Raw genomic sequence first — 57,671 nt, forward strand, 5'->3', positions numbered from 1 at the left:
GATCCGGCGCTTGGGAGACGGCGGCGATAACGGTATCGAAGGCCTCGGTAAAGGTTTCCCCTGTGTCCACGGGCGCGCGTCTGCCCGAGGCATCGGCTTCGCCGAGCGCCATTTTGCTGAAGGTGACAGCTTCTACCTGTCCATTGGCATCGCTATGATTTTCAATGGGATTGGTTAAGAAATGGAATTTAACGCCTTCAACTTCGGCCTCGTGTACTTCGTAGGCTTCGGCGGGCATTTCGGCGCGGGTACGGCGGTAGATTAAGGTGACATCGCAGCCTTCGCGCACGGCGGTGCGGGCGCAGTCGATGGCGGTGTTGCCGCCACCAATCACGGCGACTTTTTTGCCCAACTTCAATTGTTTGTCGAGGCAATGATCCTTAAGAAAATCCACCCCAAGGTAACAGCCCGCAAGTTCTGAGCCTTTATAGTTCATCGGCACCGCCTTTTGGGCGCCGATGGCGAGGCACACCGCGTCGAAATCGGCGACCAGTTGGGCTAAATGAATTTCATGGCCGAGGCGAGTATCCGTATGAATAGTTAACCCATTGCGGCACAGCAGTTCGATTTCTTTATCGAGAATCGCCTTGGGTAAACGGTATTCGGGGATCCCATAGCGCAGCCAGCCGCCCGCCTTGGGCATAGCTTCAAAAATCTCAACATGATGCCCTTGGTTTGACAGGTAATAACCGGCACTTAAGCCTGCCGGACCCGCGCCAATAATGGCAATTTTTTTGCCCGTATCCGCGAGGCGTAGTGGTTGATAACTGCCGCTTTGTTCATCGTCGGCCAAGTCTAAATCGGCGGCGTGACGCTTAAGTTGACGAATAGCAATGGGGTCATCGACGAGGCCGCGGCGGCATTCAGTTTCGCAAAATGCGGGGCAGACTCGGCCAATCGACAGCGGCAGCGGCAGGGTGTCTTTAATGACTTTTATGGCTTGGGTATGGTCGCCTTGGGCAATGTGGTACAGGTAAGTTTGCACATCGACGCCCGCGGGGCAGGCCTGCTGGCAGGGCGCCTCACAATCGGCAAAGTGGTCAGTTAAAATTGTGCTCAGTGCGGCTTGGCGCTGTTTGGTTAAATATGCCGATTGGGTGATGACCTTCATGCCTGCTTCGGCGGGCGTTTCACAGGCTTTTACGCAGCGCAGGCTGGCATCGGTGTTTTCGATTTGCACTAAGCAGAGGTTGCAGTCCTGTTTATCGGCGTTAGGCGCTGCGCCTAATTGCCGTGTCGCATCCGTTGGTTCGCACAGACTCGGAATGGCTATGCCCGCCTTACGGGCCGCCTGTAATAGGGTTTCGCTCGGCTCGGCCGTGACGCTGTGATTGTCGATGTTAAGTTCTATCATCCCAAGGCCTTTTATATTTGTAGGGTACTTGCTGCATTGGTGTAAACCGGCAGGCTTAAGGTGGGTTTGAGTATAACTAGAGCGCTTTAGAAGACGCTTATGGGCTGGGGAAGTTTGACGCTAAATTGCCGCTGTCATCACAAACCCGTGTCAGACTGTGCGCTGATGAAGGTTTGCTGGTGGAAAGTTGTGATTTGCTTGGTGTTTTGCATTTGATTTATCTGTATCTTGCTTAATCCTTTGAGGTTTTTAGTGATTATCACTGTTTAGCTTGCTCAAATTTATGTTTGATCGAGGCGTTAAACGGGTTATTTCATGTAGGATCACAGTCTTAACTAGGCTTTGTCTGTTAATCTGCTGGCGTCAGCGGTGCTTTTTAGGCTGATAAAATCGCCCTGAAGTGTCAACACGCCCTAGGTTTACAGCCGTTGTTAGGTTAAAATGCGCGGTTGCAAATACTGTTAATCGCCGCCTCCTTTGATGGAAAATCCATTGAAACGGCAAAAATAAAGCGAAGTTGAAAATCCATGTTTGAAGTTAATCCAGTAAAATTCAAAATTAAGGAGCTTGCCGAGCGTACGCAGCTTCTTAGGGGGTATCTTTGACTACGATGCTAAGCATGAGCGTCTAGAAGAAGTCAGCCGTGAACTTGAAAGTTCTGAGGTGTGGAACGAGCCAGAACGTGCTCAAGCCCTAGGTAAAGAGCGCGCCAGCCTCGAAGCCGTTGTCAAAACTATCGATGATATGGACGCCGGTCTAGAAGACGTTGAAGGTCTACTAGAGCTTGCCATCGAAGAAGAAGACGAAGATACCTTCAATGAAACCACCAAAGAGCTGGATTATTTAGAGAGCCGTTTGGCCGAACTCGAATTCCGCCGTATGTTCTCTGGTCAACATGATGCCTCCGATTGTTACTTAGACATTCAATCGGGCAGTGGCGGTACTGAGGCGCAAGACTGGGCCAACATGGTACTGCGTATGTACCTGCGTTGGGGCGAAGCCCACGGATTCAGCCCTGAGCTGATGGAAGTTACCGACGGTGACGTCGCCGGTATTAAGGGCGCGACCATTAAATTTACCGGTGAGTATGCTTTCGGTTGGTTACGTACCGAGACGGGCGTGCATCGTTTAGTGCGTAAATCGCCATTCGACTCATCGGGCCGCCGCCATACCTCTTTCTGCTCGGTATTCGTTTACCCAGAGATTGATGACGATATCACCATCGATATCAATCCTGCTGACTTACGTATCGACGTATACCGCGCCTCGGGTGCGGGTGGTCAGCACGTTAACCGAACCGAATCTGCGGTACGTATTACCCACTTACCGACCAACACGGTAGTGCAGTGCCAGAACGACCGTTCACAGCACAAGAACAAAGATTCGGCGATGAAACAGTTAAAAGCCAAACTGTTCGAATTAGAAATGCATAAGCAAAATGCGGAAAAGCAAGCCGCCGAAGATGCCAAGTCTGACATCGGTTGGGGCAGCCAGATCCGTTCTTATGTATTAGATGATTCCCGTATTAAAGACTTACGCACTAGCGTGGAGACGCGCAATACCCAAGCGGTACTCGATGGCGATCTGGACAAGTTTATCGAAGCCAGTTTGAAATCAGGGCTGTAATTAATTCAAAGGTATAGACGAGAAATAAGATGACTGAACAAGTACAAGATGAAAACAAACTGATTGCCGAGCGTCGTGCCAAGCTAGAAAGCATTCGCCCGAACTGCAGCGCTAATGCTCACCCTAATACTTTCCGTCGCACCCACAAAGCGGCTGAGTTGCAGGAAAAATACGGTCAAAACACTAAGGAAGAACTCGAAGCCTTAGGTTTTAAAACCAGTATCGCTGGCCGTATCATGGCAAAACGTGGCCCATTCCTCGTGATCCAAGACGTGTCTGGTCGTATCCAAGCTTACGCTGAAAAGGGCGTTCAAGCGGATCTGAAGGATAAATACCAAGGTCTGGATATCGGTGACATCATCGGCGTAACTGGTCAGTTGCACTTGTCTGGTAAAGGCGATCTGTACGTGAACATGGAAGAGTACCAACTGCTGACTAAAGCACTGCGTCCTCTGCCAGAAAAATTCCACGGCCTGACCGACCAAGAAACCCGTTACCGCCAACGTTATGTGGACTTAATCGTTAACGAAGAATCTCGTCAAGCCTTCGTTATGCGTTCAAAAGTGGTTGCAGCTATCCGTAACTTCATGATCAAGAAAGAGTTCATGGAAGTTGAAACCCCAATGATGCACGTGATCCCAGGCGGCGCTTCAGCCCGTCCATTTATCACTCACCACAATGCGCTGGACATGCCAATGTACCTGCGTATCGCGCCAGAGTTATACCTCAAGCGTTTAGTGGTAGGTGGTTTTGAGCGTGTGTTCGAAATCAACCGTAACTTCCGTAACGAAGGTCTGTCGCCACGCCATAACCCAGAATTCACTATGATGGAATTCTATATGGCCTATGCAGACTACAAAGATCTGATGGACTTAACCGAAGAACTGTTAAGCTCAATCGCGATTGAACTGTTAGGTAGCGCGCAAATGCCATATGGCGAGCACACTGTTGATTTCGGTGGCCCATATGCCCGTTTAAGCATGTTAGAAGCGATTCAGAAGTACAATCCTGACAACGCGACTATCCAAGCTATGACTTACGAGCAAGTGAAAGATCTTGAATTCATGCGTGAACTGGCTATCAGCCTAGGGATCAAGATCGAGAAGTTCTGGACCTGTGGTCAGCTATTAGAAGAGATCTTCGGTGAAACCGCTGAATGGCAGTTAATGCAACCGACTTTCATCACTGGCTACCCAGCGGACATTTCGCCACTGGCACGTCGTAACGATAACAATCACTTCATCACTGACCGTTTCGAGTTCTTCATCGGTGGCCGTGAAGTGGCTAACGGTTTCAGCGAGTTAAACGATGCTGAAGACCAAGACAGCCGCTTTAAGGCGCAGGTTGATGCGAAAGACGCGGGTGACGACGAAGCCATGTTCTACGATGCAGACTACATCACTGCACTGGAACACGGTTTACCACCAACAGCGGGTCAAGGTATCGGTATCGACCGTTTAGTGATGTTATTCACTAACACTCACACTATCCGTGACGTGATCCTGTTCCCAGCGATGCGTCCACAGGCCTAAGCCTGTTAGGTGTTGATTCAACACCAAGAGCGAGTAATAAAAACCAGCCGTTAGGCTGGTTTTTTTATGGCAGTGATATTTTTACTTGCAAAGCTTTTGAGTTGTTTCACTATAAAAAAACGATTTTATAGGTTTAGTCACTGCTGATGGCTATTGTCATGGATCGTGCTGCTTAGTTATTCATTTATGCTAATGTTTTACGCTGTTATTTTGCATTAATTTTTTAATGTAAAAAGTGCTGATATTACTGATAAAAGTCGATGGGGATTCTATTCCTTTTTTCACAGACCTCTTATACTTAGCTTCAACCTTGTGCGTAGCACATTCGACTTATTTAACGACTCAGTGAAATCTACATGAAGATCCCTTCTCTGCTTGGTAGTTTTATCTTGGTATGCAGCAGTTTAACTGTTGCCGCGACAGCGCATTCTGCCGATTCGGCCTCTGTCACTACAAAAAGCACCGCCACGGCGAAAAAAGCCCCTGCAAAACAGCAGGAAGTGGCCGCCAATAGTGCACTGGTGGTGGATCTAAAAACCAACGAAATTCTCTATTCCAGTAATCCCGATGCCGTAAGGCCTATTGCCTCTGTGACTAAGCTGATGACCGCCATGGTGACCTTAGATGCTAAGTTGCCTATGGATGAAAAGCTTGCCATCAATATCAATGACACTAAGGAAATGCGCGGTGTCTACTCTCGAGTGCGTATCGGCAGTGAAATTAGTCGTAAAGATATGTTATTGCTGACATTAATGTCATCAGAAAACCGTGCCGCAGCGAGTCTTGCCCACCATTATCCCGGTGGCCATAAGGCCTTTATTAAGGCGATGAACGCTAAGGCAAAAGCCCTAGGTATGAAGAATACTCGTTATGTGGAGCCGACTGGGCTGTCAGAGAAAAACGTTTCGAGTGCCCGCGATCTGGTGGTGTTACTCAAGGCCAGCGAAGGCTATCCCATGTTAGGTCAGTTAAGCTCGACCGAAAAGAAAACCGTCACCTTTGGCAAACCTAAGTACAGCCTCGACTTTAGAAACACTAACCGTTTGGTTTACAAAGATAACTGGAATATTCACCTCACTAAAACTGGCTTTACCAATGAGGCTGGCCACTGTTTAGTAATGCGTACTGAAATGGCTAAACGCCAAGTGGCCTTTGTGGTGCTCGATGCCTATGGTAAATACACCCATATGGCGGATGCCAACCGTTTACGTAACTGGTTAGAAACAGGCAAAGTGACTCCTATCCCTGCCGAAGCGAAGCAGTATAAAAAGCAGCGCAGCCAGCAGCAGTTTGCCAAAGTCAGCGAGACCTAAGCAGACATTAATTGCTTATCCACTCAATAAAAAGGCCAGAATCGTTCTGGCCTTTTTGTTGTCATTTTTCTAGCACTTTTGTTGTAGAGGATTGATTGGCTTCACTAATACCAATCGTATTAAATATCTGTTCATTCAGCGGGAGTTAAACGGGCTTTAGACAAGGCGAAGGCTTGAAGGCATAGTGGCGCTCTGTCGAAAGCCTTAAACGCAGTATAAAGTACGTTTAACCCCGCCCTTGGGGAGCCTCACTGGCATCTCACTCCCGTGTTACATTGACTTAAAAGGGAATAACCATTTCTTCGTCAATGCGCCTTGGATTGAGATGCCTGTGAGGCACTGAACTGATTAGATATTTAATGTGATTGGTATAAAACCAAGCAATCATCCCGCTAAGGGTGCGTTGTGTGGCGATACGCCGTATCATTGGCGGGATTTTTCTCTCAAGGATGATATGCGTGTGGCGTTAATCTTAAAAAAACTCCAGCTGATCTATGTGCCCTTTATACTGCTCTGCCTGCTATTTGTCTCAGGTTACAGCTTGCTCCATTGGTTGTTGATTATCGAGTTCCAACTGCTGAGCATTGACGAATCGATTATCAATTTCTGGTTGCCACTGATATTGCCTTGGCCCTTGCTGTTTTTCTACTTAAGGCCGAGGCTCAAGTTATTCCGCTTTACCAAGAGTAATAGCCGTTTTATCTATTTTGTGATTGCCGTGCTGTTGCTCGCCGTGCCCACTATCGTGGCGCAGGAATACCTTAATAGCGCAACGGGCAAGCTGACTCAACTCGAGTCCATCAATGCACTATTGCATCAGCCGCAAACCAAGTATTACCAATTAAATCAGTTTTATATCGACAAAAAACACATAGGGGTGCAGCGCAATATTGAGCCCATAGGCAAGGGCAACAGTGAGCTGCGCATGAGTCTGTATATTGCGATGCCGATTTTCGCTAAACGTAACGAGAGTTGGCGGGTCGGTGCTAAGGCCTTGGCATGGTATGGCAAAGTTTATGAGAAAACGATCAGTAATCGACTGGAACAGCAGGAGAAAGAAGCGCTATTTCAAGAGTTTATTCATCATAGCCTGCAAGAGTTTAATGCTTTAAATCCTGATGACTTTGTCTATCTTGACCGTATCGGCCCGTCGAACCGTTACAGTCAGTTACTCACCGCAGCCCAAAAAAGCTCAGTCTACTTCGAGGGTTATCAAACCGTCTTGATGCCAGTGAATCACCCCTTCGAGGCGCGTAATGGTCATAAACTGGCGTGGATTATCGCTTGGTTAAGCTTTGGGGCCATTCTGTGGTTGTTGATGAGTCTGATGTTAAAGCTGGATGAGACACAGGCGTCTAAGGCGGCACAGCTAAGCCTAGAAAAACCTAAGGCGGAGCTGTATGGCTTTTTAGCCGAATTTAAACCTCGGCAGGGCTTTGTTATCACGCCTATCTTGCTCTATATCAACAGCTTGATATTTGTATTGATGGCCTTTGCCAGTCAACACTTTATCGCTTTTCCAAACAGCGTGTTACTCGATTGGGGGGCAAACCTTCGCCAGTTAGTGCTTGAGCAACAAGTCTGGCGTTTACTCAGTAATGTGTTTTTGCATGGCGGCCTGATGCATTTGGTTTTTAACTTATATGGGCTGTTTTTTGCGGGGATGTTTTTGGAGCCGCTGCTGGGTAAATGGCGTTTGCTCGGGGTCTATTTGTGCTGTGGCTTAGTGGCGAGCATAGCCAGCATTGGTTGGTATGAGGCGACAATCAGCATTGGGGCTTCGGGGGCCATCATGGGGCTATTTGGCGTGTTGATTATCTGGATATGGTTGGGCTTATTGCCTTTGGCGGACAATATGCCACTCGCCCTGAATCTGGCTCTATTCGTCTCTGCCAGTCTTGTGATGGGGCTTTTTGGCGGCGTGGACAATGCCGCGCACCTTGGCGGTTTAGGCTGTGGATTATTGCTTGGGAGCCTACTTCGACCAACGCGAAAGACGGCCATACAGCATAAATAACAGCCTAAGGTGATTGCTGAAGCTGACCGTAAACAGGCAGCTTCAGCAATCTTTAAACACTGAGGGTTGAATCGAAACGGTAGGGTAAGCTATTAGAAATGCTCGGTATTAATCAACTTACCGAGCTGATCGTAGTGGCTCCAATCCCCCGCTTGGCGGTCGGCGATATAGCTGCCTTCACTGCGTTTTTCGCCACTGGGCCAAAATTGCTGCCATAAGCCTTCCCTGCGATCCTTAAGATAAGTGCCCTGTTCGGCGAGTTTGCCATTGGTGTGGTAATAGCTGGCATCGCCTTCCTTCTGGCCCTTTAACCAAGTTTCACTTAGTTTAGGTTTACCATTTTGGTGGTATTCCCTGCGCTCGCCGTCGAGCTCGCCTTTAGTGTATTGGGCTTCGAGTTTGAGCTGGCCATTGCTGTAATACTCTTTGCTGCTGCCATGTTGTTGGTTATCTAAAAACTCGCTGCTGGCGGCTAAAATGCCATCCTCATACCAGCTTTCCCACAGTCCCGTTTGCTGACCTTTATCCATTGTGCCGCTCAGTTTGAGCTGGCCATTGTTAGGATAATATTCGACATAGGTGCCCGTTTTATCATTGTTATCATAGGTTTCTAAACGATAAACCACTTGCTTAAAGCTGTAGTACTCGCTTGTGCCGTTACGTTTATTATCCTTCCAATGGGTTTTCTGGCTGATATTGCCCTCGGGGATTGCGCCATAGGTTGGGTCTTTGGCTTCGTAGCGGTAATCAATCCAGAGACCGGTTTTTTGATTATCCTCATATTGGCCAGTGACGCGGCGTCGACCTTGGTAATATTCGGCATAGTCGCCATTGAGTTTGCCGTTAACAAAAGTCTGCTCTTTTTGTTTTTGTCCCTGCTGATATTGGATCCACAGTCCCTCTTTAACGCCGTTTTGATAATCTCCTTCCTCATTGAGATCGCCATTGTAGTACCAACGGCTAAAGTGGCCATCGAGGGGATAGCTATTACTGTTATCGGGTTTTGTGCGGGCGTAGTGGGCGAGTTCTCTTGGTTTGCCATTGTCGTAAAAGGATTCGTATTTACCGACCCACGCGCCTTCGATGCGCTCACCGCGTTCATTCACCGAGCCATCCTCATAGTAGGACTCAGATCGGCCAGTGAGTTTGCCATCGACATACACATCTAAGCTGCGGAGTTGGCCATTGGTGTGGTAACGACGGAATTCTCCGTCTCTTTGACCTAGCTTCCATACCTCAGCGGTTTGCAGTTTACCGCCGTTATAGCGCTCAAATAATCCATCCTTCAAGCCCATGTTGTAGCTGCTTTTATCGATAAGATTACCGTCCGCATCATAACGCTCAGATGGGCCATGCAAGGGGTATTGACCATTATCGGCCAGTTGCGAGTCCTGATAGGTTCGCAGCTCTTTCAGTTGGCCGTTGGAATGGAAATACTTTTGCGTGCCAGCGAGCATATCCTGCTTGTAGTTCAAATCGCTGGTCAGCACACCCTCAAGGTTAAAGTATTGCTGGCGTCCCTCTAGTACATCGTTGAGGTATTGCTCCTCCACTTGGAGTTTGCCCAGTTCGTTGAATTGTTGGCATTTACCGTGGCGAAGCCCGGCTTGATAGTGGCACAGGCTTGCCAGTTCGCCACTGGGGTAAAAGGTGCGTTCTTCACCCTCGAGTTTATCGAGAGTAAATTGGCTGGCACTGGCCTTAGTGCCATCGTCGAAGAAGGTTTCCCATAAACCTTGGCGGCGACCGTCGGCATCGAAGCGGCCGCTTACAACGACTTGACCCTCGGCATTTTGCTCGAGGTAGGGGCCAGAGAGTTGGTTATTAGCGTAGGTTTGGCTTTGGGATAGAGTGCCGTTCTCATAAAAGCTTTCCCATTTACCGTGGCGAAGGTTATCGAGGTAGCTTTCTTGCGCCTGTAATTTGCCACTCGGGAAGAATCGTTTTACTTGGGACTTTTGGCCATTTTTATAGAGGGTGCTTTGGGTAACATTGCCCGTGGCGTTAAATTCCTTCCATTCGCCAACGGGGACTCCCTTGGCAAATTGCTGCTCCTCGGTCATGGCGCCATCTAAGTCGAACAGTCGCCAGGTGCCATCTTGGTAACCGAGTTGATAGTTACCTTCGACAATTCTGCTGTTATTACTATGAAAAACCTGCCATTTCCCATTCGGTATCCCCTGCGAAAATTGCCCTAAGGTATAACCTTGGTTATCGCGAACGATGGCGATATCGCCATTTAAGGGCATGCCCGTGGCGAGATTGTAATAGCTGGGAATACCGTCCTGCTGGCGAATTTCGACCATCATGGAGGAGAGGTTTTGCGCCGCCTGTGCATGGACACCGACTAGGCTGATCCCGGCAATGGCGAGGCTAATAAAGCGAAATGGCGAGTTGTACATGCTGATCCCTTGCTGTGGATCTTAGGGCCGCGCAATGGGCGGCCAGTATAAGAATCCTAACGTTTACACTATGTTGATGCTGTGCACTTTGGCCGAGTGCACGGCGAGTTAGTTTACGCGATTGGCGTTAAGCTAAACAGCTTAACGCCACCTGCTTTCGTTAATAAAAAGGAAACACGCTATCTTCAACGGGTAAGACGGGCGGCGGTGTTTCCTGATTTAAAAACTGGCCGTGATTGTAATGATTAATCACCTGTATCGAGCCATTATTCTCAAACTGGTATTGCTTACCATGCAAGTTACCTTGGTCGTCATAGTTAGCAATTTCGAGCACATAATCCTCGACTGTACGCAGTTCCCAGTGGCCGACTTGTTTACCCTGCTCAAAACGGCCATGCCAAGAGCGTCTTTCAGGATTCGGCCTTGGGCGATATTGGAATTCGTTATCGGTGAATACCCAATCGCCTTGGCGCAGTTCATTAAGGTATTCGCCTTTTTCATACACTTGGCCATTACTGGCGTAACGCTGGACTAAACCATCGGTTTTGCCATGTTTAAAGTGCATGGATTCAAGCAACTGCCCTGAGTTGGTCTTGTTGAGGTATTCACCGTGGAGCTGGCCATTATCATCGTGGCTATAGGTGATGGTGGCGTCATCTTGAAATTTCTTCCAAGTGCCTGCTTGTTTATCCTTGGCATATTGGCCTTGCTCTACCAGCTGACTTTTACCCGTGGCAGGCTCAATTTTTACCGTCTCATAGGCGCCTTCACGCTTACCCGCCTGATAATATTCACGGGTGAGGGTGATGACATCGTTGTAGTCGAAGGATTTGATTTGTAAGCCATTCAATTGCTTATTGAGTAGCTCCTGGCGCTCGATTAACAAGCCTTGTTTGAAGGTTTCGGAGAGCGACCCGTTTTTGAGTTTGTCCTCTTCTTGAGTCTCAATCAATTGGCCATCGCGATAGCGCTGCTGTTTGCGATAAACCCAGCGATTACCTTGGTATTTGCTGTCGGTTGTGCGTTTTATCACACCCTTGTCATCGTATTCGATGGACTGGATGACATCGCCCTTATCGTTGGTCACTTCCTTTAATTTGAGCTGGCCATTTTCAAAATAAGTAAGCTGCTCACCGACCTTATAATTCTGTTGATACTGGAAGTGGTGCTCTACCTTGCCATTGTCAAAATAGCTGAAATAGTCGCCGTGTTTTTTATCTTTAAACCACTCTTGGGTCGAGATGACTTGCCCATTTAGCCCCCAAGTGGTCTCTGTGCCTTGCAGTAGGCCATCAACCTTATGTTCCTCTCGGTTGAGTTTGCCTAGATTAAAATATTGGCTGACGCAGGTGGGGTCATGGCAGATTTTGGCGGTGACTTCACCTTCGGGACTAAAATTTTCGCTGATACCGACGGCTTGGCCATCTTTATAGGTGGTTTTGTTGCGGATATTGCCGCCATTCCAATAACCCGTTTCTTGGCCTTGTTTTACACCATTTTCGTAGTGCGACTCAGTATATAACTGCCCCGTGGCAATGTACTTTTTGATGACGCCATCGAGCTGACCTTGCGCGTTACGAAAGCCCTGTTCGTAGGGGGTTCCATCGTCGAAGTGACATTGATAAGGCCCGCGAAATTGCTCGCTAATGAGTGCCTTACCGATATTTTTATCGGCGATGGCCGTTGAGCAGAAAAGCCTATTCTTCTCTTTGTAGTAAACCTCGATCTTGTAGTAACCATCAGTCTGATCAACGGGTTGCTCAAAATAGTACAGAGCTTTTTTCTCATCCTTGATGACATTCCAATTGGCATCGAGTAATACCTTTTCCGCATTGGCATGGGTACTGATGAGGGCGAGCGCTCCTAGGAGCAGTTTTACAGTAAATGGACGCATAACCGCTCCTTAAGGCAAAGGTTTAAAGGTGAATTCATAGGGAATATCGAAGGCTTCTTGGGAGATAGTCATATAACTCACCTTAGCGGCGGCGCCTGTGACACTTAAATAGCGGCCATCTAACAGCACCTCATCAATCCTATACTCTGTCTCTTCGGGCAAACGAATCGTTAGTGGCTTGCCTTGAGCATTCTCGACTCTGATGTAATTGGGTAAATCTTTGCTCGGCTCCTTGCCATACCCCGTATCGGTCAGCCAGGTTTGCAAATCGATTAACCAAGGGCGCTCGGTGACAGATTGCGGCAAGGTTTGCCAGTGGATATCGCCTTTGCAATGGATAGTGCCTTGAATGCGCTTATCGTAGAAGTACTGGCGCACGCGGTCGGGTGTCATCAAATGGTAAGCCGCGCCTTCGGGCCCATTGGGCACAAACTGCCAAGCCACAGTCTGTGTGCCTTCATTAAAGCCTTGTGCTATTTCGGGCTTACAGGCCGTCGCTAACGCGGCAGACATGGGGATATATAAGTTGTGGCCATTTTCAGTCGCGGTTTTTATATCCTTCACCGCACTGATTTCTGGCTTGGACGAGGCCAGCTTATCCGAGAAGGGGTCACCTATGCTGACGCTGCCAAACTCGCTCAGGGGATTGGCAAGATTTTGGTTGTACTCGGCTTCGGGAACAAAACGGATCTGCTTGCTTTGGCTGAGCTCAGGTTGGGGTTGACTCGTTACTAGCACTAGGTTTTTTGGGATTTCGTCTAACTTAAGCAGCAGTGCCTTGGTGGTCAGCGGATGACTATCATTGGCGCTGGTCAATTCCGTTAGCAGTTCTTTATCGGTCAGGGTGAGCCACTTAGGATATGCTGATTCGGGGCTGGCATAGGCCATTTTGCCTGTTAACTGCTGCAGACCGAGGTGGATCTTGTGGCTATCGCTCTGCTTGATGACCACTTTAAAGAGTTTGGCGCCCGCATCGATTGGCTGAATCGTGAGGCTGGCATCGCCAAAGGTATAGGGCGTAGCGAGCAGTTCGTCCCAGGATTTATCGATGATGCTATTCGCCTCGGGAACCAAGGTGAGCTTAGCGTTGATATAACTTATCCGCTTGAGTTTATCGGCGGTGTTATCCCAACCCGTGGCGATAATGTTGGTCGACGACTCAATGTTGCGGCTGAAATTGACCGCCGCCCCCGTGCTGTGTTGCCAGAAGTTGAGATCTAACGCTTTTCCGCTCTCATCAAAGGCGGTGATGTCCTCATAGTGCATATTACCGACCACATATTGCGGACTCATGGCATGCACAAAGCGCAGTTGGATCTCCTCTGGAGTATCGCTGCCCCAGTCGCCAATATTATCAATAATCCCTTGATGATCAGCTAATAGTGATTGGATAAATGCCTTGTCGATAGGCTTGTATTCCCTCGGCACACCGCTGATGGGATAAAGCTCTTTTTGCTTATCATCTATATCCCGCTCGGCATCGTAGTTGTCATCGGCATACCAAAGCAGGCTCATCACATCGGGGCGATCCTTTGGTGCCATAACGATGCGCTGGACAAAGGTTTTACCCCGCTGTTCATCCTGTTTAAACAGTGCCATGCTCTCTAACCAACCGGTTTTACGGTTAAGCTCGAACTTGCCGTAAACCTTAAGATGACTGTTTTCGCCCGGTTGCTGTTTAGTCTGCAACAAAGCCTGCAATCTATCGTCGCTCACTTGTTCAACCGTCCAGATTAACCGCTCATCCATGGGGGCGCTGGCGCTATAACCTACGCGGGGCTCAAGCTGCACGGGCAGGGTAGGCGATTGCTCAAGTAGGGACTTAAGGCTCGTCCAGCGGTTAAACAGCTCGGCGATATCTTTTTCTTCTATTTGGGTAACTGGCGTAAGCCGATTGTTGTCACCATTTTTCAGCTCGAGATTAAAGCCCGCTTGAATGATGGAGGTGAGTTCTTTGCCACTGTTTTTCGGATCGATATTACTGATGGGGATTGGCAGGCCGCGATCGCTTAATTGCATCAGGCTCGGCTGAACGAAGAAGTGGGCATCATTGGTTAATGGCGTGGTTAAGCTAGTCGCTTTACCCTGAGCATCCTGCAACTGGTAATTCAGTAGCACGCGCCCCTGCATGTGTTTTTGGGTTTCGATACCATCATTGATACTGAGGGTCGAAATCACCTGATATTCGCGTGCGCTGGGGATGCCCCCCGATTTATTGGAGCCAGCGCTATCGCACGCCGTTAATCCCAAGGTGAGCGTGAGACTGGTACAAATTACCCTGCATATCCCTATAGCCATTTGAACTCCATTGGCAACTTATATTGTTGAAATGTAAATCTATTAATCTAAAAATTGGCGACATTATACACAAAAAATCCTCTAGGGAATAAAAAGCTCATGCCAATTTGGGGGCAAGATCAGTCGTAAGTTTGCATGATGAATAGTGGTATAAGGTGAGAAAGCCGATTGCCCTGATAAGGCTTCATCCTTTACTCTTGTTAACGCCGCTAGATAACTCACAAGCTAGGGAAGATAAACCTGTGGTAGCTTGTTCAATGGAGAAAGAACGATGAGCCCACAACCCAAGTCCGACAATAACGCGCCAGCTGCTCAACCTATCCCGCAGGAGGCCTTTGATTGGTACGATGAATATGCCCACGGCATCATCGACCGCCGCGAGTTTATGGCTCGCCTCGCAGGCCTTGTGGCACTGGGCTTTACCATGACAACGCTCACTGGCGCACTCATGCCCAACTACGCCTTAGCCGAACAAGTCTCCTTTAACGATCCCAGCATTCAAGCCAGTTATGTGAAGTTTCCCTCCCCAGAGGGATATGGCGAAGGGCGCGGCTATTTAGTGATGCCAGCTTCTATGCTTATTCCCGGCAAAGAGGCGGGCGATCCTAAGACCTTGGACCCCACTAAAAAGGCCGCAGCGGTGTTAGTGGTACATGAAAACCGTGGCCTGAATCCCTATATCGAAGATGTTGCCCGCCGCTTAGCGGCCAAAGGCTATATCGCCTTCGCTCCCGATGCGCTTTATAGCCTCGGCGGCTATCCCGGTAATGACGATGCGGGCCGCGCCATGCAAGCCAGCCTCGACAGAGCCAAAATCGAGCAGGACTTTATCGCCGCCGCGCGCTTTTTAAAGGCGCATCCCCAGTGTAATGGCAAACTCGGCGCCGTCGGTTTCTGCTTTGGTGGCTACATAGTCAATATGCTCGCCGCCAGTATTCCCGACGAACTCGCTGCTGGCGTGCCTTTTTATGGCACCCCAGCGGCGACAGAGCTACGCAGCCGAGTCACAGGCCCGCTGATGTTGCAATTTGCCGCGTTAGATCAACGGATTAACGACACTTGGGCCGAGTACGAAACCCAATTAAAGGCTAACAAGGCCGAGTATATTGCCTACCTCTACCCCAATGTGAATCATGGTTTTCATAATGATTCCACCGCTCGCTACGATGAGCCAACCGCCGAGCTTGCATGGGCAAGAACCTTGGATTTTTTTGGGAAATACCTACAAGGTTAGGGGGTGCCGAATTGCAAAAGGGAATTTTGGGATGCGGCCTAATGGCCGAGAAAGTCGTGGGGTTTCACCCTACACTCGATGATATTGCTGGTTCGCTTGGTGTGAATTAGCAATGTTATTGCTGTTATCTGTTAATTGCGGCCTATCGGTCGAGATAAATCAAAGTCGTGGGGCTTCAACCCACACCCGATATATTGCTGGTTCGCTTAGTATCGCGAATTGGCAATGTTATCGCTGCCAATTATCAGTGTAGCTAATTGCCTGCCGCAGGCTTTTGCACTGTTACACCAGTGACACGCCGTGAATACGTCCTTGTAGGCTCTACTAAAACATCCATGTTTTAGAAGGTCACTGGTGCAACAGTGCCACTTCTGGCGTTCCCATTAGCAGTGGTGTTGTGGGTTTGCTCATAAAAGCTATGTGCCAAGATTAGTTATCACTTAACTACTTAATTTGTAATGTGAAAGTGGTAGACAGATATTAAACAGAACGTTATCTTAGGTTTTTAACAAGGATGAAACTTAATCGTGACCACGGCTAAGTTCACTTGCATCAGGAAGATGTATCTTTATTTCGCTAGAAACGCCTCCTGAACAATCCAGCCTTACCATCATTGGCTAATGACCGTTAGCCAAGTGCGGTAGCTATGGGAAGCTTTGTCGAATGACAAAGTTAAAACGTTTTGATAGTGCTGCTTTGCTGGGCGTCGCGAATTGGCAATGATATCTCTGCCAATTATCAGTGTAGCTAATTGCCTACCGCAGGCTTTTGCACTGTTACACCAGTGACACGCCGTGCATACGTCCCTGTAGGCTCTACTAAAACATCCATGTTTTAGAAGGTCACTGGTGCAACAATACCAATTCGGGTGTATCCCGTAGTATTTATGTTTTTTGATGAAAAGATCTGTTCAGAATAGAAATGGATTTTGGAATGAAATCAGTTTTACAAATTACCTTAGGGATTTTGCTAGCGAGCTTGGTTACTTTGTTAGTTCGAATTGGCTATCTAAGCTATGTCGAATATCGGGTTAAGCAAGAAATAAACGAAATCGCGCTACAGCAACAACAGCGAGAAAAAGCTCATCAACAAGCTGTAAAAGAGCGTCAGCTTGCTGAATACCAACAGCAACAAATTGCAATTCAGCGGGCTGCGGAACAACGACGAATAGCACAACAAAACGAAGCGGCACGCATACGTAAAGCCGAAGCATGGCGCAAATACTATATCGTCCCCGAAGACTGCAAAAACTATAAGTCAGATGAGCATATGGTTAACTGCCTAAACCATAAAGCCGATGCCAAAGCAGAATTTGATAGGGTGTATGATTCGAGGAAGTTTTTATAGTCAATGGTAATTTTATTTTTATGGCTAGAATTTAATTTTTATAAGGGATAGAGATGATTGAGTGTTTGTATGCAAATAATTATAAGTCTTTTTCGGACTTTAACCTTGACTTGACAAGTATAAATATTCTTTTGGGAAGTAATAGTTGCGGTAAAAGCTCAATAACAAACCTATTGTTAATGTTGTCTCAAACGTGTGATTCTATTGGTTCCTATGAATCACTGTTTAGACTTAATGGCCAGAAGTCTAGTTTTGGTGAGGCAAAAAACATATTTAAAGATAAAAAAATAAATAATTATGTGACCATTGGTTTAGCTGTGCCTAATTTTGTTGTAGATGAAAATATCACCGATATGGAATTGTATGACTTTGGTGAGTTTGTTGGAGATTATTTACGCAAGGTGGTTACTTATGTTAGGAGGCATAAGGGGTATAATAAAAGTGCCTCAAAGATAGTTGAAAAAATACATTCTGAGTTTAATGATTACTTTTATTCTATGATTGTTTTTATAGATAGTGATTCTAAAAGAAAAGTTGAGGCTTATAAAAAGTTAACATATTTTGTTAGAGCAATGCAAAGAAGTTTAGCATCAGAGGTTGTTGATTTTGTATCTGACTCTAGTGTGGATACGAATGCCACTTTTGATATTGTTGATGTGTCAAAACTTAGGGATTTTGTTTCTGTTCAATTGATTGATAAAATTAAGCTTAAGCCAAATAAACTAGAGTATATTGTAGCATACAATCCTATCGAAAATGAATGCTATCTTAAAGGCGTTAAGTTTATTAACAATTCTGGTGATGTTGTTATTGATATAAATTGCTTGAATTCAAAGAGAGCGAGAATATACTCTGAAATAATATGTGAAAAAGTTCTTGGTAGAAGTAAAGATGAAATATTAAAAGGCTTTAATTTTAAGTCTTTGAAGCCTATAGATGTTACTGAGTTAGATTTAATGAGGAAAAACCCATTAGCTAATTATATTAGGTTTTATATTGGTTTTTTTTTAGAGTTATTCCATAGCGAAATTAAAGGCACTAAGATTAATCATGTTAGTCCTCTTAGAGCTTTCCCTCAGCGCTATTATCTCCTAGAGAAGTCTGCACAACATATTACTTTGAATTCAAATGATGGTTCTCAATTGGCAGAGGTTTTAAAAAATAATCCAGATGTACTTTATAAGGTTAATGAACTATTTATAGATTTTGATATACAGATATCAACTGAAAAGGTTAACGATATTATTCATAGAATCGTTGTGCGTCAACACAATATATCTGTAGAGCTAACAGATGTTGGTTTTGGAATTTCTCAAGTTCTTCCTATTTTAGTACAAGCATTTTTGTGTCCAAGTAAATCTATAACTATTATAGAGCAGCCAGAGATACATCTTCATCCAAAAATGCAGGCCTGGCTGACAAATGCTTTAGTTAAAATATCTAAAGAGAATAATAAAAAATTTATAATCGAGACTCATAGTGATACCATAATTAAAAGGCTGCAAATTTTGCTTTTAGATCCAAATGTAAATTTTTTTGATAATGATTTGAATATTTTTCATCTAGAAAGAGATTGTGTCGGAAATACATCTTTGAAAAAAATTGAATTCAATAGTCTTGCTGAAATATCGTGGCCAAAAAATTTCATGGATGTTGAAATTCAAGATAGCATTACGCTTCAGCGGTTGAAAATAAACAAAATGAGAGAGATGGAAGAGGCAAATAAGAATGTTTGATTTTAATGCTTATTGCTTTTGCCCTGATCTGATTGCAGATAAAATAGGGGACGCTAATTTTTTCATAAATCTTATATGTCCAACCACTGTAAATTCAAATCACCATGTAGTGATTGATAACAAAGAGCTACTATGGCTTGAATATATGGAAAGAAACCAAGGGTGTAAAAATTCCTTTGATAATCTTCTTGTTTGGAGGCGGTTTCTAGATTCCATGTCTAATAAGATAATTAAATCTGAAAGCGTTAGCGTTAGTGATGGTGGAACACGAAGTCTTGTTGTAGATACTATAATTAATGCCCCTACAACATGTCGAAAGTACTTAGTTTCATTGAAAAATGATGAATATAAACCTTTCATTGGTAAGTTAACTTTGAATAGTGTTGATTTATTATCAGAATTTAATCTTTCTGACTCTACAGAAGTCAATGGTAATAGAAAGTTAAGATATAATTTGAGCGTATTTCAATCTGACTTGCTAAAAGCGTTAGAAATTGTTTCTCAAACTAGAGTTGGTAAAAAAGAAAATGAGCATAATGATTATGTAAGAGATCTTTTAGATTTTAAAGGTTATGATGTTTATGATCAGACTAGGAGAGGTAAATCATTTTCAGAGTTAAACTTGGGTGAGCTTGATTTAGCTATTAAATATTATAATCGTTGGGTTGCCATTGTTGAAGCATTAAGATTAAAGTCAGTAGATAGGAGTAATATAGTAAAGCATTATAAAAAACTATTGATTAACTATAACCCATTGCAGTTAACTAATACATTTTTGGTTGTCTATTATATTGGTTCTGACAATGGTTTTTTTAATTTTTTTACTGATTACAGAAGATATATTGGCACTCTTGTTGAGGAAGATGTTTGTTCTAAATCTGATTTAGAGTTTGTTGGTTTATTTGATTGTAAATCAGATTATGCTTCTATTAAGTCATTTGTACATAGAGTTAAAATTGACGGAAATATTCTACTGTGTCAGCATATTTGTGTTAAATTTTGCTAATTGTTAACACTAAAAAATCAAGACGCCCATAATTCTATTTATGTGAAAATTTTTCGAGTAAGCACAAGGCACTAACTTATGCATGTAACTTCACTAAGGACAGTAAGGGAAGATGCAAGAAGGTTTAATGAGACAGTCATTGTTTAATTGGTTAAGAAATAGGAGATGCATCGCTTTTTGAATGTGAGAAGTTAACTCTATTCTCGCAGATGTTCACCAATCCACTGCGAAGTTGCCGCGGGGCGTTGGAATAAATTGCGTGAGTCTCGGCATGGATGCCGAGCTAGCTTTCGGACTCTCTGTTTTACGTCAAGGGGATGCCCCATCGGAAGCGTTAGCGATTTTCGAATAAGTACGAAGCCACTCTTTTTGTGGCTAATATTTTAATTAATTAGCCCACAAAATATATGCTGCAACTGATGGGTACACCAGATAGGGCACTGTTGCACCAGTGACCTTCTAAAACATGGATGTTTTAGTAGAGCCTACAAGGATGTATGCACGGCGTGTCACTGGGGTAACAGTGCGAAAGCCTGCGGCAGGCAATGAGTTGCATCATTACTTTACAGCGATATTGTTGCTAGTTCGCAATGCAAAATGAACCAGCAACATCTGGTGTGGGGTGAAGCCCCACGACTTTAAGCTTTTATCTCAAACTCAAACTTCAAAATTAAACAAAAAAATTAAGGGGCTAGGATTCAGCCCCTTATTTCATCTATTTACTGAGTTGCCCAAGTTCACCTAAGACAACTCACAGAGTAAACATGATTACTCTGGAACACTCCCTATTCAGGGTCATAATCCAACACTGGCGCTAGCCACTTCTCCGTCTCTGCGACTGTCATCCCCTTACGCTTAGCGTAATCCTCCACCTGATCGCGGCCAATATTGGTTACGCCGAAGTAGCGAGATTTCGGGTGGGCAAAGTACCAGCCGGACACCGCTGCGGTGGGGAACATGGCGTAGCTTTCGGTAATGTTTAAGTCGATGGTTTCATTCGGCTTTAACAGTTCCCACAACAGGCCTTTTTCGGTGTGATCCGGGCAAGCGGGGTAACCCGGTGCGGGGCGGATCCCTTTGTATTTCTCACGAATTAAGGCTTCGTTATCGAGCTGCTCATCGGCGGCATAACCCCAGAACTCCTTACGCACGCGCTCGTGCATCCGCTCGGCAAAGGCTTCGGCTAAACGGTCGGCTAAACACTTGAGCATAATGGCGTTGTAGTCATCGTGGTTGGCCTCAAAGCGGGCGATATGCTCATCGATACCATGGCCAGCGGTCACGGCAAAGCCGCCCATATAGTCGGCAACGCCACTATCTTTGGGCGCCACAAAGTCGGCCAGACAGAAGTTATCGTTACCCACACGCTCAAGCTGCATCCGCAGGTGATGGGTGGTCATTTCGAGCTCGGTGCGAGTCTCGTCGGTATAGAGCTCAATATCATCGAAGCCGACGGTATTGGCGGGGAATAACCCAATCACGCCCTTGGCGGTGAGCCATTTTTCATCGATGATTTTTTTAAGCATCGCCTGACCATCGGCGAACAGTTTCTGCGCCTCAACGCCCACTACATTGTCGGTTAAGATCTCGGGGTAATGGCCGTGTAGCTCCCAGGCGCGGAAGAACGGCGTCCAGTCGATACGGTCGACTAAATCGGTTAATGGATAGTCTTCAAATACTTGGCGACCCAGTACGTTAGGCTTGAACGGGGTGTAGTTTGCCCAGTCGTGCTGGCAGCGGTTTTCGCGGGCGGCTTCCAGCGAGACGATTTCCTTACGCTTAGTTTGCGATAAACGCTTAACGCGCATCTCTTCGTATTCGGCGTAGGTCTCATCGATAGTCGCTTGGCGAGTTTCATTGCTGACTAGCTTGCTGACCATAGGCACGGCGCGCGAGGCGTCGGCAATGTAAATCGCGCCATGGGGATAATGGGGCGCAATCTTCACCGCGGTATGGATTTTCGAGCAAGTGGCGCCGCCGATAATCGCTGGAATGGTGAGGCCTTCACGGTGGAAGGTTTTCACATTGTGCACCATCTCATCAAGGCTTGGGGTGATAAGCCCAGACATGCCGATAATGTCGATATTGTGCTCTTTCACGGCCTCGAGAATGCGCTCCACCGACACCATCACGCCTAAATCGAATACCTCAAAGCCGTTACAGGCGAGCACCACGCCGACAATATTCTTGCCGATATCGTGCACATCGCCCTTAACCGTCACCATCAAGATTCTGCCGTTAGATTGGCCTTCGACTTTCTCTTGCTCGATAAAGGGGTTGAGGTAGGCCACGGCCTTTTTCATCACCCGCGCCGACTTCACCACCTGTGGCAGGAACATTTTGCCCGAGCCAAACAGGTCGCCAACGATATTCATACCGTCCATCAGCGGGCCTTCAATCACATCCAGCGGACGGGAGGCGAGCTGACGAGCCGCTTCAGTATCTTCGTCGATAAATTCGGTGATGCCTTTGACCAGCGCATGGGCGAGACGTTGATTAACTGGCCATGAGCGCCATTCTAAGTCTTCTTTCTTGGCGGCACTTGAGCCATCGCCACGGAATTTTTCAGCAATCTCAAGCAATTGCTCGGTATTGTTTGAGCCTTCAACAGGACAAGGCAGGTTGAGCACGACGTTCTCGACCTTATCCTTAAGCTCGGGGTCGATATCATCGTAAATCGCTAATTGGCCCGCGTTAACGATACCCATGTCCATGCCGACTTTAATCGCGTGGTACAGGAACACCGCGTGAATCGCCTCACGTACTGGGTTGTTACCGCGGAAGGAGAACGACACGTTCGACACACCGCCGGAAATCATCGCGTGGGGCAGGGTGGCCTTAATCTCTTTAATGGCTTCAATAAAATCGACGGCATAGTTATCGTGCTCATCGATACCCGTGGCGATGGCGAAGATATTCGGGTCGAAGATAATGTCTTCGGGCGGAAAGCCGACCTTATCGACCAGCACGCGGTAGGCGCGGGTACAGATCTCGACTTTACGCGCCTTAGTGTCGGCCTGACCTTGCTCGTCGAACGCCATAATAATGGCCGCAGCGCCGTAGCGTTTCACTAGGGTAGCCTGCTCGATAAATTTCTCTTCGCCTTCCTTCAAGGAGATAGAGTTGACGATTCCCTTACCTTGAATACATTTGAGGCCCGCTTCAATCACCTCCCACTTAGAGGAGTCGATCATAATAGGCACGCGGCTGATATCCGGCTCAGAGGCGATAAGATTTAAGAACTTATGCATTACCTCCACACCATCGAGCATGCCTTCGTCCATGTTGATGTCGATGATCTGCGCGCCGCTTTCTACCTGTTCACGGGCGACATCGAGCGCCTGCTCGAACTTGCCTTCTTTGATCAGCTTTAAAAACTTAGCCGAGCCGGTGACGTTGGTACGTTCACCCACGTTCACAAACAGGGTTTGGGCATCGATAGTGAGCGGTTCCAAACCGGATAAACGGCAGGCGATGGGGATCTCGGGTAGTACCCGTGGCGCAAACGGCTCCACAGCTTCGCGAATGACCTTAATATGCTCGGGCGTGCTACCACAGCAACCGCCGATAATGTTGAGCATGCCTTCACGGGCCCATTCTTGGATAACGCTCGCCATATCTTCTGGGGTTTCATCGTAACCGCCAAACTCGTTTGGCAGACCCGCATTAGGGTGCGCCGAGACATAACATTCGGCGATGCGCGACAGTTCTTCGACGTAGGGGCGCAGTTCCTTAGGGCCGAGGGCGCAGTTAAGGCCGATAGATAAGGGCTTGATATGGCGAAGGGAGTTATAAAAGGCTTCGGTAGTTTGTCCGGTCAGGGTTCGGCCCGAGGCATCGGTAATAGTGCCTGAGATCATCACAGGCAAACGTGCTGGCGAATTTGCCCCAAAGAGTTCATCGAACACGGTTTCGATGGCAAATAAGGCGGCCTTGGCGTTTAAGGTATCGAAGATGGTCTCGACCATAATGATATCGGCGCCGCCTTCAATTAAGGCGCGGGTCGATTCGCAGTAAGCGGTCACTAACTCATCGAAGTGGATATTGCGATATCCGGGATCGTTAACATCGGGGCTGATAGAGCAAGTGCGGTTAGTGGGCCCTAACACACCGGCTACATAACGGGGTTTACCCGTAGCTTTTTCGATTTCATCACAGGCTTCACGGGCGAGGCGCGCACCTTCACGGTTAATTTCGGCGGACAGCGACTGCATATCGTAGTCGGCCATGGCGATAGTGGTGGCGTTGAAGGTGTTGGTTTCAATAATATCGGCACCGGCTAATAGGTAGTCGGTGTGAATTTGTTTGATGATGTGTGGCTGCGTGAGCACTAAAAGATCGTTATTGCCCTTAACGTCGGTATGCCAATCCTTGAAACGCTCGCCACGGTAATCGGCTTCTTCCAGCTTGTAGCCTTGGATCATAGTGCCCATAGCGCCGTCTAAAATCAGAATGCGCTTGGACAACTGGTTGCGAATGTCTGCCAGTGTTTGGCTGGCTCGATGGAGAGATATCGCCATAAAATGATTACCTTTACTACAGCTAAGTTGAGTCCAAAGTACGCAATCGGGTGACAAATTGCATTTTATTATTGAATGTCGTTCGTTATGTTTTGGACATTTATACGTATAGACGTCCATAATACGCGACATCGGATTGTCAGGGCAAGGCTAAAGTTGGTATAGCATAGGCGAGATAACCCAGATAAAAACGATAAAAGGAAAGATCAGATGAAGCAGCTCAGGTTATTACTGTTACGCCATGGAGAATGTGAGGGCGGGGCGATTTTACGTGGCCGAGTGGATGTGCCACTGAGTGATAAGGGCTGGCGGCAGATGTCGGCGGCGGTGGAGGCGCAGGCGACTGTGTGCCACGGCATTTATAGCTCGACCTCAAGGCGCTGCGCCGAGTTTGCCAAGGCCTTTGCGGCTGAGCTGCATTCGAGTGCGTCCGTGGGCAGGAGTTTAGATGCGCCCGCGCCTTTGCCGCTTAAGGTCAACCTGCTGGAGGAGTTACAGGAAATAGCCTTCGGCGATTGGGATGGTTGCCTGCTCGATGACTTATATCAACGCGACGGCGAGCGGATGGCGGCCTATTGGCAGAATCCCTGGGAGGTGACACCGCCCAATGGTGAAGCCATGGCAAACTTCGAAGCCCGTATCGATGGTGCGATAGAACAAATCCTCGATAAAGAGTTTGCCCTGCTGGCGATGGATGATGAACAGGCCCACGGCGAGTTTAATGCCAATGCACCCGCGGCCAATATCTGGGTGGTCACCCACGGCGGGGTTATTCGCCACTTGATGTCAAGGGCGCTGGGGGCGGTGAAAACCTTAGGTTTTTACAGTCAGCTCGCCTTACCCGTGGCGGCGGTGGTGACGATTAATGTCCTCGAGGATGAGCAAGGTAAAAGATACTGGCGTTTAGACTGGCCCTCGGGCCACTGTGAGTAGCTTAAAAGTACCTGTCATCGGTATGATGAAAATTTTCTGATTTAAACAGCATTGCCTAATGAGCAAGATATAGGATAATGCTTTTCCCTGACGTTTGAGCCAGATAACGAACCCAGTACGTTAAGCTCAAAGGTCGCAGAAATAGGTGTTAGGAATTTTGTGCGATTGACTGCTATTGCTTAAAGGCAACAGTATTTAAGCGCGCCGGATAACCCAAACATAATAGGGAATCGGGGAGCTGCCCGTCAGTAGCCCGAACTGTACCCGCAACTGTGAGTAGTCGAAGCATTTTGCTTCTTACCTACGAGTCAGGATACCTGCCTATTTCTGTTTTCGCTGCGTGCAGCCTTAGTTCTCGAGCGGGTAACTCGAGGGAGCAGAAGATGACATTAATGAGTTTCGCCCTGTTGGCCCAAGCGGCGGCAGGCACAAATAACACCAATCAATATCCATGTGGGAGCAATCGTTAGTGATGCATTCCACATTGAGCCTTGCGCCCTTAGCGCCCGCTGCGACTTCCGCCAATATGGCACTTCAAGTGAGCCAATTGAGCTGGGCGATTGAGGGAAAAACCATTCTCTCGGAGATAAGCTTTGCCCTGCCGCAGGGGGAAATGCTCGGGCTGATTGGCCCCAATGGCGCGGGTAAATCCAGTTTGCTGCGCTGTTTATACCGCTTTATTCGCCCTGCTAAAGGGCATATCAGCCTGTTTTCGCAGGATATTAGCGAACTGTCGCCCAAGGCGTTTGCCTGTAAAGTGGCGGTGGTGCAGCAGGATACGCCGCAATATTTCGATATGACCACAGAGCAATTGGTTGCCATGGGACTCACGCCCCATAAGGGGATGTTTGATAGCCATTCCAGCGAAGACAGTGACAAGGTTGCCAAGGCGCTGGAAAAGGTTGGCCTGAGTCATAAAGTGCATCAGCAATACGATCGATTATCGGGCGGTGAGAAGCAGCGCGCCCTGATCGCCCGTGCCATAGTGCAGCAGCCGCAGTTATTGATTTTAGATGAGCCGACAAACCATCTCGATATCCGCTATCAAATTCAAATCTTAGAGCTAGTGCGAAGCCTTGGGATCAGCGTCATCGCCTCGATTCATGACCTGAATTTAGCCAGCGCCCTGTGCGACCACTTATTGCTACTGGATAAAGGGCTGGTGAGTGCCATGGGCACGCCGGCTCAGGTGTTAACCGAAGAACGTATCGCCGAAGTGTTTGGAGTATGCGCCCAAGTGACGCCCCATCCACAGCATGGTAACCCCTTGATTAATTACTTTTATGGTTATCAAAAGCCTAAGAGCGATACTGCGGACGCGGCGAGTGACTCCCACGCAGTTTCGGCTCAAGCGTTACCTCCTGTGGCCTGCGCCTGTCATAACCCCGGGGCGCCTAACGCGGCCTTGCATAAGCATAGCGTTGAACCCACGCCATGATAGACACACTCAAATTGGTGACCATGAATTTTTTTAGCCACATTTTTACGCCGCTCACCCGCCAGCAATGGCTGATTTTAGGCTTGGCGGGCTTTGCCCTGCTCACCCCCATCGCTGCCGCGAGTTTTGGCGCGGCAAACATTAGCTTTTTAGATGTGCTGCATGTGTTTATCAATAAACTCAGTCAGCTGTTTATGACTGATGAGGCCGTGAGCACCAGCAGCATGACAGAGCGGATTGTGATGGAGCTGCGACTGCCACGGATTTTACTTGCCTTTGTGGCGGGGGCAGGGCTGTCCTTGGCGGGGAGCGTGCTGCAAACCGTGACCCGTAACCCCCTTGCCGATCCTTATCTGTTCGGCATTAGCTCCGGCGCTTCGTTTGGTGCCGTGGTCATGTTGACGCTATTCACTGGTTCTGGCCTATTTGGCAATGCGGGCGCGATAGCCAGTTCGGGGATTTTTAGCGGCGCGGGGGGCTTTGCGGGACTCTTGTGGTTTAGTTTGCCCTTCGGCGCCTTTATTGGTGCCAGTCTGTCGGTGTTAATCGTGCTGGCGTTAGCTGGGTTAGGTCTTAAGAGCCAGGTAGAGCGCATGTTGCTCTCTGGCGTAGCCACCTCCTTTATGTTTGGCGCGTTAACCAGTTTACTGCTGTACTTTGCCAGCCCACAGGCCACCGCATCGGTATTGTTTTGGAGTCTTGGCAGTTTTGCTAAGGCCAGTTGGTCGCTGTTGGTGCTGCCGTCCTTAGTGGTGCTGGTGAGCTTTTTGATTATTCTCGGTTGGAAGCGCCAAATCATGGCGTTGCAGGCGGGGGATGAAACGGCCCATACCTTAGGGGTGAATGTGCCTAAGCTGCGCCTCAATATGCTGCTGCTCTGCTCGCTTATCACCGCCATTTTAGTGGCGACCTGTGGCGGCATTGGCTTTGTCGGCTTGATGATCCCGCACACAGTACGTTTGTTATTCCCCGGTCGTCAGCCCATCTTACTGACGGCGCTGGTGGGTGGCCTGTTTATGGTGTGGATTGATGTGCTCGCCCGATGTTTGCTTGGCAATCAGGAATTACCCGTAGGGATTATTACCGCCGCGATTGGTAGCTTCTTCTTTTTGCTGATTTTGCGTCGGCGCAAGCTATCGAATTAGTTGTTTGCACGCTGATGTTGATAAGCAATTGTTCGATAAGTGATTGTTGAAAGATAAATTGCCCAACTCGAATGAGCCAAATTCGTACTTAGTGCGTATAGCAAATCGCTGCCGAATGCGTCGTAGTGGTTGTTCTAGAATTGTAGTTGCGAACGCATCGTTGCGAACAAATCGTTGCGAACGAATAGTTGTAAATGAATAGCCGCGAGCGTATTAGCCAATAAGTTATGAGTAGCGGCTCCACATGGGAGCCTAAATTGCCACTGGAGCGTGAATGTCTCAATCTACCCTGTTATTTCAAATCGAGCCTGCGAGTCGAGCGCAGGATCAGTTTATTCAACAAAAGATCGATCTGAAGACTAAGCCGCCGGGCGCTCTGGGGTTGTTAGAACCCTTGGCGCTGCAAATTGCCCGCATTCAAGGGCCTAAGCAATTAGAGATAGTGAACCCAACCATGTTGGTGTTTGCTGGGGATCATGGGATTGCCGCCGAAGGCGTGTCGATAGCCCCGAGCGAAGTCACGCGGCAAATGGTGCAAAATTTTGCCCATGGCGGCGCGGCCATAAATGTGTTTTGTCGCCAATTAGGCTTCAATCTCGAAGTGATTGATTGCGGTATTTTAACCCCTGTTGAGGATGTCGAAGGCATTATCGACCAACGCCTTGGCGCGGGCACTGGCGCAATTCACTTAGAGCCAGCGATGAGTTTAGCCTGTGTGGACAAGGGTTTTGCCATGGCGCAGGCGTTAATCGAGCGTCACCATCAAGCGGGTTGTAACTTGGTCGCCTTTGGCGAGATGGGCATAGGTAACACCTCTTCCGCTGCGGCGATTATGGCGGCCATCATGCAACTCGATGTGGCCGACTGTGTTGGCCGAGGTACTGGGATCAATACTGAGACTTTAGAGCGTAAACAGATGCTTATCGAACTTGCACTGCTGTTACATCAGAGTGCGATGACAGGGCCAAAGCAAGTGCTGGCCTGTTTGGGCGGCTTTGAAATTGTGCAAATGACGGGGGCCATGCTCGCCGCCGCCGAGCGCAAGATGCTGGTCGTGGTAGATGGTTTTATTGCAACCGCGGCGGCGTTGGTTGCCGTGATTATCAATGCCCATGTGCGGGATTATTTGATTTTTGCCCACCGCTCCGAGGAGCAAGGTCATCAGCGGATGTTGGAACATTTAAAGGCTAAACCTTTGTTATCTTTAGGGCTGAGATTAGGCGAAGGCACGGGCGCTGCCTTGGCATTGCCGTTAATTCAAGCCGCAGTAAATTTTTACAATCAAATGGCGAGTTTTAGTGATGCCGGGATTGAGGCTGTTGTATGATGTGCCCTGCTAAGTGTCTTATTTAAAATAATAACTTTTAGCTAACCGTTTTAATCTTAAACCTTGCAGCAAGTGTTAATTCACTAAGGATGCTTTATGTCAGAACGCGAAAGCTGGCACAAAGAGATAGATTTGTTTTTAGTGGCTATGGGCTATTTTACCCGCATTCCTATGCCCAAATGGGTTGAGGTCGATGCCGACAAGCTCAATAAAGCCAGCCGTTACTTTGGGTTAGTGGGTCTGCTGGTGGGGCTACTCAGTGCCATCGTGTTTTGGCTCACCCAAAACTGGTTGCCCGCCGGCGTGTCCGTACTGCTGTCGATGGTCACAGGCGTGCTGCTCACGGGCGGTTTTCACGAGGACGGTTTAGCCGATACCTTCGATGGTTTCGGTGGCGGTTGGACGGCGGAAGACAAGCTGCGGATCATGAAAGACTCTCGCCTAGGGAGCTACGGCGCCTTGGCTTTGATGCTTGTGCTGATGCTCAAGTGGCAATTATTAGTGGAACTCGCGCTTTATGATCCTGTGGTTGCTGGCTCGGCGATGATAGTCGCCCACACAGTGAGCCGCGTCGTTGCCGCCAGCCTTATCTTTACCGAGAAATATGTGCGCGATGATGAATCCAGTAAATCCAAGCCGTTAGCGCAGCATCAAGGTATTAATGAACTGTTTATTTTGATCGCCAGCGGTGTGTTAGTGCTGTTGGTGCTTAAGGGCATTGCCGCGCTGTCGTTGTTACTGGTGATGATTGGTCTACGCCGTTTGATTGTGGTGATCTTTAGACGCCAAATCGGTGGCTACACGGGGGATACCTTAGGCGCAGCGCAGCAGATCTGCGAAATCGTCTGTTACTTCGTGCTGCTCGTTGTGGGTAGCATACTGTGATCCATTTAGTGCTAGGCGGCGCGCGTAGCGGTAAGAGCCGCTACGGCGAAGCCTTAGTGCGCCAGTATACCGCCCTCGGATTCGATGCCTGCTATTTGGCGACTGCACAGGCGCTCGATGCCGAAATGAGCAGTCGCATTCGTTTACATCAGGATGGACGTGCCAAGGATGATATCGACTGGCAACTCGTCGAAGAACCCCTGGCATTAACCGCCAAGCTCAAACAATTAGCCAAACCCGGCCGAGTGATTCTGGTAGATTGTTTAACGCTTTGGCTCACCAATCAATTACTTGCACAGAGCCCCGAGGCCGAGCCCGCTTCAACGGAATCGGACTTTGCCTTGGATTTTGCCCGCTCTCGCCATGAGCCTTTAGAACACTGGCGGCAACAACGCGCCGATTTTATCCAGACCTTAAGCACCCTTGAGGGCGTGGTGATTTTAATCAGCAATGAGGTCGGCTCTGGCATTGTGCCCTTGGGCGAATTGAGTCGTCAGTTTGTCGATGAAGCGGGTTGGTTAAATCAGGCCGTTGCCGAGGTGGCGGATAATGTGACCTTAGTGGTGGCGGGTCTGCCACTGGTGCTTAAATCCAGCTAAGACAAACTGTTATCGACGCATTCTTAGTGAGGGAGCGAACCGTTTCCCCGTTAGTTTATTTTCCTCTGTTGAGTGATGTTCTTGCCCATGAATTCAAATAACGCCTCCAACTCCACTTCGGCCTTGTCGCAAAACCAGTTTCAAGGTGTTGCAAGTCAAAGCGAAGCTCAGCATTCAGGCGCAAAAGTGCTTATGGTGCAGGGGACAACCTCGGATGCGGGCAAAAGTACGCTGGTGGCGGGAATATGTCGATTGCTCGCCCGTGAGGGCGTGAAGGTCGCGCCGTTTAAACCACAGAATATGGCGCTCAACAGCGCCGTCACTATTGATGGTGGTGAGATTGGCCGCGCGCAGGCGCTGCAAGCCGCAGCTTGTTTTCTCGCGCCGCACACGGATTTTAATCCCATCCTGCTTAAGCCAAGTTCGGACACGGGCGCGCAGATCATCGTCCACGGCAAAGCCTTAACCACCTTAGAGGCCTCGGCCTTTTTCGGGGAAAAGTCTAAGGATTATAAAGCCATGGCGCTAAATGCCGTGCTGGAATCCTTTGCGCGTTTAGGTCAGCAATACCAAACGATTGTGGTTGAAGGGGCGGGAAGCCCTGCGGAAATCAATCTGCGTCAAGGAGATATCGCCAATATGGGCTTTGCCGAGGCGGTCGACTGCCCAGTGATCATCATTGCCGACATAGATAAAGGCGGAGTGTTTGCCCATTTGGTGGGCACCTTAGCGCTGCTGTCGCCCTCCGAGCAGACTAGGGTAAAAGGCTTTGTGATCAATCGCTTTCGTGGCGATATTAGCCTGTTGCAGTCTGGCCTCGATTGGCTCGAGAATCATACGCAAAAGCCCGTGTTGGGGGTGTTGCCCTATTTGCATTATTTGCATTTAGACGCCGAGGATGCACTTATCGAGTCGCCCACTAAGCAGGCAAAAAGCCGTTTTAAGGTGCGGGTATTAGTGTATCCCCGCACCAGTAATCACACGGATTTTGACCCACTTAGGTTGCACCCCGATATCGATTTTGATTATGTGTCGCTCCAGACTCAGGCCACAGCACAGACGCAGGAGATTGCCGCCGATCTGCTGATTTTACCCGGCAGTAAGAATGTTCGAGCGGACTTGGCTTTTTTGCGCGAGCAGGGTTGGGACAAACAAATTGCCAAGCATTTGCGCTACGGCGGTAAGCTGCTGGGGATTTGCGGCGGCTATCAAATGTTGGGTAAAAGCATTGCCGATCCCATGGGGATCGAAGACTCGCTGGGCGTGAGCCAAGGGCTCGGATATTTACCCATTACCACCGAATTTAAGGCTGAAAAGCAGTTACGTAGGGTCACAGGTCATTTAGCGCTGCAAGGGCAACAAGTGGAGGTGAAGGGCTATGAGATCCACTGCGGTGAGTCCCAATATCTCACGTCCAGTGATGCCGCCAAGAGTGCGCCATTACGCTTGAAAAGTGAGAGTGCTTGCGATCAACAGGCAGAAAAGTCTTTTGCCGATGGCTGTTTAAGTGACGACGGGCAAGTGCTCGGTAGCTATTTACATGGGCTATTCGACAGCCCTGAGGCCTGTCAGCTAGTCCTTAATTGGGCGGGGTTGGAAAATGCTCAAACGATTGATATCAATGAAATTCGTGAGCAACAGCTGGATCGTTTGGCCGATGTATTAGCCGAGCATCTCGATATGCAAAAACTTGCGTCCATTATAAATGCATAAGAATTAGCAGTAGGAAGAACAGAAGATCATGACAGCAGAGAACGAAAAACAGCTCGACACCGAACAAGCGCAAATCAAGGCTGAACGCCATAAGGCGCGCCAGCAAAAAGTGAAGGCGGGTGTGGACGCTAAAATTGCCGCCGCCCAAGAAGAAAAAGGCATTCTGCTGGTGCTCACAGGCAATGGCAAAGGCAAGTCGACCTCAGGTTTTGGCACGGTTGCCCGCGCGGTGGGTCACGGCAAAAAAGCCGCGGTAGTGCAATTTATCAAGGGCACATGGGAATGCGGTGAGCGTAATCTGCTTGAAGGTGCGGGCGTGGCATTTCATGTGATGGGCACCGGATTTACCTGGGAAACCCAAGACAGAGAAAAGGACACTGCCGCCGCTCTCGTGGCGTGGGATGCCGCCGAAGCCTTGCTTCAAGACGAAAGTATTGATTGTGTGATGCTCGATGAACTGACCTATATGGTGAGTTACCATTACCTCGATGTGGAGCGGGTGCTCACGGCGCTGAAAAACCGTCCGCCGATGCAGCATGTGATTATCACTGGCCGTGCTTGCCACCGCGCGATTATCGAACTGGCGGATACGGTTAGCGAAGTGCAGCCGATTAAACATGCCTTCGAAGCGGGCATTAAAGCGCAGCCGGGATTCGACTATTAAACAGTGCGGCTTAGGCGGATTGGTTACACCGCGAGCCGCCCTTTAAACCCCATTAGGGCTGTTGTTCCTCGGTAAAATCCGTTAGCGTCACTATGGTTAGCGTTTTTATCTATAGCCGTTAGCGTGAGTAGCATGGGTAACTCAAGGATGATGCGATGAATAAACGTATTGTGATTTGTGCCGACGGAACTTGGAATCGGCCAGAGAAAGACCTTAAGGTGGATTTTCCCACTAATGTGCTGCGTCTGGCGCGGGCCATCAGCCCGATGGCGGCCGATGGAAAACCCCAGCAGGTGTTTTACGACTGGGGCGTTGGCTCCTATTACGATCAAGCCATTGGCGGCGCGACGGGGCGTGGGCTGCACAAAAATATCATGGATGGTTACCGCTATTTAGTGCAGAACTATTCCCCCGGTGATGAGATCTATCTGTTTGGCTTTAGCCGAGGCGCTTACACAGTGCGCTGTTTATGTGGCCTGATCAATAATTGCGGCATCCTCAAGCGTCCCGATGCGAGGCTTATTCAACAAGCCTTTGACCACTATAAAAAAAGCAGCGCGCCCTTTGCCCCAAGCGGCGATAAATCCGTTGAATTTAGACAACAGCACAGCCACGAATCGCGGGAGATTAAGTTTGTCGGCGTGTGGGATACGGTGGGCGCCATGGGGATCCCGATTTCGTTTCTCGGCTTATTCGAAGATAAAGACGAGTTTTACGACACTAAGATTGGCCGTAATGTGCGGGTTGCCCGCCATGCCTTAGCGATAGACGAACATCGCAGCGACTTCGAACCTACGATTTGGCAAGTGCGCGATAATATGGATATGCAGCAGGTCTGGTTTGCCGGCGCCCATAGCAATATTGGCGGCAGCTATCTACCGGATAAGGACGGCTCGCTATTGTCGGATAATGCGCTCGCGTGGATGATGGCCGAGGCTGAGCGATTTAATTTGAGCTTAGAGCCGCACCTAGCGGCGAGTTTGCATCCCAATCCTTTGGCGACTTTACACGACTCGCGCCGCAGTTTTTACCGAATTAAGCAATCCTATTTGCGCCCAATTGATCCTAACGTTGCGCCCGTGTTGCTGCATCGCTCGGTGAAAACCCGCTGGGATCAAGACCCTAAATATCGGCCTAAGAATCTGCAGACCTACCTTGAGCAGTACGGCTGGCCAGAAGAATTCATCGATTAAATATAAGGAATATCATGTTAATGCGACGCTTTATTGCCCTCGGCCTAAGCTTGGCGCTGTTACCCATAGCGGCGATGGCCGAGCCTGCAAAACGTATTATAGCGCTTTCGCCCCATGCGGTTGAAATGCTCTATGCCATTGGCGCGGGGGAGTCGATTGTAGCCGCGACAGATTATGCGGATTATCCCGAAGCGGCGAAAAAAATCCCCAGTATCGGTGGGTATTATGGGATCCAGATTGAGCGGGTATTAGAACTAAATCCCGATCTTATTGTGGTATGGGATACGGGCAATAAGGCCGAGGATATCAATCAACTCAAAAGCTTAGGTTTTAAACTCTATAGCAGTTCCCCCAAGACCCTTGAGGATGTCGCCAAAGAAATTGAGGAGTTAGGAGCGCTCACGGGGCGCACTGAGCAGGCGAGCCAAGTGGCGGCCGATTATCGCAGTGAGCTGCTGCGATTACGCAGTGAGAATGCCGCGAAATCCGAGCCAAAGGTGTTTTATCAGCTGTGGTCAACGCCGTTAATGACGGTCGCGAAAAACAGTTGGATCCAGCAAATCATCGGCGTGTGTCATGGCAAAAATGTTTTTTACGATGCGGCGAGTGATTACCCGCAGGTGAGTTTGGAGAATGTGTTAATGACCTTGCCCGAGGTGATTTTACAGAGCGAAGAGGAAGGCAATGTCAAAGGGGTTGATTGGAGCAAATGGACCGAAATTCCTGCGGTTAAAAACCAGCATATTTATCAATTAAATGCCGATCTATTACACCGGGCAACGCCAAGGGCGCTACTCGGTGTGAAGGCGGTCTGTGATGCTTTGGATAAAGCGCGTTAATCATCCATTGCAGCAGAGAATATTGCAGTAGGAAATGCGCCTGAGGGGATAAAGATGTCGCAACCAATTAATGTCAGTTTAGATGTCAGTAAAGATGCCAATTCAGGTATCTGTGAAAAGGGTTCTCTCGTGCTGCTGTGTGGCAAGATGGGCGCGGGTAAATCGACCTTAGCCAGAACGCTGGCTAAGGGTGAACGCTGCGTGCTCATCAGTGAAGATGAATGGCTAGCGACATTATATCCAAATGAAATTAAAGACTTTGATGCCTATATTCATTACGCCGCTCGCCTAAAGCCGTTGCTGAAGCGCCATATTGAGGCACTGCTGTTGGCTGGGTTAACTGTGGTGATGGATTTTCCGGCGAATACCCTCAATCAAAGGCGTTGGTTACTGGGCTTGAGTCTGGATACGGGGGCGGCTCATCGACTGATTTACCTTAAGCACAGCGATGAGTTATGCCTGAGTCGCCTTGCCCTGCGCCGCCAAGCAGAGCCAGAACGCGCTCAGTTCGATACCGAAGCCGTGTACTGGCATGTGAGTCGCTTCTTTCAAGCGCCCACGGAGGACGAAGGCCTTAATATTGAAATTCTTGAGTCATCAGACTGTTGAGTAATGAACTATGTACCAAGTGATAGAGCAAGTCGCGTCGGTTGAGGATTTTATCCGTTTACGACAGATTTCGGGCTTAAGCCCTCGCCCCTTAGCGGGTGTCGTCAAGGCGCTGCCAAACAGTTTATACGGGGTGCAAATTAACTATGGAACTCAAACCGTGGGGATGGGGCGGGTTGTGGGGGATGGGGCGATTAACTTTGAGATCGTCGATGTCGCGGTAGATCCCGAGCATCAAGGCAAGGGGCTTGGCCGATTGATTATGCAACATATTATGGCCTACCTAGACCGTGAGGCTTTTACGGGGGCTTATATTACCTTAATGGCCGATGTGCCTGAACTCTATGAAAAATTTGGTTTTAAATTCAGTCGTCCCGCCAGCGAAGGCATGTATCTGGTGAAATAGACGCAGGCTTGCATACACAACAAAAACAATAGGATCCGTTAAAGATGAACACCTTACTGATTTGCTTATTTATCGCTATGTTATTGCCGTATTTGGCCAAAGGGCCCGTCGCATGGGCAATGGCCAAAGCGGGCGGTTATGATAATCATCATCCGCGTACTCAACAGGCGCAATTAACTGGATTTGGTGCGCGGGCACTCGCTGGGCATCAAAACGCCTTCGAATCCCTACTGATTTTTGGTTTAGCCGTAGTGACGGTTATCGCCACGGGCAAAGTCACCGCGACTGCTGAGTGGTTAGCGGTTGTGCATATCGCCGCGCGGGTGGCGTATCAGATCTTGTATCTACTGAACAAAGGCACGTTGCGTTCATTGTCTTGGTTTGTAGCGATTTTCAGCGCCTTTGGAGTCTTCTTCCAAGCGTTTTAACGGCCTGATATTGGTTAACAGTGATGTGAGTCTCTCAGACCGAAGGAGTTGAGATGAGAGTAGTGGATACTGAGAATCGAGCCTGGTTTTTGTTTGAGCATGAGGGCGAATTTTATCTGGATGCCAACTGCAGTATGAGTGCATTTGGTTATCACTATTTGATCCAATTAAATGAACAGGAATCTGCGCGCTATCGTGAGATGGGGCGAGCATACTTAACGCAACTCGCCTACGACATTCATTATTCGGTGCCGATTGCTGAAAACAGCCGCTCAATTTATCGAGGCAGAGATCAATCCAGAGAATTTGAACCCTTAACTCGTCGCGCTATCCAGCTATGGCGAGAAAGGCTTCCTCCGACAACTTAAGACTGCGCTATCGCTTAGGCTTGACTTGCTGTGTCAAAAATTACAACTGATGAATTTTTCGTCGATTTTCTGGCGTTAGTTAAGCGGAACATGATTTATTGTCACTTAAAAATCTATGTCAAATAATCGCTCATTTTCAATGGTTAATAGCCAATTTTGACGGCTAGGCACTGACTTTTGCCTAAAATAGCTAAATTGATGTAATTAAAGGTTTTTGTGTTTCTGTATCCTATTGAATAATGGTGGTAATTTGACAATTTTAAGCCATTAAATTGACAGTTTTCTTTATGAAAAACCTCAGTTATATTGCAGTTGTTGATACAATTGTTGAGGTTTAAAAACCATGTTACGTCTAATGACCTATGGCATTGTCGCCTTTGCATCTTGGTTTATTTATCAGGATGTTTCCGACCATTTTGGGATGGAGACCTTTGATAAGGTCTTGGTGGAGAATGTGCAACATAAGGTTGAGGCTCGAAAGGCAAAAGCAGCGGCGGAGCAATACGCACAGCAGCTTAAGCGTCAGGCCGCAGCCGACTGCCAAACGACAAACGCATGCACTCAATAACGGCGATGTATCATCTTTGTTCTTGCTGCGCATAAGTAAGAAGCTGTTCGCCACAGTGTCATAGTAGAGGGGCAAATAATCCTATTTGCCCCTCTTAGGCTTATGAGCCCTAAAACCAACTAAAGCAATCCTATTAGAGCAATTGTTTATTCACTGACTACTTTTGTGTGGCGCGGTAGTGGTCGAAGTTTTCGATATAGTCTTCGAGATTGGCGTCAATCATCTCTTTGTAGCGTTCGATATAGTAATCCATCATTTCCTGTTTTTTGGCCTGCATTTGTTCTTTGGATTCAAAGCTGGTGGAACCAAACCAAGCGTTGTAGCGGGCGACGGCCCACATAAAGGAAGCGCTGACCTCACCGGTTTGGATCTCGGTGTTTTGGTTTTGCTGGTTCGCGAGCTTAATCATCTCGGTGGCACGTTCGTAAAAGGCTTGTTGGTTATCAGACATCAGCAATTCCTATTGTTGGGCAAAATGAAGAGGGGCGTTGAGTGCATCGCCCTTTAATAACCCTAAGGTATTTTGTGGTTGAGGGACAGTCGTGCGCTTCACAGAATCTGTTGATATCACACCAAAAGGCGGCGCCGAAATGAAATATGGGATAGGCGTAACACTTTTCACTGCTTTAGCGAGCGCCTTTGCCGCAGATGCTTGTTGTTACGCCAGTCAGCTTGATATGACCATTTAGCGCGCCTTAGTTAGCGGCAAAGCTCCACATCGCTTGGATAAGGCCATTAGCGACTTCAAAGACCACCATGACTTCAAAGGGCTCCTCGCGGATGCCGCTGATCCGTTCGTGATCGACTACTTTATTGCCGACCACCATACGATTGAGGATCTCGGCGTGCAGATGCGGCAAGTTAAAGCGTTCATTTTGATAGAAATCACTAAAGGCGGCCTTGCCTCGGATCACGGGCTCTGTGGCGGGTGGGCGGTAAATACAAACATCGTCGCTAAAGAGCGCGACAAAGCTTGCAAGATCGTGTTGGTTATAGGCGACTAATTGAGCTTGCACTAAGGCTTCGGCTGTTTGTTCTGCTATCTGGGGGATTTGCTGGCTCAAGCTATCTTCCTTCAAAATAGGGGCTGAATCTGACAAGAGACGTTAGCCGTCAAGGTTTACGAGAAAGGGCTTTCAAACGCAAAATGTCGTTATCTCAGCCTGCTTTCCCGCCATCGCGATTAATGATGAATTTATATTAAATTTTATTATTCCAATAGCTTAAGCTGCGTTTGCCCCCAAGGTGTGGCAAAGGGCATGGCTTCTTGTGGGGTTAAGGTAAACTCCTGCTCACAACCATCGCCACGGGGCATTTCCCAAAACTTAATCCCATTCGCCTCGAGGGTGAGTTGAAAATACCCAGAGCCGTCGGCATTTGGGCATTCAGCATCTGGGACCGCATTAGCAAACAACTTTTCCTTAAGTGCGGGTGGGAGCTGATAACTCATGCTTTCTGGCAAGGTTTGCGAGGGTTTATCGGCAATAAACCACTGCCATGGATGGAAAGGTTTGCCATCGGCGAGGGAGAAGCTAACAAACTCTTGGCTGATCCCATTGGCGCCAAAACCTGCCGCCCAGCGATATAAGCGCACGCTGAGCCAATGCTGATTGAGGAAAATCGGTTCTGCATAGGTTTCATCGGCCACAAAGTGGCCCATTTGCGACAACATTCTGCGGCGAGTATCAAAGGTCTGTGCCAGCTGCTCATCATCGGTGAGCTTTTTCTCAAGCCACTGATTAATGGCGGGAATGCCTTTTTGTGGGCCGTTAAATTCGATACCGACTTCGGTGCCATAGGTCAGCGGACGGTATTCAATGGTTTGAAAAGCTTGCCATTTTCCACGGCTCAGTGAAGGTTTGGTTTCAAGTGGCAGATTGTAGGCATCGGCGCTGCAGTCATCCTGGTTATCGGGGCTGAGTTGGCGCTCAAGCTTTATGGGTAAGGATTTACCCGAATTGTCTTTAAACCAATGGCCGCCGAGTTGCTGCGCCGTAGCGCTATCGAACTGCCAGTTTCCAGTATTGTTTTCTTCTTTCCAAATACCGTTTTGCAGCTCGAGCTGTATTGGGATTAAGTAGCGTTGATAGTAGTAACTGCCACTGCCGTATTGGTTAAAGCAGACTCTAACACTGCTTTTACCCAGCGTGCCCTGCCAAATACCTGAGAGTTCATCGGCGGCAAAAGTGCTGAGTGGCAGCGTAGTGGCAAATAATAGGCTTGAAGATAGCAGCGTTAGTAACTTCCGTGTATTCATGTTTTTTCTCTTAAAAGATAATTGCTTATGACGTTATTTGCTGGTTATAAAAAAGTCGCCCTAAGGCGACTCTTAACGGTGTCGAGCTCGATAAACGGCAGGCTTAGCTAGCCGTTTATCGCGTCAAAAGGCCTGTTTATTCGACCTGCCAATCGATTTGTTCGCCAGCGCGAATTGGCACAACATTGTTGTCGCCAAGTGGGTAACTGACGGGCACATCCCAAGATTTTTTCACTAGGGTGATGGTATCGCTGTTTCGGGGCAGATTGTAAAAATCTGGGCCGTTGAAGCTGGCAAAGGCTTCTAATTTATCCAGCGCATTAACCGATTCAAAGGCTTCGGCGTACAGCTCAATGGCCGCATGGGCAGTATAAGAACCCGCGCAGCCACAGGCGGCTTCTTTACGATCTTTAGCGTGTGGCGCTGAGTCAGTACCGAGGAAGAACTTCTTATTGCCACTGGCCGCGGCGCCTAACAGCGCTTGCTGGTGGGTATTGCGCTTTAAAATCGGCAGGCAATAGAAGTGCGGACGAATACCGCCAGCTAACATATGGTTACGGTTATAGAGCAAGTGGTGCGCGGTGATCGTGGCGGCCACATTGTCAGACGCTTGAGTCACGAAATCGACCGCATCCTTAGTGGTGATATGCTCGAGAACGATTTTAAGCTTAGGGAAATCGGCCACGATCTTGCTGAGGATATTCTCAATAAACACGCGCTCGCGGTCGAAAATATCAATCGATGAATCAGTCACTTCACCATGCACTAGGAACAACATGCCCACTTCCTGCATCGCTTCGAGGGCGGGGTAGATGTTCTTCAAATCGGTGACGCCAGAATCTGAGTTGGTGGTCGCGCCTGCTGGGTAGAGTTTAGCGGCCACGATTTTGCCCGAGGCTTTGGCTTTACGGATTTCTTCTGGGCTGGTTTTGTCGGTGAGGTACAACACCATTAAGGGTTCAAATTGCGAGCCGGCTGGCACTTGCGCCTTGATACGATCGTAATAAGCCAAGGCGGTTTCGGTATCGATAGCGGGAGGAACCAAGTTAGGCATGACGATAGCGCGGCCCATATAGCGGCTGATATCGCGAACCGTGTCTTTTAATTGTGCGCCGTCTCTTAGGTGAATGTGCCAGTCGTCAGGACGAGTAATAGTGAGTGTTGTCATAGGGCGATTCATCTTGTTGAATGTTTCTGCTGCGAGGGTGGCAGGATCTTATGTGGCAAGGATTTAGCTGTAAAGGGAAACTCAGCCATTTCACCAATAAAAGTGTTAACGCATGTTGAGTGTCCGCACTCCGTCTTACTCCTATGTTCATAAACCGCTTTTCAGCGGACACTTTCGCGAAAACCTGCGGACACTTTCTAATAAAGCCCTCGGTGTCCGCGGACACTTTTATCTTAAATGTTGCTTAACATACTGAAAATAAATGTTTTAACGAAATTGGCATAGGCGTTGCTATTACTGAATATCGATTTTTAATAGTGTCCGTAGCGATGGGCCTATCCAGCCCTCCGACAGGGAAGCGAGAAACGCCATGATTAAAGATACCAGCGGCCAAGATAAAGTCCTTGTGCCATCGACCGCCAAACGCCTCAAGTTGCCTCTGATGATTGGCGGCTGCACCTTACTGGTTAGCGCCTTAGTGTGGGCCAGTTTTGGTAGCGATAAAGTCAGCCAGTCCATCAGCCGTAGCGAGCTCACGACCGCAACTTTGTACGTTGGCACGCTCACTCGAGATGTGGCCACCACGGGTAAAATTGTTGCTGCCAATGCGCCAATCCTCTACAGCACCGAAGAAGGCACAGTGACGCTACTGAGCAACCCTGGTGATAGCGTCAGTAAAGGTGATGTGGTCGCAAAGCTGGACAGCCCAAGATTAACCAATCAATTAGAGCAGGCAAAATCGCTATTGGCGGGATTAGAGAGCGCCCTTGAGCGTGCCAAGCTAGATGCCAGACGTAACCAATTACAAGTCAATCAAACCTTAGACATGGCCTCGGTCGATTTGGAAGCGGCCGATCGGGAGAGCCGTCGTGGGGATTTATTGATCCAATCTAAACTGATTAGCCAAATCGACTATGAGAAGGGCAAGGACGATCTGCACAAGGCAAAACTCAAGTTTAAGCATGCGGAGCAGGAAGTGGCCTTAACCAAGGATACCTTAACCTTTGAGGTGAAAAACAAGGCCTTGGAAATGGAGCGTCAGAGTCTGGCGGTCAAAGAGCTTGAGCGTCAGGTCGACGCCTTAAATATCAAGGCGCCGGTGAGTGGCATTATTGGTAACTGGTTGACCGAGCAAAAAACGCGTCTGAGCGCCAATCAGCCCATCCTGACCGTGGTCGATTTAAGTGCCTATGAGGCCGAGTTGGCGGTGCCAGAATCCTACGCCGACGAGTTAGGGCTCGGAATGGAGGTCGAACTGAGCTTCGGTGAAGTCAAACTCATGGGCAAGTTATCCTCGATTTCCCCCGAAGTGCGTAACCGTGAAGTGACCGCCAGAGTGCAGTTTGTCCAGAACGAAAGCTTGAAGCTGCGCCAAAACCAACGGATCTCCGCCCGAGTCTTACTCGAACACAGGGCGAATGTGTTGATGGTTAAACGCGGTGCCTTTATGACCAGCGGTGGCGGCGATGAGGTGTATCAAGTCGAAGGTGATATTGCTACCCGTCGCGAGATTAAGCTTGGCAGCACCAGCATGAGTCAGGTGGAAGTGATCGAAGGCGGTAAAGCGGGTGACGAATGGGTGATCTCCAGTGTTGAGTCCTTCAACCATGCCGAACAGGTCAAAATGCATTGATGACCGATAGTCAAAAATTACTTATTAATCAAATTGATGCAATTAACGCCGCTCTGGCTAAAAAGTCTGCGGCTAAGGTGTACAAGGAGTTCATTATGCGTACTAAAAACGTCGATCTTGGTCTGCTGATGTCGTCCAAATTGTTTGGCGTGCTGGCCTTGGCCCTACTGGTCGTGGCGGTTGAGCTGGGCATAGGTGAGGCCAATAGCTGGTTTTTCCTAGGTTTAAATATTTTGGAATGGACGAATCCCCTAGAAGAGGCGCGCCAAGTGGGTGATGTCTCGATGGAAAGTGTGAGCTTTATATTCGCCTGTCTCAATGGGTTGTTCGATGCCTTGAGTGGGGTGGTGATGGGTCGTTTTGTGGGGTAATGGCTTTGTGTTAGCCGTTACCGCTTAAAGATAAAGAAAATACTGGCGCGTTTTATAAGCCGTTTGCGCGCAAAGATAAAAATTAATCAAGGAAATTAAAATGTTATCAATGAAGAATATCAGCAAGGTTTTTAAAACGGACTTAGTGGAAACCCACGCGCTGCGGGATTTCAACCTTGAGGTGAATGAGGGCGAGTTTGTGGCTGTAACTGGCCCTTCGGGATCAGGCAAAACCACCTTCTTAAATATCGCAGGCTTGCTCGAAGGCTTCACCCATGGGGATTATTTTTTAGATGGGATTAATGTCTCTAACCTTAGTGATAACAAGAGTGCCGCCGTACGCAACGAGAAGATTGGCTTTATCTTCCAAGGCTTTAACTTGATCCCCGATCTTAACCTCGCGGAAAACATTGAAGTGCCGCTGCGCTACCGTGGTTTCAGTGCCAAGGAGCGTAAACGCCGTGTGGAGCAAGCGCTAGAGCAAGTGGGCTTAGGTGCGCGGATGAAGCATTTACCGACCCAACTATCCGGCGGTCAGCAGCAAAGGGTGGCGATTGCCCGCGCTTTAGCGGGGGAACCCCGTTTTCTGCTCGCCGACGAACCTACGGGTAACCTCGACAGTTTAATGGCCCGCCAAGTGATGGAATTATTAGAGAATATTAACCAATCTGGCACCACGATCATCATGGTGACCCACGATCCTGAACTGGCCCGCCGTGCCCAGCGCAATATTCAAATTGTCGATGGTCAGGTCTGTGACTTTACCATGTATCAACCCAATGCGGCCCGCAGTGCAAGCCACGGCAGTGTCGATAAACTGGTTGCTAACGCCCAAGGCTAGGAGCGGTTATGTTCTTCTATTACTTAGATTTAGCTTGGCGTAGCATCAAAAAAACGCCCATGTTGTCGGCATTGATGATCATGGCGATTTCCATCGGCATTGGCATCACTATCACTACACTCAATATCTATAAAATGATGTCGATTAACCCAGCGGGGGAGAAGTCTGGCCAATTGTTTGCGGTGCAGCTGTGGAGCCAAGGGCCAGATGCCTGGGATCGCTTCGATCAACAGATCACCTATCAAGACGGGATGAACTTACTTAAGAGTGATATTCCGAGCCTGCAAACCCCCATGTTTCGCACGGGCGGTGCGGTGCAAACCGAAGATCCCGCTTTTTTACCCGTGCTGCAATCTCGGGTTAGGGTAACCAATAACGACTTTTTCCCACTGTTTGGCCTCGAGTTTCAATACGGTCAGGCGTGGGATGACAGTGTCGATAAAGATGCTCGCTACGAAGTGGTGTTGACCGATGAGCTGAATAAGACGCTGTTTGCGGGCCAAAATAGTGTCGGCAAGACGATTTATTTTAATGCTAAGCCCTACCAAGTCGTTGGCGTGCTTAAGCCTTGGGCACCGAGTCCAAACTATTACGATCTTAACAACGGCGCCTTTGGCAATGTGGATACCTTGTTTGTGCCCTACAGCTTAGCGCCGATTGAGGAATATGGCAGTTGGGGGAATACCAACGGCTGGAACTATGAAAGCATCAACAACTATGCACAACGTTTAACCTCAGAAAAGCATTGGACGCAATATTGGGTGCAACTCGATACGCCTGATCAAGTGGCTGAGTACCGCCAGTGGGTACGCCAATATATTGAACAACAAAAGAAATTAGGCCGCTTTAGCTCACCTAAGGCCGATGTGCAGTTGTCCGATGTTGACCAATGGTTAGCCATCAATAAAGTGGTGCCTGAAGATAACAAGGTGCTGGTGGGCCTGAGCGCACTCTTCTTAATTGTCTGTTTAGTCAATATGTTAGGTTTATTGCTGTCTAAGTTTTTACGCCGTGCTCCCGAGATCGGTGTGCGCCGCGCCATCGGCGCCAGCCAAGGGCAGATCTTTGCCCAACATATGGTGGAAGTGTCCTTGATGGGATTATTCGGCGGTTTACTCGGTTTAGCTTGGGCCTGGGGCTCACTGATGCTGCTGACGAAGAAGTTTCAGTTGGAGGCGTCTTTAACTCACCTCGATACTAGCATGTGGTTGATAGCACCTTTGATCGCGATTTTGGCGGCTGTGGTGGCTGGCATCTACCCCGCGTGGCGTGTGTGTACGACTAACCCTAGTGTTTATCTTAAGAGCCAATAATCGGGGGCAATATGTTACATATCAAACCTATTCTCAGCAGTTTATTACGCAGTAAAAGTGGCCCCTTGTTGCTGTTATTACAGATCATTTTATCTGTGGCTATCGTCGCGAATGCCAGCTTTATCATCGCCGAGCGCCTGAATTTAATGGCGCGGGATTCGGGGATTGTTGAAAGCGAAGTCTTCGATTTCAGTATTTATCATTTTGATAAATCAACGGATTTAGTCGCGCAAGATAAACGAGACTTAGAGATCATCCGTGCGATCCCGGGCGTTATCGATGTGGCGCCCACCTCTATGGCCCCCCTGAGCGGTGGCGGTTGGTCGAGTAACTTTACGCTGGGGCCGGAGGAGCGCGCTAAATCCACGCCCAATACGGGCATGTACATGAGTGATGAGCATTTCATCAACTCCCTAGGACTGAAGTTAGTCGAAGGACGTAACTTCTATCCCCAGGAGATCACCACAGAGTTGTTGGAAGATGGTGGCAAGATGATCGTCACTAAAGCCTTTGCCGATAAGGTGTGGCCGAATGAGACTGCACTCGGCAAGAGCGTATATATGGGCACGCAGCACTTTGTGGTGATTGGGGTGTTGGAGCGCTTACAAACGGCGTGGGTAGATAACAAAAACCTAGAGTTTAGCTCAGTGTTGTCGGTGAATTATCCCGCTGACTATAAACGCTATTTAGTGAGAGCTAAGTCGAGCGATATGGCCCGCCTCAAGGAAGTCATTCCCGAGCTGCTGCATAAGGAATATCCGAGCCGCGTGGTCGAAGGTTTTACAACCATGGGAGAGCGCCGTATCGAGGCGTACCGTGACCATGAATTAATGGCAACCGTACTGACCATGATGGTGGTGTTACTGCTGCTGATCACATCCCTTGGGGTGACAGGCATGGTGATGTTTAATATCCAGCGCCGCACTAAGCAAATTGGCACTCGCCGCGCGTTAGGGGCGAAAAAACGGGATATTATCAGCTACTTCCTCGTAGAGAACTATCTGCTTTGCTTGCTCGGCGGTGGTATTGGTGTGCTGTTAGCGATTCAGCTCGGTCAGCAATTGATGAGTCTCTATAGCCTGCCGATGCTGGAGATAATCTATCCATTGCTGACTGTGGCGGGGCTGTTTGCGGTAACCACCCTTGCGGTGTACTTGCCAGCTCGCAAGGCCGCTAAGATTTCTCCTGCGACAGCCACCCGCAGTGTTTAAATAGGATGAAGGGCATTAAGTGCAATAACATTAGGATGTTATTGCACTTTTTGTTACTTTAAGGTTAATAGTTTTACTCTGGACGCACATGCTCACATGGACACTATTCTGATTGTCGACGATAACCATGCCATCTGTCAGGCCTTAGGCTTAATGCTGGAGATCAATGGTTATCAGGTGTTGACTTGTCATACGCCCGAAGATGCCCTTAGCCTAATGGCAACCCAAGATGTTGATTTGGTTATCCAAGATATGAACTTCACCCGCGATACCACCTCGGGTGAAGAAGGGCGGCAGTTGTTTTATGCCCTGCGTGAGCGTCAGCAAGATCTGCCGATCATCCTGATGACGGCGTGGACCCAGCTCGAAACCGCGGTCGAGTTAGTTAAAGCGGGCGCCGCCGATTATATGGGTAAACCGTGGGATGATGCTAAGTTACTCAACAGTATTACGAATTTAATTGCGTTACATAAACTTGCCCGTGCAAACCAGCAGCTCGAGCGAGTGAATTCCCAGCGTCAGGTGGCGATCGCCGATGCGGATCTCTGCGGAATCGTGTTTGGCAGTGGCGCCATGCAGCGCTGTATCGACTTAGCCTTGCAACTGGCACGCTCCGATGTGTCTGTGTTGATCACCGGCCCCAATGGTGCGGGAAAAGATAAGCTTGCCGATATTATTCACGCCAATTCCCCCTTAAAAAACAAACCTTTTATCAAGGTGAATGTGGGCGCCTTGCCGATGGAGTTGCTCGAAGCCGAACTCTTTGGTGCCGAGGCGGGGGCTTTTACCGGTGCCAATAAGGCGCGCATTGGCCGCTTTGAGGCGGCCGATGGTGGCACGCTGTTTTTGGACGAAATTGGCAATTTACCTCTGTCGGGCCAAGTGAAATTGCTGCGGGTATTACAAACCGGGGAGTTTGAGCGCTTAGGCAGCCATAAAACCTTAAAGGTGAAGGTGAGGGTGATCAGTGCGACTAACGCCGATCTGGCCCAAGATATTGCCGAGGGGCGTTTCCGTGAGGACTTATTCTATCGTTTGAATGTGATTGAATTGGCCTTACCGCCGCTGAATCAACGCATTGACGATATCTTGCCCTTAGTGAAGCATTTTGTCGGCGAAGGTTTTAGCCTGAGTAAACCAGCGCAGCAAGCCCTATTGCAGCACCGCTGGCCGGGCAATGTGCGCGAGCTGGAAAACGCCTGCAAACGAGCGGCGCTGTTGGCCAAAAGCCGAGTGTTAACCGAAGTCGATTTTGGTTTACCGCCCGCGCATGCCCATCATCAAACTAGCCATCAAACGAATCATCATGCTAGCCATATGAGTGTCGCGCCCCTTGGGCAGACTCGACCCTTAGTCTCGCCATCAGAGATGCAATCTCTGGCGAATCCGCCGATTGAGCAGGAGAGCAATGAGGCGACGGATGTGAGCCGTGAGCAGATTGAAATGGCCTTAAGGCAACACAAGGGCGTGATTGCGCGCGTGGCGAAATCCTTAGGGCTGAGTCGCCAAGCCTTGTATCGCCGTATGGACAAATTTGGCTTAGAGAAGTAACGATTGGCAGCATGATGGGTGGCGACTAGGCGGGAATTAACGTGCTACTGCGAACAAAATTAATCATTTATTCAACAGTTTGTTGTGCTTTGGGGGGGGTACTCACCCTAGGCGCCATGAGTTATCGCTCGTCAGTTTCCTCTCTCGTGGAGGATACTCCGCACACCTTGCCCGATATTACCGTGCCCGAGCTGGATTTGGCGCAGCTCGAAGATGCGGTGGCCGCAATCGAATCGACGATTAAGGATACTGAGCAATTTCAAAAGGCACTCTCATTGCAGGAGCGCTTGAAGACAGAGCAAATCAAACACGAGCTGCAAAAGTTAGAGCAACTAAAACAAGAGCAAGTGCAGATTAAGCTCTATAAACTCGATCGTTTGAAGGATGGGCTTTTTAGCCCCGCCCCCCATCCTATTGAGGCGCCACCAATGGTTGCGCCGGTTGAACCTGTGCTCCCCGCCGAATTTAGCCTGTCGGAACAGACTCAGTCGATGCCGGCAGTATTTGATATGCTGCTGATATTGCTGCTGGCCTGTGGTAGCTGCGCGCTTGGGGTTGCTTGGTTTACTCGCCATTTAGCTCGCAGTCTCAATGCCTTAGAGGTTGGTTTGCTCAACTTTAACGACAATGACTTTAGCGTGAGCATTCCGGCAAATGGGGAGGGACAGCTGAAAGCATTGGCGGAATTATTCAATGATTCGGCGGCTAAGCTGCGCCAAGAGCGGCAATATATTTACCAGCGGGAACTGCTGCTGGATAAGGTGATTCAAAGTTCTCCGAATGTGATGCTGCTGTTTAACGATCACCAAAAACTCATGTATGCCAACGATGCGGCGCGGCATCTTTTTCATATCAAAGGCAAGATGGAAGGCTTGAGCCTCGACGAGCTGCTTCAAGACTTACCCGAAGCGCTTGCCTTGGCCCTTAAGCAAGAAAAGAGCGGTCTGTTTACCATGGGTGAGGATGATACTGAGACTTGGTATCTGAGCCGTGGCCAGTTTTTACTGAATAACCAACAGCATAATTTAATTTTGCTCAAGCAGATGACCCGAGAACTCAATCGTCAGGAAGTGGCGGTATGGAAGAAGGTGATCCGCATTATCAGCCATGAGTTGAATAACTCTGTCGCGCCCATCGCCTCCATGGTGAACTCGGGGCGTTTACTCACGAAAGATCTCGATAATCCCAAGCTTAAGCTGATATTCGACACCATAGAGAGTCGAACGAATCACTTGAGCCAGTTTATTTTCAATTATGCGCGCTTTGCTAAACTGCCTTTACCGCAGCGACGTGATGTGCCGTGGCAGCAGCTTATCGAACATTTAACCCAACATTATCCTTTTACCTTAGCCAATGAGTTACCCGCTGAGATGGGCTATTTCGACCAAGGGCAAATGGAGCAGGTCCTGCTGAATTTACTGAAAAATGCCCATGAATCAGGTTCCAATCCCGATGAAGTCACGCTCTCGATTCGCCACCAAACCATGGTGGATGGGGCGGGCTTTAGTATCAAAATCGAGGATCGCGGCAGCGGTATGTCCGAGGAAGTGTTAGAGCAAGCCCTATTGCCCTTTTACTCGACTAAACAATCGGGCACGGGTTTAGGTCTGCCACTTTGCCGTGAAATTATCGAAGCCCACGATGGCAGCATTAGCATGCATAATCGCAGCGACGGCGGCCTATCGGTACATTTGTGGCTGCCGCAATAAACCGCGTTTAAGTGTGTATCAAGAGGTTTCACTCCTCAGCCGAATGTATTACCCAAATGGGCTATTTTGCGGTTTTTACCTTAGCTTTTCGGGCTAATTTGCCTCTCCCTCTAATGACGAAAGATCGGCTGTCCTGTTACCCTGCGTAAGCGAAAATGTTGACTAAGGGCTTGTCCTTGGTTCGGCTTTGGATATCGCGCAATGGGTGGCTTTCATCAACAGGGAGAGGAAAATGAGATCGTTAAAAAAGCGGTTGTTCGTCTGCATCTTGTGTCCCTTGCTGTTTGTCAGTTCCCCCAGTGTTTTGGCCGATGATGACATTGAAATCAGTGGATTAGTCATAGACAGAACCTTAACCCGCTTTGGTAAGGATTTTGGCTTTTACTATTCAAGTTATTGGCGCGAATTGCCCTTTACCCAAGGCTTTAACGTGACCCTGTATGAAACCGTGTTTCCGCAGGCGGGCACGGTTTTAACCTTGGAGGTCAACGGTACGCGCATCTATACCACGCACTTTGGTCGCCGCGCCAATCCGATTAAGGAAAGCGCAGAGCAGGCCATATTGCTGACCATTGATTACTTAGCTCAGGTTCGAGCCAATGCCATTACGGGTGATTTTTCAGGAAAAACGGACGACTTTTAGGATAATAATAATGACTTACAGGACGTTACTCTCTCTTGCCGTGCTCTGCATGGCATGCACAAGCCAAGCAACCGAATTAATCTATACCCCTGTGAATCCCAGCTTTGGCGGTAATCCGCTCAATGGCGCCTTTCTGCTGAATAAAGCGCAGGCTCAAAACGATAACAAAGCCAGCTCGACCGAGAAGGACTTTGTTACCCGCTTTAAGGAATCCTTAGAACGCAACATCATCAACTCTATCACCCGTGGCGTGGCCGATGGGGAAATCACCGATGGCGTGTACGATACCGGTGATTTTCGTATTGAAGTGGCTTCCACTGGCACAGGGGTGATGCTGACCATCACTAATATCGAAACCGGTGAAGTGACAGTGATTGAAATGCCAACCTTCGGAGGCGGAAACTAATGACTCGTTTCATCTTTATCGCCCTGATGCTGCTGAGTATGTCAGCCTGTAGTTTGATCCCAAAGCCTGACTTAAATATCACGCCCGCACAGGTGAATCCCGTGAGTGAGGTGATGAAGGGATTACAGAGTCAGCCTGGGCCTAAGTTTCCTATCCCTGTGGCCGTGTATTCATTTCGCGACCAAACGGGCCAGTATAAGCCTCAGGCAAACGTGAGTTCCTTCTCCACGGCGGTCACGCAAGGGGCAACTTCTATGTTGATGCAAACCTTGCTCGACTCGAAATGGTTTACCCCCGTCGAGCGTGAGGGCCTGCAAAATTTACTGACCGAGCGCAAAATCAGCAACAAACAAAATGGCACTAAGGGCGATGATATTCCGGTGTTATCGACGGCGAGATTGCTATTAGAAGGTGGCATTATCAGCTACGAGACCAACACCAGCACCGGCGGCACAGGGGTGGAATACTATGGCATCGGCGCCTCGGAAATGTACCGTGAGGATTTAGTCACTATCTATCTGCGCGCGGTCGATGTGCACACGGGGAAAGTGATGATGTCTGTATCTACGAGTAAAAGGGTACTTTCGCAGGAAATGCGTGCAGGCCTGTTCCGCTATACCAGTTTGAATCGTTTGGCCGAGGCGGAAGTCGGTTTTACCACTAACGAACCCGTGCAGTTTTGCGTGCTGCAGGCCATCGAACTCGCGGTCGCCGAGTTGATTGATAAGGGCATTAAGCAAGGTTATTGGAGTCAGGCTCAGGTGACACAACCCGCAGAAAGACAGCAGGAGTTGAGCCAAGGTTAATTCCCATTGCGATAACAAGCACCGAGCCAGCGACATGTCTGGCTCGGTTTTTTTATGGTTAATCGGACTGTAACGCCTTCCAAAACAGCGCAAAGCTGGCATCGCGGTAATGCTTATCTTTGCCTAATTCTGGATTATCGATAAAAAAGCGCGTGGCGGCCAAGTATTGGCCGTGACAGTTTTCAAGCATCAAATCAACGGGATAGTGAGCAATCAACCCCATCAGTTGTCCCTGTTTTATCAATTGCGCGATAAACCCTAGGATGCTGTTCATCGCCTGCTCGCGAATATGCACTGCTATCTGCGGCGACATAGAATACTGCTGGAAAAACAATTGTTTGACTGGGTTTTCAATCGACCAATCGATCGCACTCTGCCAAAGCGTTTCGGCATTATGTTTAAGATCTTGCCCCTCACCGACCTTTAACAACAAGGCATCGGCAAATTCTTGCTTGATGGTAAGAAACAGGCTTTCCATCAATGCTTCCTTGGTCGGAAAATGATGGAACAGAGTGCCCGTGGCGACGCCCGCCTGCTTGGCTATCGATGCGGTCGAGGTGCCATGAAATCCTTGGTCGACAAATAAGCGTAAGGCGGTTTCCAAAATGGCCTGACGTTTATCTGTCATGGGTTTAGTGTCTGTATCTGTTGGTAATAAGCTCGGCATAACCCCTCCTAAGCGCTCCGATTAGCGTAAAAACAGCTTCATCAACATGCGTTGGATAAAAGTACCATAGGGAGGGTGGACAAATTTACCCGTGTTGAAGCGACCACGGCTGAGCACGGTTTTAGCGTGGCTAAAGGTGAGGAATCCTTCCTTGCCGTGGTAATGGCCCATTCCCGATGGACCTATACCGCCAAAGGGGGCATCATCGGCCGCCACATGGAACACGGTTTCGTTGATGCACACACCGCCGGAATGGGTTTGCTTGAGGATTTTTTGTTGGCTCGCTTCATCAAAGCTCATCACATACAGGGCTAAGGGGCGGGCGCGATGGTTCACGTAGCTAATGGCCTCATCTAGGCTGTCATAACCAATCACTGGCAGCAGTGGGCCGAAGATTTCCTCTTGCATGAGTAGCATATCTTCAGTGGTGTCGGTAATGAGCTGAGTAGCGAGTTTACGATGCTGGCTATCAATCACGTCATTCGAGGCGGGGATCACCTTAGCCCCTTTAGCCTTGGCATCCTCAAGCACGGTTTGCAGGCGCTCAAACTGGCGGGCGTTAATGATGCTGCCGTAATCTTTGTTGTGGGTAATGGCGCCATACATGGCCTGGAATTTCGTCTGATAGGCTTGGATAAACTCTGCCACTTTCGCCTTAGGACAAAGCACATAGTCAGGTGCTACACAGATTTGTCCAGCATTCAAACACTTACCATAAATCATTCGTTCTACTGCTATCTCAAGTGGCATATCGGGGGCGATAATCACTGGCGACTTACCGCCCAGCTCGAGAGTCACTGGCGTGAGATTATTGGCGGCGGCGCGCATCACATGGCGACCGACTGTGGTTGAGCCTGTGAACAGCAAATGATCGAAGGGCAGGGCTGAAAACTGCGCCGCGACATCGGCTTCCCCTTCGACCACGGCAACATGGGATTCTTCAAACACTTCGGCAAGCAATTGCTTAATGACGCTATTGGTTGCCGGGGTAAATTCCGAGAGTTTGAGCATAGCATGGTTGCCAGCGGCGATGGCCGTGACTAAGGGACCGATGGAGAGCATGACGGGAAAGTTCCACGGCACGATTATCCCAATAACCCCAAGCGGTTGATAATGCACTTTCACTTGGGCGGGGGCGAGTAAGATACCCGCATGACGGCGGCTTGGCTTGAGCCATTTCTTCAGGTTTTTCAGGCTGTAATTGATGTTATTGACCACGGGCATAATGTCGGAAATCAAGCTGTCGTCGACCGATCTGTGGCCATAGTCCTGTGACAGCGCCTCGACGAGCGGCTGTTGGAATTTCAGCAAGGCGGCTTTAAGGCGGATTAAGCGTTCTTTACGGATAGCGTAATCGGGATTAGGTGCGGCCAAGTAACTTGCACGTTGGCGTTGGAGTAACTCGGTGAGTGGCGAGATTTTTGCTGGGTCTGTTGCCATATTCATAGTGATTCCTCGGATGCAAGTCTTGAGCTGATGACGTTATTTGTGGCGTATAAAAATAAACCGACTGATTAGTCGGTTCATCCTAGCGAACAGCGTGAGCATACGCAAGTGTTCTGGTGCATTTATGAGCAAGATCACGGCCTGTTATGGGCTTAACTTCTACACTTAAAAGGTAGTTTGTTAGACAAGGAGTGGGTATGACTTTGTTAAAGCATGGTATTTCAGTTGGCATTGAGCGTTATGGTGACGATGATTTTTTTGTTGCCTTTAAAGCGATTGGCACCTTAACCCATCATGACTATGAGGTGATGGTGCCCGTGCTCGAAGCCGCGTTAGCTGGGGTAAAAGATCCCGATATTTATGCCTTAGTCGATGTTACTGAGCTCGATGGTTGGGAACTTCAAGCCGCTTGGGACGATCTAAAACTAGGGGTTAAGCATGTTCGCCACTTTGAGCGGATTGCCATAGTTGGTAAAACGACGCTACAGGAGGTGATGGCAAAACTGGCAAACTGGTTTACTCCGGCAGAGGTTAAGTTTTTTGTCGATAAGCTGGATGCTATTACTTGGCTCAAAGATGAGCTTCACGATGACTAGCCATTAAGGAGAACAGATTATGCGTTCAGGTCAAATACTCTGGCCCACCGATTTTTCGGAAACTGCGGCCCATGCGCTACGTTATGCTATTGAAATGGCAAATCTATACCATGTAGGGCTAAAGATTTTACACGTTGTTGAGCAACCCTTGGGTGACGAAAACTATATGATCTTAGCGATCACGCCAGAAGAGCTCGCTAAGAGTATGGAAGAAGCCGCCGCAACTAAGATGCAGGCTTTACTCGAGGGCCTTAAAACCGAATTACCTATCACGACTTTAATTCGCCGTGGCGATCCCGTCGATCAGATCCTCGAAGAGGCGAATGGCAAAGACGTGGGCATGGTGGTGATTGCCAGCCATGGCAGGACGGGGATCTCGCACTTTTTACATACCAATGTCGCCGAGGCCGTTGCCAATGGCGCCGCTTGCCCCGTACTGGTAGTAAAATAGCGTTTAATTCTGGCATAAGAGGGTGCTAAGGCGCCCTTTGTTTTTGATTGCTAAAGCATAATTAATTTTACGCCCTAGCTGCTTGTGCCGATTTACTGCTATAAAATACAGATTATCAGCAATGCGATTTGCCCCCAATATTGGGCGAAACAACAATCAGCGATGGATAAGATTATGCGTACTCAAGAAGTGTTATGCCCGACGGACTTTTCGGCGACTGCCGCCCATGCTCTTAAATATGCGGTTGAAATGGCGAATCTTTATCAGGTGGATATCCGCTTGTTACATGTCGTTAGCCCCGCACGAAGCGCCCATTTTTACGGTGTAGCAGTGGAGACTCCTGCGGCATTGGAGCAAAAGCTGGCGGAATTTGTCGAGCAAAAAATGCAGAGCCTACAGCAGGAGATGCAGCAGGGATTAAAACCTGGCCTGAATATCAAATGCATTGTTCGCCACGGCGATGCGAGCGAAGAAATCCTCGCTGAAGCCGCCGATGTAGGTATGGTGGTTCTCGCTAGTCACGGTAGCAGCGGCTTGGCTGATTTTTTAAAACCCCATGTGAGCCAAGATGTGGTGAGACTGGCAAAATGCCCAGTATTAGTGGTTAAGTAAAAACTAGAGCGGATCATGCTTTAACACTGTGTGTTCGAGCAGGGTATTTGAGGCCTCAGCATCGTTGTCGAGGGAAACTAGATGTTGATATTTTTCCTGTAGCGCGTTGAATGTCCCATCCTCGGTGATCTGCTTCAATCCCAGATTAAAGTCATTACGAATGCGTTCATTTAAGAAGGCAAATTTATATTCCGTTGGTGGGAAAATGCGATTGCAAATAGCCACTTGCTTGATTTCCGCCTCGGTCAGTTTTCCCTCGATAAATGCCTGCTTGAGATAGTATTTAAAAATATTCTTATCCATTACCACCACATCGGCCCTGTGTTTCATCAACATATAGACCTGTTGTATTTGCCTTGCCTGTTCTTGGTAGCCGCTGTTGGCTTTTGCCATCAGGCTAAATTCCTCGCCAAGCAACACTGAGGCCCGTTGGAAGGCGACTACCTTTTTATTGGCGAGGTCTTGAACACTGTTGATAGCGAACTTATGTTCATCGAGGCTGATGGCACAGTTTTGAAAACTGATGACGATATCGGAGTAGAATGCATGATCCACCATGCCTTCTTTGATGTTGATTATGCCGTCGAGTTTCCTTTTTCGGAGTTCATGGAAAGTACGCGCCAAGGGGAAATAATGAATACTGACACTGTGCCCCTTAACGGCGAGGGCTTTGTAGAGTAATTCAAGCTCTAAACCGCTATTGGTCTCTCGAATCACATAGGGAGGGATTGACACACTGACCCCTATTTTTAGCTCATCAGCTTTGCTTGTTAGGGGATGAAATAGGGCAATTAGCCCCATTAGCGGGTAGCGAAGATGGCAAAATTTAGCATAAGCCGAAGCAAGATTAACCTGTCTCATCACTTATCAATACCTCTTAGTGAGTCACAAACCAGTTTTGGCCGCTCCATGACCTACTGCAATAAGTGTAGTTTGCTAATTTATAGTCTTGTTTAATTTATTTAGCAAAGGCGCAAATAGCCCTTAAAAAGAGGACCCCGGCTGGGTTAAAAAGGCGAGTTCATCGGTGGTGGATTCTCTGCCTAATATCTTGTTTCGATGAGGATAACGGCCAAATCTGTCAATGATGGCTTTGTGCCTAAGCTCAAATTCTAAATTGGCGATTGCCGCCTCTCGATTAAATAACTTTTCGGCGACCTGATGAATGACGGCCGACTCGCTATGCATGTAAGGCATAAATAAAAAGGGCACCTGTTTTGGCTTAAGTGCTTGGTCAACCTGCTGGGCGACGGCCTCTTGGGCAAGGACGAGCGCGATAGTATCGGCCTCAAAGGCGGCGGGCGTGTCGCGATAGATATTTCGGGAGAATTGATCCAGCACTATGATTTCGGCTAACCGTCCCTGAGGGGTGACGCGCCAATCGGCAAGCTCGCCCCGCTTGGCTTGTTTAAGCAAGTCTTCAAAACGGGACTGGATAAGGGCGTCAAACTCACGGTCTTTAATCCACCAAGATTTAGGTGAGATTTCCTCAAACCAGAAATGCAGCACTTGCTCCGCAGTAATAATGTGGCTCATCGCTTGCTCCCATCGATTGACTCCTTTTAGAAATAACAGCGATGAGGGGATAAACACAAGTCAATGATGCAAAATTGTTCAATATTGGTGGGTGTAGCGCTGTAAACTCTGCATAATAATTTGCGCTGAGGCTATTTCTTATTCACTGAATATCAAGTAGTTTTATTGTCTCTTGGTTAATTTTTGGATCGTTCCTCTATGCCCCTAGAAGTTGCAGCCACTCAATCGATGTCGAAACAGCATAAGGCATTTTTGCGTAAGCTATATTTAGCGCATTTAATGGATGATGAACGACACAACCTTTTATCACTCAATAAGTTAACTGGAATGCCGCGGCGCACGCTGCAGGATTCTATCGCCGCATTTGAAGATATTGGCATTCGAGTCGAGTTTGTGCAGGACGGCAGTCGTAACAATGCGGGTTATTATCGTATCGTTACTTGGGGGCCCATCAGCAGCGCCTGGGTTGATACCCATGTCGATGAAATTGCGGCAATTATTGGTGTTAATGCCTCGAGCGAAACCTTGGCGTGAAAGAGCGCGGATTTTGGTTCGACACTGAGGCTAAGTTAACTCAACGAGCCGTTTTACCGCCCTTAGCGCAGGATATCAGCGCCGATGTTGCCATTATCGGTGCGGGGTATTCCGGACTTTGGACGGCCTATTATCTAAAACAATACCAGCCAAATCTGTCAGTGGTTATCCTTGAGGCCGAATGCATAGGCCAAGGTGCATCCGGTCGAAATGGCGGTTGGTTGATGGGCTGTTTCAGTGGCGATGTCGCCTATCTCAATCGGCTCGAGGGCGAGCAGCGCCTTAGCGCTAAAGCCATTATTCAAGCAACTATTTCTGAAGTGGCAACAGTTTGCGCCAAGCATCATATCGACTGTGATTTACACCACGGCGGTAACCTGCGGGTGGCGGCGCGTTATCCCGAGCAATTAGTCAATATTAAAGCCGAATTAGCGCAGTGGCGCGCAGAAGGTTTTGGTGAAGAAGATATTCGTTGGCTGGATAAGACTGATCTCGATAAGCAAGTGTCTATGGCCGAGGGCCAAGC

Annotated in this window: 51 protein-coding genes and 1 riboswitch (2 of these 52 cut by a window edge); of the genes, 38 read left to right on the forward strand and 13 right to left on the reverse strand. The window is 48.5% G+C overall.

What is annotated here, in order from left to right:
• Positions 1 to 1,354: the 5' portion of a formate dehydrogenase subunit alpha gene (gene fdhF / locus CF168_RS04285; protein ID WP_089067091.1), read on the reverse strand. The gene continues 2,972 nt to the left of window position 1, outside the view; the window shows 1,354 of its 4,326 coding nt (coding positions 1–1,354); it begins with the start codon at positions 1,352 to 1,354; its stop codon lies beyond the left edge, outside the window.
• Between the two features lie 527 nt (positions 1,355 to 1,881).
• On the opposite strand from fdhF, the gene prfB reads away from it, so the two are divergent.
• The 4 genes from prfB (at position 1,882) to CF168_RS04305 (ending at position 7,842) form a co-directional block, all read left to right on the forward strand.
• Positions 1,882 to 2,980, forward strand: a protein-coding gene (gene prfB, locus CF168_RS04290; protein WP_161629216.1) for a peptide chain release factor 2 whose coding sequence is annotated in 2 segments (ribosomal slippage) — positions 1,882 to 1,956 and positions 1,958 to 2,980 — 1,098 coding nt in all. Because the reading frame shifts where the segments join, the coding sequence is not laid out codon by codon here.
• A 29-nt stretch (positions 2,981 to 3,009) separates the two neighbouring features.
• On the forward strand, positions 3,010 to 4,512 hold the full coding sequence (lysS, locus tag CF168_RS04295) for a lysine--tRNA ligase (protein WP_089067092.1): 1,503 nt from the start codon (positions 3,010 to 3,012) through the stop codon (positions 4,510 to 4,512).
• A 356-nt stretch (positions 4,513 to 4,868) separates the two neighbouring features.
• A complete protein-coding gene (pbpG, locus tag CF168_RS04300; protein WP_011621623.1) occupies positions 4,869 to 5,825 on the forward strand; it encodes a D-alanyl-D-alanine endopeptidase in 957 nt (318 codons plus the stop codon).
• A gap of 454 nt (positions 5,826 to 6,279) precedes the next feature.
• Complete coding sequence (locus tag CF168_RS04305) at positions 6,280 to 7,842, forward strand: rhomboid family intramembrane serine protease (RefSeq protein WP_089067093.1); 1,563 nt, start codon at positions 6,280 to 6,282, stop codon at positions 7,840 to 7,842.
• A 92-nt stretch (positions 7,843 to 7,934) separates the two neighbouring features.
• On the opposite strand, the gene CF168_RS04310 is transcribed toward CF168_RS04305, so the two are convergent.
• The 3 genes from CF168_RS04310 to CF168_RS04320 all read right to left on the reverse strand — a co-directional run bounded on the left by CF168_RS04310 (position 7,935) and on the right by CF168_RS04320 (position 14,436).
• Positions 7,935 to 10,244, reverse strand: coding sequence for a toxin-antitoxin system YwqK family antitoxin (locus CF168_RS04310; RefSeq protein ID WP_089067094.1), 2,310 nt, complete (start codon positions 10,242 to 10,244; stop codon positions 7,935 to 7,937).
• Between the two features lie 160 nt (positions 10,245 to 10,404).
• A complete protein-coding gene (locus tag CF168_RS04315) occupies positions 10,405 to 12,138 on the reverse strand; it encodes a toxin-antitoxin system YwqK family antitoxin (RefSeq protein ID WP_089067095.1) in 1,734 nt (577 codons plus the stop codon).
• A 9-nt stretch (positions 12,139 to 12,147) separates the two neighbouring features.
• Positions 12,148 to 14,436 (reverse strand): hypothetical protein, encoded by a 2,289-nt coding sequence (locus CF168_RS04320; RefSeq protein WP_089067096.1) that lies wholly within the window; start codon positions 14,434 to 14,436, stop codon positions 12,148 to 12,150.
• 271 nt (positions 14,437 to 14,707) lie between these two features.
• Between CF168_RS04320 and CF168_RS04325 the strand changes: the two genes are divergently transcribed.
• The 4 genes from CF168_RS04325 to CF168_RS04340 all read left to right on the forward strand — a co-directional run bounded on the left by CF168_RS04325 (position 14,708) and on the right by CF168_RS04340 (position 19,759).
• Positions 14,708 to 15,670 carry a dienelactone hydrolase family protein gene (locus CF168_RS04325; RefSeq protein ID WP_089067097.1) on the forward strand — a complete coding sequence of 321 codons (963 nt, stop codon included), beginning with the start codon at positions 14,708 to 14,710 and terminating at the stop codon, positions 15,668 to 15,670.
• Positions 15,671 to 16,603: 933 nt separating this feature from the next.
• Positions 16,604 to 17,017, forward strand: coding sequence for a hypothetical protein (locus CF168_RS04330; protein WP_089067098.1), 414 nt, complete (start codon positions 16,604 to 16,606; stop codon positions 17,015 to 17,017).
• Positions 17,018 to 17,070: 53 nt separating this feature from the next.
• Complete coding sequence (locus CF168_RS04335) at positions 17,071 to 18,753, forward strand: AAA family ATPase (RefSeq protein WP_089067099.1); 1,683 nt, start codon at positions 17,071 to 17,073, stop codon at positions 18,751 to 18,753.
• Positions 18,746 to 19,759 carry a hypothetical protein gene (locus CF168_RS04340; protein WP_089067100.1) on the forward strand — a complete coding sequence of 338 codons (1,014 nt, stop codon included), beginning with the start codon at positions 18,746 to 18,748 and terminating at the stop codon, positions 19,757 to 19,759. The genes CF168_RS04335 and CF168_RS04340 overlap by 8 nt, the downstream gene beginning before the upstream one ends.
• A 785-nt stretch (positions 19,760 to 20,544) precedes the next feature.
• Here the strand turns inward: CF168_RS04340 and metH are convergent.
• On the reverse strand, positions 20,545 to 24,279 hold the full coding sequence (metH, locus tag CF168_RS04345; RefSeq protein ID WP_089067101.1) for a methionine synthase: 3,735 nt from the start codon (positions 24,277 to 24,279) through the stop codon (positions 20,545 to 20,547).
• Between the two features lie 210 nt (positions 24,280 to 24,489).
• Here metH and CF168_RS04350 point away from each other — a divergent pair, with 210 nt between their 5' ends.
• From CF168_RS04350 to CF168_RS04420, 15 genes are all read left to right on the forward strand, one after another.
• Positions 24,490 to 25,212, forward strand: a complete 723-nt coding sequence (locus CF168_RS04350) for a histidine phosphatase family protein (protein ID WP_089067102.1) — start codon at positions 24,490 to 24,492, stop codon at positions 25,210 to 25,212.
• 180 nt (positions 25,213 to 25,392) lie between these two features.
• Positions 25,393 to 25,551: riboswitch (cobalamin riboswitch) on the forward strand.
• Between the two features lie 133 nt (positions 25,552 to 25,684).
• Positions 25,685 to 26,650: an ABC transporter ATP-binding protein gene (locus CF168_RS04355; protein ID WP_089067103.1), complete on the forward strand. Its 966-nt coding sequence runs from the start codon at positions 25,685 to 25,687 to the stop codon at positions 26,648 to 26,650.
• Positions 26,647 to 27,795, forward strand: a complete 1,149-nt coding sequence (locus CF168_RS04360) for a FecCD family ABC transporter permease (protein ID WP_089067104.1) — start codon at positions 26,647 to 26,649, stop codon at positions 27,793 to 27,795. Before CF168_RS04355 ends, CF168_RS04360 begins: the two co-directional genes overlap by 4 nt.
• A 274-nt stretch (positions 27,796 to 28,069) precedes the next feature.
• Positions 28,070 to 29,122 carry a nicotinate-nucleotide--dimethylbenzimidazole phosphoribosyltransferase gene (cobT, locus tag CF168_RS04365; protein WP_089067105.1) on the forward strand — a complete coding sequence of 351 codons (1,053 nt, stop codon included), beginning with the start codon at positions 28,070 to 28,072 and terminating at the stop codon, positions 29,120 to 29,122.
• Positions 29,123 to 29,218: 96 nt separating this feature from the next.
• The gene (locus CF168_RS04370; RefSeq protein WP_011621638.1) at positions 29,219 to 30,007 is read left to right on the forward strand and encodes an adenosylcobinamide-GDP ribazoletransferase; all 789 of its coding nucleotides are present in this window, start codon (positions 29,219 to 29,221) and stop codon (positions 30,005 to 30,007) included.
• Positions 30,004 to 30,606 carry a bifunctional adenosylcobinamide kinase/adenosylcobinamide-phosphate guanylyltransferase gene (gene cobU, locus CF168_RS04375; RefSeq protein ID WP_089067106.1) on the forward strand — a complete coding sequence of 201 codons (603 nt, stop codon included), beginning with the start codon at positions 30,004 to 30,006 and terminating at the stop codon, positions 30,604 to 30,606. The genes CF168_RS04370 and cobU overlap by 4 nt, the downstream gene beginning before the upstream one ends.
• 87 nt (positions 30,607 to 30,693) lie before the next feature.
• Positions 30,694 to 32,319 (forward strand): cobyric acid synthase, encoded by a 1,626-nt coding sequence (locus CF168_RS04380; protein WP_167373552.1) that lies wholly within the window; start codon positions 30,694 to 30,696, stop codon positions 32,317 to 32,319.
• A 28-nt stretch (positions 32,320 to 32,347) separates the two neighbouring features.
• Positions 32,348 to 32,983 (forward strand): cob(I)yrinic acid a,c-diamide adenosyltransferase, encoded by a 636-nt coding sequence (gene cobO, locus CF168_RS04385; RefSeq protein WP_011621641.1) that lies wholly within the window; start codon positions 32,348 to 32,350, stop codon positions 32,981 to 32,983.
• Between the two features lie 155 nt (positions 32,984 to 33,138).
• On the forward strand, positions 33,139 to 34,176 hold the full coding sequence (locus tag CF168_RS04390; RefSeq protein ID WP_011627061.1) for a DUF2235 domain-containing protein: 1,038 nt from the start codon (positions 33,139 to 33,141) through the stop codon (positions 34,174 to 34,176).
• Positions 34,177 to 34,190: 14 nt separating this feature from the next.
• A complete protein-coding gene (locus tag CF168_RS04395) occupies positions 34,191 to 35,015 on the forward strand; it encodes a cobalamin-binding protein (protein ID WP_089067107.1) in 825 nt (274 codons plus the stop codon).
• 54 nt (positions 35,016 to 35,069) lie between these two features.
• Positions 35,070 to 35,624 carry an AAA family ATPase gene (locus tag CF168_RS04400; protein WP_240520059.1) on the forward strand — a complete coding sequence of 185 codons (555 nt, stop codon included), beginning with the start codon at positions 35,070 to 35,072 and terminating at the stop codon, positions 35,622 to 35,624.
• Positions 35,625 to 35,634: 10 nt separating this feature from the next.
• Positions 35,635 to 36,030, forward strand: coding sequence for a GNAT family N-acetyltransferase (locus CF168_RS04405; RefSeq protein WP_089067108.1), 396 nt, complete (start codon positions 35,635 to 35,637; stop codon positions 36,028 to 36,030).
• 44 nt (positions 36,031 to 36,074) lie between these two features.
• Positions 36,075 to 36,458, forward strand: coding sequence for an MAPEG family protein (locus CF168_RS04410; RefSeq protein ID WP_089067109.1), 384 nt, complete (start codon positions 36,075 to 36,077; stop codon positions 36,456 to 36,458).
• A 53-nt stretch (positions 36,459 to 36,511) separates the two neighbouring features.
• Positions 36,512 to 36,826: a hypothetical protein gene (locus tag CF168_RS04415; protein ID WP_089067110.1), complete on the forward strand. Its 315-nt coding sequence runs from the start codon at positions 36,512 to 36,514 to the stop codon at positions 36,824 to 36,826.
• Between the two features lie 343 nt (positions 36,827 to 37,169).
• Positions 37,170 to 37,394, forward strand: coding sequence for a hypothetical protein (locus CF168_RS04420; RefSeq protein ID WP_011621646.1), 225 nt, complete (start codon positions 37,170 to 37,172; stop codon positions 37,392 to 37,394).
• 157 nt (positions 37,395 to 37,551) lie between these two features.
• Here CF168_RS04420 and CF168_RS04425 read toward each other — a convergent pair whose 3' ends face one another.
• The 4 genes from CF168_RS04425 to pyrC form a co-directional block, all read right to left on the reverse strand.
• Entirely contained in the window at positions 37,552 to 37,845 is a 294-nt protein-coding gene (locus CF168_RS04425) for a DUF3144 domain-containing protein (protein WP_011621652.1), read from the reverse strand.
• Positions 37,846 to 38,089: 244 nt separating this feature from the next.
• On the reverse strand, positions 38,090 to 38,446 hold the full coding sequence (locus CF168_RS04430; protein WP_011621653.1) for a nuclear transport factor 2 family protein: 357 nt from the start codon (positions 38,444 to 38,446) through the stop codon (positions 38,090 to 38,092).
• A gap of 158 nt (positions 38,447 to 38,604) precedes the next feature.
• Positions 38,605 to 39,651 carry a hypothetical protein gene (locus CF168_RS04435; protein WP_089067111.1) on the reverse strand — a complete coding sequence of 349 codons (1,047 nt, stop codon included), beginning with the start codon at positions 39,649 to 39,651 and terminating at the stop codon, positions 38,605 to 38,607.
• Positions 39,652 to 39,787: 136 nt separating this feature from the next.
• On the reverse strand, positions 39,788 to 40,819 hold the full coding sequence (pyrC, locus tag CF168_RS04440) for a dihydroorotase (RefSeq protein WP_023269013.1): 1,032 nt from the start codon (positions 40,817 to 40,819) through the stop codon (positions 39,788 to 39,790).
• Positions 40,820 to 41,189: 370 nt separating this feature from the next.
• Between pyrC and CF168_RS04445 the strand changes: the two genes are divergently transcribed.
• The 10 genes from CF168_RS04445 (at position 41,190) to CF168_RS04490 (ending at position 51,303) form a co-directional block, all read left to right on the forward strand.
• Complete coding sequence (locus tag CF168_RS04445) at positions 41,190 to 42,452, forward strand: efflux RND transporter periplasmic adaptor subunit (RefSeq protein ID WP_089067112.1); 1,263 nt, start codon at positions 41,190 to 41,192, stop codon at positions 42,450 to 42,452.
• A 95-nt stretch (positions 42,453 to 42,547) separates the two neighbouring features.
• Positions 42,548 to 42,823, forward strand: coding sequence for a hypothetical protein (locus tag CF168_RS04450; protein WP_089068897.1), 276 nt, complete (start codon positions 42,548 to 42,550; stop codon positions 42,821 to 42,823).
• 100 nt (positions 42,824 to 42,923) lie between these two features.
• On the forward strand, positions 42,924 to 43,664 hold the full coding sequence (locus CF168_RS04455; RefSeq protein WP_011621658.1) for an ABC transporter ATP-binding protein: 741 nt from the start codon (positions 42,924 to 42,926) through the stop codon (positions 43,662 to 43,664).
• Between the two features lie 8 nt (positions 43,665 to 43,672).
• Entirely contained in the window at positions 43,673 to 44,977 is a 1,305-nt protein-coding gene (locus tag CF168_RS04460; protein ID WP_089067113.1) for an ABC transporter permease, read from the forward strand.
• Between the two features lie 11 nt (positions 44,978 to 44,988).
• A complete protein-coding gene (locus CF168_RS04465) occupies positions 44,989 to 46,188 on the forward strand; it encodes an ABC transporter permease (protein WP_011621660.1) in 1,200 nt (399 codons plus the stop codon).
• A gap of 96 nt (positions 46,189 to 46,284) precedes the next feature.
• Positions 46,285 to 47,739 (forward strand): sigma-54-dependent transcriptional regulator, encoded by a 1,455-nt coding sequence (locus CF168_RS04470; protein ID WP_089067114.1) that lies wholly within the window; start codon positions 46,285 to 46,287, stop codon positions 47,737 to 47,739.
• A 41-nt stretch (positions 47,740 to 47,780) separates the two neighbouring features.
• The gene (locus CF168_RS04475) at positions 47,781 to 49,448 is read left to right on the forward strand and encodes a sensor histidine kinase (protein ID WP_089067115.1); all 1,668 of its coding nucleotides are present in this window, start codon (positions 47,781 to 47,783) and stop codon (positions 49,446 to 49,448) included.
• Between the two features lie 232 nt (positions 49,449 to 49,680).
• Positions 49,681 to 50,091, forward strand: coding sequence for a curli production assembly/transport protein CsgE (locus CF168_RS04480; protein WP_089067116.1), 411 nt, complete (start codon positions 49,681 to 49,683; stop codon positions 50,089 to 50,091).
• A gap of 10 nt (positions 50,092 to 50,101) precedes the next feature.
• The gene (locus CF168_RS04485; RefSeq protein ID WP_088210325.1) at positions 50,102 to 50,497 is read left to right on the forward strand and encodes a curli assembly protein CsgF; all 396 of its coding nucleotides are present in this window, start codon (positions 50,102 to 50,104) and stop codon (positions 50,495 to 50,497) included.
• Positions 50,497 to 51,303 (forward strand): CsgG/HfaB family protein, encoded by an 807-nt coding sequence (locus CF168_RS04490; RefSeq protein ID WP_088210326.1) that lies wholly within the window; start codon positions 50,497 to 50,499, stop codon positions 51,301 to 51,303. The genes CF168_RS04485 and CF168_RS04490 overlap by 1 nt, the downstream gene beginning before the upstream one ends.
• Before the next feature lie 58 nt (positions 51,304 to 51,361).
• On the opposite strand, the gene CF168_RS04495 is transcribed toward CF168_RS04490, so the two are convergent.
• Both CF168_RS04495 and CF168_RS04500 read right to left on the reverse strand, forming a co-directional pair.
• Complete coding sequence (locus tag CF168_RS04495) at positions 51,362 to 51,970, reverse strand: TetR/AcrR family transcriptional regulator (RefSeq protein WP_089067117.1); 609 nt, start codon at positions 51,968 to 51,970, stop codon at positions 51,362 to 51,364.
• Between the two features lie 21 nt (positions 51,971 to 51,991).
• Positions 51,992 to 53,416: a coniferyl aldehyde dehydrogenase gene (locus tag CF168_RS04500; protein WP_089067118.1), complete on the reverse strand. Its 1,425-nt coding sequence runs from the start codon at positions 53,414 to 53,416 to the stop codon at positions 51,992 to 51,994.
• A 197-nt stretch (positions 53,417 to 53,613) separates the two neighbouring features.
• Between CF168_RS04500 and CF168_RS04505 the strand changes: the two genes are divergently transcribed.
• From CF168_RS04505 to CF168_RS04515, 3 genes are all read left to right on the forward strand, one after another.
• A complete protein-coding gene (locus CF168_RS04505) occupies positions 53,614 to 54,012 on the forward strand; it encodes an STAS/SEC14 domain-containing protein (protein WP_089067119.1) in 399 nt (132 codons plus the stop codon).
• 19 nt (positions 54,013 to 54,031) lie between these two features.
• Positions 54,032 to 54,463 (forward strand): universal stress protein, encoded by a 432-nt coding sequence (locus CF168_RS04510; RefSeq protein ID WP_011621669.1) that lies wholly within the window; start codon positions 54,032 to 54,034, stop codon positions 54,461 to 54,463.
• 174 nt (positions 54,464 to 54,637) lie between these two features.
• Positions 54,638 to 55,075 (forward strand): universal stress protein, encoded by a 438-nt coding sequence (locus CF168_RS04515; RefSeq protein WP_089067120.1) that lies wholly within the window; start codon positions 54,638 to 54,640, stop codon positions 55,073 to 55,075.
• 3 nt (positions 55,076 to 55,078) lie between these two features.
• Here the strand turns inward: CF168_RS04515 and CF168_RS04520 are convergent, their stop codons facing one another.
• Together CF168_RS04520 and CF168_RS04525 are read right to left on the reverse strand one after the other, a co-directional pair.
• Positions 55,079 to 55,936 carry a substrate-binding periplasmic protein gene (locus tag CF168_RS04520; protein WP_089067121.1) on the reverse strand — a complete coding sequence of 286 codons (858 nt, stop codon included), beginning with the start codon at positions 55,934 to 55,936 and terminating at the stop codon, positions 55,079 to 55,081.
• Between the two features lie 123 nt (positions 55,937 to 56,059).
• Complete coding sequence (locus CF168_RS04525) at positions 56,060 to 56,611, reverse strand: DUF924 family protein (protein WP_089067122.1); 552 nt, start codon at positions 56,609 to 56,611, stop codon at positions 56,060 to 56,062.
• 198 nt (positions 56,612 to 56,809) lie between these two features.
• On the opposite strand from CF168_RS04525, the gene CF168_RS04530 reads away from it, so the two are divergent.
• Together CF168_RS04530 and CF168_RS04535 are read left to right on the forward strand one after the other, a co-directional pair.
• Positions 56,810 to 57,145, forward strand: coding sequence for a winged helix-turn-helix domain-containing protein (locus CF168_RS04530; protein ID WP_011621673.1), 336 nt, complete (start codon positions 56,810 to 56,812; stop codon positions 57,143 to 57,145).
• A protein-coding gene (locus CF168_RS04535) for an NAD(P)/FAD-dependent oxidoreductase (RefSeq protein ID WP_089067123.1) crosses the window boundary here: on the forward strand, positions 57,142 to 57,671 show its beginning. The gene runs 946 nt beyond the window's last position; only the first 530 of its 1,476 coding nucleotides appear in the window; it begins with the start codon at positions 57,142 to 57,144; its stop codon lies off the right edge, out of view. The genes CF168_RS04530 and CF168_RS04535 overlap by 4 nt, the downstream gene beginning before the upstream one ends.

It is taken from the genome of Shewanella bicestrii, assembly GCF_002216875.1.
In the GTDB taxonomy this organism is placed as follows: Bacteria; Pseudomonadota; Gammaproteobacteria; order Enterobacterales; family Shewanellaceae; genus Shewanella; species Shewanella seohaensis.

Excerpts from the sequence above, each read along its gene's own strand:
- lysS (WP_089067092.1), top strand. The coding sequence starts at position 3,010 with ATGACTGAACAAGTACAAGATGAAAACAAACTGATTGCCGAGCGTCGT.
- pbpG (WP_011621623.1), top strand. The coding sequence starts at position 4,869 with ATGAAGATCCCTTCTCTGCTTGGTAGTTTTATCTTGGTATGCAGCAGT.
- CF168_RS04305 (WP_089067093.1), top strand. The coding sequence starts at position 6,280 with ATGCGTGTGGCGTTAATCTTAAAAAAACTCCAGCTGATCTATGTGCCC.
- CF168_RS04310 (WP_089067094.1), bottom strand. The coding sequence starts at position 10,244 with ATGTACAACTCGCCATTTCGCTTTATTAGCCTCGCCATTGCCGGGATC.
- CF168_RS04315 (WP_089067095.1), bottom strand. The coding sequence starts at position 12,138 with ATGCGTCCATTTACTGTAAAACTGCTCCTAGGAGCGCTCGCCCTCATC.
- CF168_RS04320 (WP_089067096.1), bottom strand. The coding sequence starts at position 14,436 with ATGGCTATAGGGATATGCAGGGTAATTTGTACCAGTCTCACGCTCACC.
- CF168_RS04325 (WP_089067097.1), top strand. The coding sequence starts at position 14,708 with ATGAGCCCACAACCCAAGTCCGACAATAACGCGCCAGCTGCTCAACCT.
- CF168_RS04330 (WP_089067098.1), top strand. The coding sequence starts at position 16,604 with ATGAAATCAGTTTTACAAATTACCTTAGGGATTTTGCTAGCGAGCTTG.
- CF168_RS04335 (WP_089067099.1), top strand. The coding sequence starts at position 17,071 with ATGATTGAGTGTTTGTATGCAAATAATTATAAGTCTTTTTCGGACTTT.
- CF168_RS04340 (WP_089067100.1), top strand. The coding sequence starts at position 18,746 with ATGTTTGATTTTAATGCTTATTGCTTTTGCCCTGATCTGATTGCAGAT.
- metH (WP_089067101.1), bottom strand. The coding sequence starts at position 24,279 with ATGGCGATATCTCTCCATCGAGCCAGCCAAACACTGGCAGACATTCGC.
- CF168_RS04350 (WP_089067102.1), top strand. The coding sequence starts at position 24,490 with ATGAAGCAGCTCAGGTTATTACTGTTACGCCATGGAGAATGTGAGGGC.
- CF168_RS04355 (WP_089067103.1), top strand. The coding sequence starts at position 25,685 with ATGCATTCCACATTGAGCCTTGCGCCCTTAGCGCCCGCTGCGACTTCC.
- CF168_RS04360 (WP_089067104.1), top strand. The coding sequence starts at position 26,647 with ATGATAGACACACTCAAATTGGTGACCATGAATTTTTTTAGCCACATT.
- cobT (WP_089067105.1), top strand. The coding sequence starts at position 28,070 with ATGTCTCAATCTACCCTGTTATTTCAAATCGAGCCTGCGAGTCGAGCG.
- CF168_RS04370 (WP_011621638.1), top strand. The coding sequence starts at position 29,219 with ATGTCAGAACGCGAAAGCTGGCACAAAGAGATAGATTTGTTTTTAGTG.
- CF168_RS04380 (WP_167373552.1), top strand. The coding sequence starts at position 30,694 with ATGAATTCAAATAACGCCTCCAACTCCACTTCGGCCTTGTCGCAAAAC.
- cobO (WP_011621641.1), top strand. The coding sequence starts at position 32,348 with ATGACAGCAGAGAACGAAAAACAGCTCGACACCGAACAAGCGCAAATC.
- CF168_RS04390 (WP_011627061.1), top strand. The coding sequence starts at position 33,139 with ATGAATAAACGTATTGTGATTTGTGCCGACGGAACTTGGAATCGGCCA.
- CF168_RS04395 (WP_089067107.1), top strand. The coding sequence starts at position 34,191 with ATGTTAATGCGACGCTTTATTGCCCTCGGCCTAAGCTTGGCGCTGTTA.
- CF168_RS04400 (WP_240520059.1), top strand. The coding sequence starts at position 35,070 with ATGTCGCAACCAATTAATGTCAGTTTAGATGTCAGTAAAGATGCCAAT.
- CF168_RS04405 (WP_089067108.1), top strand. The coding sequence starts at position 35,635 with ATGTACCAAGTGATAGAGCAAGTCGCGTCGGTTGAGGATTTTATCCGT.
- CF168_RS04410 (WP_089067109.1), top strand. The coding sequence starts at position 36,075 with ATGAACACCTTACTGATTTGCTTATTTATCGCTATGTTATTGCCGTAT.
- CF168_RS04415 (WP_089067110.1), top strand. The coding sequence starts at position 36,512 with ATGAGAGTAGTGGATACTGAGAATCGAGCCTGGTTTTTGTTTGAGCAT.
- CF168_RS04420 (WP_011621646.1), top strand. The coding sequence starts at position 37,170 with ATGTTACGTCTAATGACCTATGGCATTGTCGCCTTTGCATCTTGGTTT.
- CF168_RS04425 (WP_011621652.1), bottom strand. The coding sequence starts at position 37,845 with ATGTCTGATAACCAACAAGCCTTTTACGAACGTGCCACCGAGATGATT.
- CF168_RS04435 (WP_089067111.1), bottom strand. The coding sequence starts at position 39,651 with ATGAATACACGGAAGTTACTAACGCTGCTATCTTCAAGCCTATTATTT.
- pyrC (WP_023269013.1), bottom strand. The coding sequence starts at position 40,819 with ATGACAACACTCACTATTACTCGTCCTGACGACTGGCACATTCACCTA.
- CF168_RS04445 (WP_089067112.1), top strand. The coding sequence starts at position 41,190 with ATGATTAAAGATACCAGCGGCCAAGATAAAGTCCTTGTGCCATCGACC.
- CF168_RS04450 (WP_089068897.1), top strand. The coding sequence starts at position 42,548 with ATGCGTACTAAAAACGTCGATCTTGGTCTGCTGATGTCGTCCAAATTG.
- CF168_RS04455 (WP_011621658.1), top strand. The coding sequence starts at position 42,924 with ATGTTATCAATGAAGAATATCAGCAAGGTTTTTAAAACGGACTTAGTG.
- CF168_RS04460 (WP_089067113.1), top strand. The coding sequence starts at position 43,673 with ATGTTCTTCTATTACTTAGATTTAGCTTGGCGTAGCATCAAAAAAACG.
- CF168_RS04465 (WP_011621660.1), top strand. The coding sequence starts at position 44,989 with ATGTTACATATCAAACCTATTCTCAGCAGTTTATTACGCAGTAAAAGT.
- CF168_RS04470 (WP_089067114.1), top strand. The coding sequence starts at position 46,285 with ATGGACACTATTCTGATTGTCGACGATAACCATGCCATCTGTCAGGCC.
- CF168_RS04480 (WP_089067116.1), top strand. The coding sequence starts at position 49,681 with ATGAGATCGTTAAAAAAGCGGTTGTTCGTCTGCATCTTGTGTCCCTTG.
- CF168_RS04485 (WP_088210325.1), top strand. The coding sequence starts at position 50,102 with ATGACTTACAGGACGTTACTCTCTCTTGCCGTGCTCTGCATGGCATGC.
- CF168_RS04490 (WP_088210326.1), top strand. The coding sequence starts at position 50,497 with ATGACTCGTTTCATCTTTATCGCCCTGATGCTGCTGAGTATGTCAGCC.
- CF168_RS04495 (WP_089067117.1), bottom strand. The coding sequence starts at position 51,970 with ATGCCGAGCTTATTACCAACAGATACAGACACTAAACCCATGACAGAT.
- CF168_RS04500 (WP_089067118.1), bottom strand. The coding sequence starts at position 53,416 with ATGAATATGGCAACAGACCCAGCAAAAATCTCGCCACTCACCGAGTTA.
- CF168_RS04505 (WP_089067119.1), top strand. The coding sequence starts at position 53,614 with ATGACTTTGTTAAAGCATGGTATTTCAGTTGGCATTGAGCGTTATGGT.
- CF168_RS04510 (WP_011621669.1), top strand. The coding sequence starts at position 54,032 with ATGCGTTCAGGTCAAATACTCTGGCCCACCGATTTTTCGGAAACTGCG.
- CF168_RS04515 (WP_089067120.1), top strand. The coding sequence starts at position 54,638 with ATGCGTACTCAAGAAGTGTTATGCCCGACGGACTTTTCGGCGACTGCC.
- CF168_RS04520 (WP_089067121.1), bottom strand. The coding sequence starts at position 55,936 with ATGAGACAGGTTAATCTTGCTTCGGCTTATGCTAAATTTTGCCATCTT.
- CF168_RS04525 (WP_089067122.1), bottom strand. The coding sequence starts at position 56,611 with ATGAGCCACATTATTACTGCGGAGCAAGTGCTGCATTTCTGGTTTGAG.
- CF168_RS04530 (WP_011621673.1), top strand. The coding sequence starts at position 56,810 with ATGCCCCTAGAAGTTGCAGCCACTCAATCGATGTCGAAACAGCATAAG.